A 57,035-nucleotide genomic window follows, 5' to 3' on the forward strand; every position below is an offset into this window, starting at 1 on the left:
TCGGGACAAGGGCATCGTGGCCCCCGATATCACCCCGACCGATGAGCAGATCGACCAGCTCATCTTTGCTCCTGGCTTCTCCACTGCCGAGGCCGTGAGCGACATTTCCGGCCGCGGCGTGGGCATGGACGTGGTGCTCTCCAATATCAAGAAGATCGGCGGCTCGGTGCATGTGCGGAGCTGGCCCGGCCGGGGCACGCGCATGACCTTGCGCTTGCCGCTGACGCTGGCCGTGCTCGATGTGATGCTGGTCAAGGTCGGTGGAGGCCCCTATGTGGTGCCGCTTTCCTCGATCGTTGAGACCATGCAGTGCAGCCGCGCTGCCTTCGAGCGCGTGCCTTCGGGCGGCCGGGTGCTGCAGGTGCGGGGCGAATATGTGCAGGTCATCGACCTGGCACAGCGCTTCGAGCTCACCAGCCAGCAGAACCCGGACGACCAGTTCGTGGTGCTCTGCGAGGCCGAGGGCAATCAGAAAGTGGCGCTGGTGGTGGACGACATCATCGGTCAGCAGCAGGTGGTGATCAAATCGCTCGAAGAGAATTTCGAGAGCGTTGAGGGCATCGCCGGCGGCACTATCCTGGGCGATGGCAATGTGGCGCTGATCGTGGATGTGCAGGGGCTCAGAACCTCGCCGATCCACCAGAATGCGGCGTAGTGCACAAGGCGCATGGCGCCGTTAAGGAATTGGCGTCGATTGACGCATTAGGATCAAGCCAAGTGCCCAGGATGGGCGGAAGAAGAGGCAAGAAAAGATGGAAGCGCTGAGCCTTCGCGACGATATGAGCGACAAGACGGCAGCTGCCGGTCAGAACACCCTGCAGTTGATCGCCTTTTCGATCGGCGAGCAGACTTATGGCGTGGAAATCACCACGGTGCGCGAAATCCGCGCCTGGAACGGTGCCACCCCGCTGCCCAATACCCGCGAATTCGTGCGGGGCGTGATCAATCTGCGCGGCACCATCGTGCCGATCTTTGACCTGCGCGCCCGCTTCGGCGACGGCCAGACCTCGCCCACCAAGAACCATGTGGTGGTGGTGATGAGCGTTGGCGACAAATGGGTCGGCATTCTGGTCGATGCGGTCTCGGACATTCTGACGGTCAATCGCGATGACATCCACAATGTCCCCGAAGGCAATTCGATCGATACCGAACTGCTCAACGGCATTGTTACCCATGAAAGCCGCATGGTCGGCCTGATCGATCTGCACGCCGTGGTCTCTGGTGCCAAGATGGACGGCTAGAAGGCGACGGCAAGCTCATTTCACCAGCTTTTCAGGGCGCCCACGGGGCGCCCTTTGCGCGTGCTTGGCCTGATTGCCATTGGCAATGATACGAAGTGTACCCAGAGGTTCGCGATTGATCGAAGCGCGCTTGATGGGCCCCGCGGTTTCGTGCTGCTATGACCTGAGTAGGCCAGACGGAAGAGACATATATTGGAAACCCTGCTTTCGCCAGTTGTGCTGTTCTTCGTTCTTGGCGCGGTGGCGGCCCTGCTTCGGTCAGACCTTGCGATCCCCGAGGCCATCGGCAAGGGCATTTCGCTCTACCTGATGGTGGCGATCGGCCTGAAAGGGGGCGTCGAGGTTTCCGAGGCCGGCTTCACATTCGATCTGATGATCGCGGCGGTCGCCGGTATCACTCTGAGCTTTCTCATTCCTGTTCCAGTATTTCTGGTGCTGCGAAGCGTGGGCCGACTCAACCCCGTCAATGCAGCCGCGGTCTCGGCGCATTATGGTTCGGTGTCGGTAGTGACCTTCGTCACCGGCCTGGAAATTCTGACTCGGCAACAGATTCCGGCAGCCGGTTACATGGTGGCTGTTCTGGCCCTGATGGAGACGCCAGCCATCATCAGCGGGCTGCTGCTGGCACAGCGCTTCGGTGTGACCGGAACGCGGCCAGCGCGCGAGCTGATGCACGAAACCCTGACCAATGGCTCGGTGATGCTCCTGGTGGGCAGCTTTGTCATCGGGCTACTGGTCGGCAAGTCCGGATTTGCCTCGATTGCTCCGGTATTCGAGGGCGCCTTTCGCGGGGTCTTGTGTTTGTTTCTGCTCGACATGGGGCTGGTGGCGGCCAAGCGGCTCAAGGATGGTCGCAGCCTGACGCCGCGGCTGATCGCTCTTGCACTGGCCATAGCCCTGACCAACGGCACGCTCGGCGTGTTGCTGGGCAGTGTTCTGGGGCTCGATACCGGCACGGCGGCGGCGTTGGGAATTCTCGCCGGCAGCGCCAGCTATATTGCGGTGCCCGCGGCGATGCGTCTGGCGTTGCCCCAAGCTGACCCAGGCCTTTATCTGGGCATGTCTTTGGCGGTGACGTTTCCGTTCAATATCCTGATCGGCATCCCGATCTATGTGTGGCTGGCTCAGTGGGTGGTGAGATGAATTTACAGGGCGCAGAGCGTACGCGCATCGAAGTGCTGGTGGATGCCCCGTTGGTTCCCGAGCTTGTGAGCCTGCTCGAAAAGCATGGCATTCTGGGGCACACCGTGATGCCGACACTGTCGGGGCAAGGCGCCTCGGGTCGCTGGAGCGATGATCTGATTACCAGCGCAGAGCACAAGGTGACGTTGTTGTCGGTGGCGGAACCGGCTCGAGCAGAAGGCTTTCTGGACGATCTGCGTCCCCTGCTCGATAGCTATGGAATGGTGGTGATGATCAGCGCGGTAAACGTGTTGCGGCCCGACAAATTTTCCTGAGCGAACTCGCCGGGAAGACGGTTCTGTGGTCTTGGCCGAGCGGTCCATGGGTCTTGAAACGCAAAAAGGCGCTCCAGGCGCCAGCGTAATGAAAACCGGAACCTGAAAGCCTAGAACAGCTCGGCGTCGCCATGGTTCGAATGGGCAGCGATGCCCGAAAGGGCCGGGACGCGCAATTCGTCCAAAGTCAGGCTGGCCCAGATTTCGTCATAGACACTGTCGGGGGCGGTGGGCGGCAGGAGCGCAAACTGGCGCACCGCCAGCGCCATGTTGTGGCAGCGCTGTTCGATCCGGTCCTGGCCCTGAAGGGCGGTGATGATGAGCTGCACGGCTTCCCGAACGCTCGGGTCCTTGCTGATTTGCTTGTCGGCGAGCAGTTCGAGCGCTTCTGTGATGCCTTCTAGCATGGAAGCGGTTTGCCGCGCCGTCTCGTCCAATTCTCGTGCGAGTTTCTGCAGTGACATTGAAAATTTCCTGGCCCTGTTCGGACAACCCTATAGCGCAATTTCTAAACCTCTCCTTGCTCGATAGGACATCGCCAGCGAACTCGTAGGTCGTGGTTAGCAATTGGCTAACGAGTTTACCTCTACCATCCGAACCAATTCGCCCGCAGAGGTAGACCAAGACGACATGCCCCCGACCAATACCCTGCCACCCGAGTTCGATCGTGGTGTGGTGACAACGGTTCACCAAGGCGATTGCCACGTTTCCAACGCTGCGGACGTGACGTTTTCGACCGTCTTGGGGTCGTGCATTTCGGCCTGTGTCCGTGACCGGGTCGCTCTGGTTGGCGGGATGAACCATTTCCTGCTTGCCGAGCAGTCGGGCTCGGCCCGGGACCGCTATGGCGCTTCGGCCCGGTACGGCGCCTTTGCCATGGAGCAATTGATCAACAAGGTGCTCTCGCAGGGCTCGGGGCGCAAGTCCAACCTTGAGATCAAGATCTTCGGGGGCGGCAAGATCAATTCGGCGCTCGATGATGTCGGCGCCAAGAACATAGAATTCGTGCGCCAGTTCCTGATTGATGAGGGCTATGTGTCCACCAGCGAGGATCTGGGGGGCAGCTTTGCCCGCCGCGTGTTGTTCAAACCCCATTCCGGACGGGCTTTCGTCAAACGGCTCGACAGCGATGCGGGGGCCAATGTGGCGCAGGAAGAACTGGCGATTGCGCGGCGCCGCGTCGTCGTGCCGGCGCCGGTGGACGATATCGAACTGTTCTAGTTGCCGACCATTTCTTGGGCGTGTTTTGGCGCGCCAGCCGGGCTTACGAAAGTCTTACTGCCGCGCCAGGCCTTATAGATTTGATTAACCATTATTAAGATAGGGTTCGGTCATGTCGGACCGTGCCGTTTTTAGTGGTGATTCGCTTGCCCCCCGCCGGGGATTGCGTCTCATGCTGGCCGCATCCGGCCTCTGGACATTATTGGGCGCGAGCGCGGGCGGGCTGCTGCTGGCGATCGGACCGGGCGCCACCTGGTTCACTGCCGTCGGAAGCCTTGTCGGTCTTGGCATTGCCGGGTGCCTTGCCGGGGGCGCTCTCTTTGACCAGCGCGAGGCGCAGCGTCTGGCGGCCGTGGTTCAGGCTGCCGGTTTGTCCGACCGGTCGGGCGAGGCTTTGTCCATCGGCGGCATTGTCACACGCCTGGGCAAGCGGCTGGAAAAGGCCCATCATTTCCGGGCGGCCATCGGCATGCTCGAGGCGCCGCTCCTGGTGGTCGACGAGCATGGCATCATCCTGGCAGCCAGCCGCGGCATGGAGCGCCTGGCGCCTGGCGCCAGGGAAGGCGAAACCCTTGATGGCCTGTTCGGCGCCGGCTATCTCGAAACCGGTGGTGGTGCACCTCAGGAAGCGCTGGTGCTGCTCGATCAGCGGCGCTTTGTGGCGCAGCGCCTGGCCTTGCCATCGGGGCGCTATGCACTTGAATTGCAGCCGGCAGGATATTTCATCGAAGATGACCGGTTCGACCTGATGCTCGAAGCGCTGCGGCAGGGGCGCACCGGTTTCCGGTTCGAAGACGACGCGGTGACCAATCAGCCTGTGCTGCAGGAGATCAATACGGCCCTTGCAGCGCTGGACGATGGCGTGAGCCAATTGCGTGCCGTCATGGAAGGCAGGACCGTCGATATTCAGGACCTGCCGCTTTCGGACGAGGCGCAGATGGTGATCGAGCTGTTCTCGGGCCTTGATGAGCAGCAGCGTGACGAAGCCCAGGCTCGGGTGGCGCTCGAAACCAGGCTCGCCTCGGTCAAGGATTTGCTGGCCCAGTTCGAAGCGCGAGCAGCGGCCACCGAACAGTCGGCGGAAACAGCACGTGCGGCCTTGGCCGCGGGCGTCGAGAAGATGACGGCGCTCGAGGCAGATCTGGCGGCAGCCAGAACGCGCAATGAGGCAGCACAATCGCTGGCCCGGCAGGCCGAAGAGGCGGCGGGCCGCACCCGCATGCTGGTCAGCGAGATCGATCGGATGGCCCGGGAAATCGACACCATGACCGCCGGGATCGAGGATGTGTCGTTCCGCACGAATCTTCTGGCGCTCAATGCGGCGGTGGAAGCGGCGCGCGCGGGCGAAAAGGGTGCAGGTTTTGCGGTGGTGGCCGATGAGGTGCGTCAGTTGGCGCAAGTTACTAACCGCAGCGCCAAGGACATCCGCGTCATCGCTGACAAGGGCCGGGCGCAGGCCCGGATCGGCCTCGACGAGGCTGGGGGCTTGCAAAAAATCACCGCCCAACTGCAAGAGAATTTACGCAATCTAAGCAACGGGCCAGTCAGTATCGCTGCCGAAGAGGAGACGAAGGTACCCCGTTCGGTGTTTTTTACGTCGCCAGGGCCGGTGGTCGAGATAGCCGATCAGGAGATCGCGTTCGACCAGCGCGCCGCCAGTTAATCCGGAAGAAGTCCGGGACAAAAAGGGTGGTTGCATGGAACAGGGGGAATACGCCCTCAGCGAGCGGGAATTCGCTCGTATCAAGGCACGGGTCTATTCCGTCGCCGGTATTTCGCTGAGTGATGCCAAGCGCACGCTGGTTGTGTCCCGGCTCTCCAAGATACTGCGCGCGCTGCAATTGCCCAGCTTTGACGCTTATGTCGATTATCTGGAACGCGGCGGATCGGCCAAGGACGGGCAGGATTTCGTCAACGCGCTGACCACCAATCTGACGCGGTTCTATCGCGAAGATCACCATTTCGACCATTTGCGGGACTATGTGGGCACGCTGATCGCCGAACGGCCTCGTGGCACGCGGCTGCGCATCTGGTCGGCCGGCTGCTCGACAGGCCAGGAGCCCTATACGATCGGTATGGATTTGCTTGCTGCCTTTCCAGAGCTCAAGCGCTGGGACTTCAAGATCCTGGCCACCGATATCGACACCGCCGTGCTGGCCAAGGCGGCCGGTGGGGTCTATCCGGAAACAGAGCTCAATGGTCTTTCCGCGGAACGGGCGCGTCCGTTCGAGCGCGCGACAGGGTCGATCCGTATACCCGCCAATGTGCGCGAGCTGGTCTCGTTCAAGCCGCTCAACCTGATTGGCCCCTGGCCGATGAAGGGGCCGTTCGACGCCATCTTCTGCCGCAATGTGGCGATCTATTTCGACAAGCCGACGCAGGGCGAGATGTTTGGACGCTTTTCCAAGATGCTCGCGCCCGAAGGCTTCCTCTACATCGGCCACTCGGAAAACCTGGGTTCAGGTGGCGAGGGCTTCCGGCTTGTGGGCAAGACGATCTACCAGTCGCGTGAAAAACTGAACAAGCGAGCTGCATGATGAGCATCAAGGTCCTGGTCGTCGACGATTCGGCGCTTATCCGCGAAGTTCTGGCCCGCATGCTGACGCGGGACGGCGATATCGATGTGGTGGGCACCGCCACCGATCCCATTGACGCACGCGAGAAGATCAAGACCCTCGATCCTGATGTGGTGACACTCGATATCGAAATGCCCAACATGAACGGGCTGGCCTTCCTTGAAAGACTGATGCGCCTGCGGCCCACGCCGGTGGTGATGGTGTCGACACTCACCAAGAAGGGGGCGAGCGAAACGCTATTGGCCCTCGAGCTGGGCGCCGTGGACTTTGTCGCCAAGCCCAGTGCCGAGTTTGCCGGCGGGCTCGATGCCTTCGGTGTCGGTCTGCGCGACAAGATCCGCGCTGCGGCGAAATCGGATGTACGTGGCCGTTCGGCCAGCAGGGCCGAGGTACCCAAGACCGGCAAGATGCCGCTCAAGACGGCCGCTGCGCCCGACGGCGCGCTGATCGCCATTGGCGCTTCGACCGGCGGGGTGGAAGCGATCCGCGCCGTGTTGTCAGAGTTGCCCGCCGATTGTCCGCCGGTGGTCATCGCCCAGCACATGCCGGCCGGCTTTACCGGTCGCTTTGCCGCGCGGCTGGATGAATTGTGCGCGCTGACCGTGCAGGAAGCCGAGGACCGCATGGCGCTCAAGCCGGGTCACGCCTATGTGGCCCGCGGCGACTATCATTTGCGGGTCGAGCGCTCTTCGGGGCAGCTTAAGTGCCGCCTGGGTCAGGATGGGCTGGAAAGCGGGCATCGGCCCAGCGTTGATGTTCTCTTCGAATCGGTGGCCAAGACCGTCGGGCCGATGGCCGTCGGCGCCATTCTGACCGGCATGGGCCGGGATGGCGCCAGAGGTCTCAAGCTCATGCGCGATGCGGGCGCCTATACCGTGGGGCAGAGCCAGGCCTCGGCGCTGGTCTATGGCATGCCGCGCGTGGCCTTCGAGGAAGGCGCGGTGGTCGAGCAGGCGCCGGTGGAACAGATCGCAGCCAAGCTGGCCAATGCGCTGGTCAAGCTCAAATCCGCCGCGTGAATGGGCAAGCGAGAATGCCAATGGCGCAGTTGAGAGATTTGTAACGCTTGACCCATAGAGTTTGAGTCAAGTGCGGCCCGAAGGCCGCAGGCGCGTAGAGGTAAGAACAACCATGCCAAAAGCGAGCGCTGTGAGCGTCCTGATCGTTGATGACCAGCAGTCCATGCGCGGGATCTGTAAGTACATCCTGACCCAGCTCGGGTTCAAGGACATCATCGAAGCCAAGTCCGGGCGCGATGCCCTGGGCAAGCTTGAAAAGTCCAATGTCGATCTGATCATTTCCGACTGGAACATGGAAGATATTGACGGGCTGACCCTGCTCAAGGTGATCCGCAAGCATCCCCGGACACAAGCCATGCCCTTCATCATGGCCACGGGCCGCTCGGACAAGGAACAGGTCAAGGAAGCTATTTCCTTTGGTGTGAACAATTACATCATCAAGCCGTTTGATGCTTCGACCATGAAGAAGCGGATCGAGGCGGTGATCGGCGCGCTGACCTGATCGGTACTTAGCGGTCGCCCCACAAAAGTTCAAACGCCTCCGCTGTCGCAGCCGGGGCGTTTTTCATTGAGAAAACACTGTTCTCACAGGTGTTTGCCTAATAAATGGGCGATCCGCACTTGTCCGTAAGAAGTGATTAAGCCTGTGCCGGTATCGTTTCCATGACAGCGCGTTCGCGTTGCGTGACTGCCTGCGCATGGGCCGCCCGGCCTGTTGCTGCCTAGGGGGAGCAGTCGCCGTTGGGGAGCAAACACAAAAATGAAATTCATTCCGCAGCTCAGGATTGCCCAGAAATTGCCGTTGGCCCTGGTGGGGTCGGCGCTGATTGTCAGCGCTGGCGTGGGCATTGCGAGCTATCTGATCGGCCTGGGAACCGTACAGGAACAGCGCGACCAGTCCATGCAGGCCTCGCTCAATACAGCCAGCGCGCTGGTCAGCGACTATTATTCCAGTGCCGAGGTCGATCTGCGGCTCTTCGTGCAGCGCTCCGATACCGTGACGGCCATGCAGAACATGACCCGCTCGCTTGACGAGTTGCGCATGGGGCTCAAGGAGCGGGCTGCGGCGCAGTTGCAGAAGGCCTATGTGACCGACAGCCCCAATCCCGAGGACCGCGCGGCGGTCGACAGTGTCGGGATCATGGGTGCCAGCTACGATCCGGTGCACAAGCGCTATCATCCCGGTTTCCGCACGCTCATGCTCGAGCGCGGCTATACCGATGTGCTGATGGTTTCGGCCGCTGGTGACGTGGTCTATTCGGTGGCCAAGAACACCGATTTCGCCACCAATGTCGTCAATGACGGAGATGCTGCCGCCTCGGGTCTGGGGCAGGCCTTCGCTGCGGCCAAGGATCTGGGCCCGGGCGAGGCGGCCTTTGTGGACTTTTCGCTCTACAGCCCCACCGCGACGCCGGAAAGCTTCATGGCCATGCCCGTCTACAGCAATGATGAGAGCACCGGCGTCATGGTGCTGGCGATCTCGCCGCAGGTGATGAGCACCGCCGTTTCCGGCCTCTCGGGGCTGGGCCGGAGTGGCGAAGTGGTGGTGGTGGGCCAGGATGGCCTGTTGCGCTCTGAATCCCCGCGCACTGAAGAGGCCGATGTGCTGGCCACCAGCCTCACTTCCGATGTCATTGCCGGTGCCTTTGCCGGCGAAACCGGGGAAGGCCTGAGCACCGATTATCGCGGCGCGCCGATGGTGGTGCGGGCCCAGCCGGTGAGTGTGCATGACGTCACCTGGGCCATTGCTGCCGTGCAGCCGGAAGACGAGGCCTATGCCGCCGTTGTGCAGATGCGCAATATGACCCTGATTGTGGGCGGGATTCTCCTCGCCATTGCAGCCGTCATCGGCTTTCTCTTTGCCCGCTCGATCAGCAAGCCGATTTCGCGCCTGACCGATACCATGGACGCGCTGGCCGGCGGGAATCTCGAGGTCGAGGTCAAGGGCGCGCGCCGGGCCGACGAGATCGGCGCCATGGCCCGGGCCGTCGAGGTGTTCCGTGAGAACGCCCTCAAGGTCAATGAGATGACCGAGGCCGAAGCCGCCCGGATCGTGGCCAGCCAGGCCGAGCGCGCCGCCATGATGCAGGATTTGCAGCGGGCTTTTGGCCAGGTGGTCGATGCCGCCATTGCCGGGGATTTCTCGCGGCGCGTGACGGCCGAGTTCCCCGATGACGAACTCAATACGCTGGCCCGCTCGGTCAATGGTCTGGTCGAGACGGTCGACCGGGGCGTCAGCGAAACCGGCTCGGTGCTATCGGCGCTGGCCAATACCGATCTCACCCAGCGCATGCAGGGTGATTATCAGGGAGCGTTCGCCCGCCTCAAGGCAGATACCAATGCGGTGGCCGACAAGCTCACCGATATTGTGGGTCAGTTGCGCGACACCTCGCGCACGCTCAAGACCGCTACGGGTGAGATTCTCTCGGGCGCCAATGATCTCTCGGAACGCACCACCAAGCAGGCGGCGACAATCGAGGAAACCTCTGCGGCCATGGAGCAGCTTGCAGCCACGGTATTGAGCAATGCCGAACGCGCCAAGCAGGCTTCGGGCGTTGCCACCGGGGTGACCCACACCGCAGAAGAAGGCGGGCAGGTCATGGGTCAAGCAACGGCGGCCATGGAGCGCATCACGCAGTCGTCGGCCAAGATTTCCAACATTATCGGGCTGATTGACGACATCGCGTTCCAGACCAATCTCTTGGCGCTCAATGCCTCGGTGGAAGCGGCGCGCGCCGGCGAAGCCGGCAAGGGCTTTGCCGTGGTCGCCGTCGAAGTGCGGCGCCTCGCCCAGAGTGCGGCGCAGGCCTCAAGCGACGTCAAGGCGCTGATCGAGCAGAGCGCCGATGAGGTCAAGGGCGGCTCCAAGCTGGTTGCCGACGCCGCCGGTCGGCTGGAGGAAATCCTTGCCTCGGCCCGTTCCTCGAGCGAAATGATGAACAATATCGCGCGGGAAAGTCGCGAACAGGCCGCCTCCATTGAGGAGGTCAATACAGCCGTCCGCACCATGGACGAGATGACCCAGCACAATGCGGCTTTGGTCGAGGAAATGAACGCTTCGATCGAGCAGACCGAAGCCCAGGCAACCCAGCTGGACACAATCGTCGACATCTTTGCCCTGGAACAGCGCAATGCGGCGCCGGTCATCTCGGCTCCGAAAGAGGCGAAAGGCCCGGTCCAGTCCATCGCCCAGGGAGCGCGTGGCTTGCAAGCCAAGCTCAGCACCGCCGCGAAGTCCTATTTGAGCAGGGGCAACGCGGCCGTCGATGCCGACTGGAGCGAGTTCTAACCCGGCTCTGACGAAGGGCGCTTGGCAGCGCCCTTTTTCAGGCTCGAATAACTACCATACAAGATCAACCTGTCGTTAAGCCTCCAGGGGATAGCGTGTGGTCGCCGAGGAAGAGGACCTCGGCTCCGGGTTGGGAGGGGAACCATGAAATTTCAGACGGGCTGGCGCCATATGCGCATGACCACAGCCATTGCCGCTTTGCTGCTGACCAGCATCATGGTGACCATCGTCGCTTATAGCGCGAGCACCTATCTCAGCCTGCGCGGGCAGGCCGTGGGGCAGGCGATTGCCCAGCAGGATGCCGATCTCAAGACCGCAGCAACGGTTTATGAAAAGCGCCTGTCCGGATCGGTGCTGACTTGGTCGGAGGAGGATGGCAGCATTGTCAGCTTCACCACCTATTCCATTCCCAATTTCTACGACACCGGCGCGGTGGATTCGGTTACCCGGGTCACTGGCGGCGAAACCATCGTGTTCAGCCTCGACGAGGCCGGGCAGTTCATCGCCAAGTCGACCAGTTTCGAGGTCGAAGGCGAGCGCATCACCGATTTCGTGCTCGACCCGGCCAGCCCGGCCGCCACCACCCTGGCATCGGGCGAAGCCTATTATGGAGAGATGACGGTAGAAGGCACGACCTATAATGCGGCGGCCTATCCGGTCTACAAGCTTGATGGCACCTTGCTCGGCGCCTTCTGGGTGGGCAAGGACGTGGCACTGGCCGACGCTGCTGCCAATGCAGCCTTGCCGGGACTGGCCGCGATGGCAGGCGTGTTGCTGGTGGTCATGGGCGTGATCGGACTTCTGGCCTCGCGCCTGTTGACCCGCCCCATCCCCAGGCTGGCACAAACCATGGATGCCATTGCCGCAGGCGATTTCGCGGTCGAAGTCCCCTTTGTCGAGCGCGGCAATGAGATCGGCGCCATGGCGCGCGCCGTGGAAGTGTTCCGCGAGAACGGCCAGCGGGTCAGCCAGATGACCGAGGCCGAAGCGGCACGGATCGTGGCCGACCAGGAAGACCGCCAGCGCATGATGGGCGAATTGCAGGACGCGTTCGGCGTGGTGGTCGATGCGGCTGCAGCCGGCGATTTTGGCCGCCGCGTCAATGTGGAATTCCCCGATCCCGAGCTCAATGCGCTCTCGAGTAGCGTCAACAATCTGGTCGCCACCTTCGAGCGCGGCGTCAGCGAAGTCGGCTCGGTGCTGGGTGCCCTGGCCAATACCGATCTCACCCGCCGCATGGAGGGGGACTATGAGGGCGCACTGGCGCAGCTCAAATCTGACACCAATGCGGTGGCCGAAAAGCTGAGCGATGTGGTGGGGCAATTGCGCGCCACTTCGGGCACGCTCAAGACCGCGACCTGCGAAATCCTCTCGGGCGCCAATGACCTCTCGGAACGCACCACCAAGCAGGCGGCGACCATTGAGGAAACCTCGGCGGCCATGGAGCAGTTGGCCACGACCGTGCTCAGCAATGCGGAACGGGCGCAGGATGCCAGCCAGCGCTCCAGCGTGGTCACGCGCGCGGCCGAAGAGGGTGGCCAGGTGATGGCCGATGCCACCGGCGCCATGGAAAAGATCACCTGTTCTTCGGGCAAGATCTCCAACATTATCGGCATGATCGACGATATCGCCTTCCAGACCAATCTCTTGGCGCTCAATGCCTCGGTGGAGGCGGCGCGCGCCGGCGAGGCGGGCAAGGGCTTTGCCGTGGTCGCCGTCGAAGTGCGGCGCCTCGCCCAGAGCGCGGCGCAGGCCTCGAGCGAGGTCAAGGTGCTGATCGAGCAGAGCGCCGATGAGGTCAAGGGCGGTTCGCGCCTGGTGGCCGATGCCGCCACCAAGCTCGACGCCATTCTCGAGGCGGCCCGTGCGTCGAACGAGTTGATGCACTCCATCGCTTCAGAAAGCCGAGAGCAAGCCTCCGCGATTGAGGAGGTCAATACGGCGGTGCGCACCATGGACGAGATGACCCAGCACAATGCGGCGCTGGTCGAAGAAATGAATGCGGCGATCGAGCAGACCGAGGCCCAGGCAACCGAACTCGACAGAATCGTCGATGTTTTTCATGTCGGCGACGCAAGCTCGCCCGTCACGCCTCCGGCCAGAACGGAGGCCGAAGCGCCCGGCGCCCGGGCGCGGACCAACACCGCTCGAAACGCCTATCTCAGCCAGGGCAATGCGGCGCTCGACTTGTCCTGGAGCGAGTTCTAGGCCAATCGGCACGGACAAACAGGCCGCATTGAGGTTCCGATGAACTCCCATGCGGCCTTGTGCAACGCCGCACGCCTTCACATGAACGCAAAAAAGCGGCGATCTGCACATTTTTTGTCCGGCAAGTGGCGCTGAAATCGATTCCGGAAAGATCCGTACAGTTTTCGGTAAATAGTTTCTCATAGCGTGTCCCGCCAGTGGGCCGTTCCAGAAGTGATTCCAGAAGGAAGGCCGGGTCCGAACGGGGGAGAACCGCTATGAAACAAGTTGCGCGCTTTTTTGGAAATGTGCGCATGACCACCACCATCATGGTTCTGGTCATGCTGTCCATCATTGGCTCGATCGCGGCGGTTTCGACCGCGATCTATTTGAACCTGCATGCGCAGTCCATGGCGGACAGCGAAGTGCAACAGGAAACCAATCTGGGCGTGGCCGCCACCATTCTTGAGCGCCGCATTTCCGGTTCCGTGCTGACCTGGAACGAAGAAGGCGCCATCGCCTCCTTCCAGAGCTGGGCCATCCCTCCCTTTTACGACACCGAAGTGATCGACTCGGTGACCCGTGTCACCAAGCAGGACGCGGCCATCTATGTCGCCGACTCAGCAACCGGTGACATGGTGGCCAAGACGACGAGCCTGATGGCCGATGCGCAGACCCGCGCCGTGGGCGGAACGTTGGCGGCCGATAGCGATGTCGTCACCCGGCTCAATGCCGGCGAAATGGTGCTGGGCCGGGTGAATATTGACGGGGTCGAATATTACTCTGCGCTGCAGCCGATCCAGAAGACCAATGGCGAAGTGATGGGTGCGATCTTTGTGGGCACGCCCATGGCCAGGGTGGAAGCGGCAGCCAATGCCGTGCTGGGACTGATCGGTGTGGTTGGCGGTGCCGCCGTGGTCGCGTTCGGTGCCATTGGCTTTGTCACTTCGCGCCTGATTACCCGGCCGATCCCCAAGCTGGCCGCGACCATGGATGTGGTGGCCCAGGGCAATTACGAGGTCGATGTGCCCTATACCGACAAGGGCAACGAAGTGGGGGCCATGGCCCGCGCGGTGGAAGTGTTCCGCGAGAACGGCCTGCGCGTCAGCCAGATGACCGAGGCCGAGGCCGCGCGTATCGTGGCGGACGAAGAAAAGCGCCGTCAGATGATGACCGAATTGCAGGCCGCGTTCGGTGAAGTGGTCGATGCTGCAGTCGCGGGCGACTTCACCAAGCGCGTGCATGCCGAGTTCCCTGATGCCGAGCTGAACAGCCTGGCGGGAAGTGTCAACAATCTGGTCGAGACCTTCGATCGCAGCGTGGAAGAAGTGGGCGAGGTGCTTGGCGCCATGGCCAATACCGACCTGACCCGCCGCATGACTGGAGAATATGAGGGGGCCTTCGCCAAGCTCAAATCCGACATCAATGCCGTGGGCGAGAAGCTGACCGAAGTGGTCATGCAGCTGCGCCGCACCTCGGGATCGCTCAAATCGGCGACCGGCGAAATTCTTTCGGGCGCCAATGACCTGTCCGAACGCACCACGAAGCAGGCCGCGACTATCGAGGAAACCTCGGCTGCCATGGAGCAGCTTGCCTCAACCGTGCTGAGCAATGCCGAGCGGGCCAAGCAGGCCAGCGCCAGCGCTTCACGGGTGACCCGCACCGCTGAAGAAGGCGGGCAGGTGATGGATGCAGCCAATGAGGCCATGGAGCGGATCACCGCCTCCTCGGCCAAGATCTCCAACATCATCGGCATGATCGACGATATCGCTTTCCAGACCAATCTTCTGGCGCTCAACGCTTCGGTGGAGGCAGCGCGCGCCGGCGATGCCGGCAAGGGCTTTGCCGTGGTTGCGGTGGAAGTGCGGCGCCTGGCGCAGAGCGCCGCCAGCGCATCTTCCGATGTGAAGGCGCTGATCGAGCAGTCGAGCGGCGAGGTGACGACCGGCTCCAAGCTGGTGGGTGAAGCCGCCGGCAAGCTGGCCAGCATGCTCGAAGCGATCCGCGAAAACACCCAGTCGCTTGAAGCCATTGCCCGGGACAGCGCCGAACAGGCCACCTCGATCGAGGAAGTGACCGCGGCCGTGCGGACCATGGACGAGATGACCCAGCACAATGCGGCCCTGGTGGAAGAGACCAATGCGGCAATCGAGCAGACCGAGGCCCAGGCGACCGAGCTCGACCGGATCGTGGACATCTTCGCCATCGACCAGAGCGGCATCGACTTGATGAGTGCCCCGGCAACCGCTCCGCGACAGGACCGTCCGGCGCCGGCCAGGGCGACCCAGAAGGCCGCCAAGGTCTATCTCAGCCAGGGCAATGCGGCCATTGCGGCCGATTGGGACGAATTTTAAACCACTCGCATTGAACAATAATAAGCGGCCCGCCCAGTGCGGGCCGCAAACATTTGTTATCCTCAATAATCGGTTAAGCCCATTCTCCTAGGATATTTCCCAATAGAGGCGCCGGTTCCGCGGGGGAGCCGGACCCATATCCATAAGGGCCTGGCACATGTGCAAAACAATCAAGCGCTTCCTGGGCAATATCAAGATGACCACCGCCGTTGCAGCATTGGTCATCTGCACGGTCATCGTTTCGGTGAGTTGTGTGTCCGTTGGCATTTATCTGAGCCTGACCTCATCGATGTCTGACTCGGCGATGACGCAACAGGTCGCCAATTTGAAGGCTGCGGCGACGATCCTCGAATCGAACTTGCCGGGAACCGAGGTGAACTGGGCCGAGGACGGCGATCTTGCGTCTGTGCAGGTCTGGAGCATGCCGCGGCGTTTCATCGATCATGCTCTGGTGGATTCCATCGCCAGGGTGACGGGAGAGCAGGCGACTATCTTTGGGTGGGACGAAGCTGCGCAGGATTTCGTGCGCATGACGACCACGATCGAGGACGAAGCCGGCGAGCGGGTCGTGGGAACACCGCTCGGGCGTGGTGGGGCGGTGTTTGCCAAGATAATGAACAATGAGGCTTTCTTTGGCGAAGCCAATATCTTGGGCGAAGCCTATTTCACGGCCTATTATCCAGTAGTGGACAAGGACGGCAACGTTACTGGCATCTTGTTCGTGGGTAGTGGCAAGGCAGCATTCGAAGAGACGATCTACGAGGCGCTCAATGTTCTTCTGGTTGTCGGCCTGATTGCGCTGGTCGGGCTGGGCGCGGTGGGCTATGCGTTGTCGCGGTTGATGATGTCGCCCATCCCGAAGCTGGCCGGCACGATGGATGTTGTGGCCCAGGGCAATTACGATATCGACGTGCCTTTTACCGATAAGGGTAATGAAGTGGGCGCCATGGCGCGCGCCGTCGAGGTCTTCCGCGAAAATGGTCTCAAGGTCAGCCAGATGACCGATGAGGAACGCGCAGCGGCCGAGCGCCGGCGTATCGAGCGTACCGACATGATGGTCGCCCTGCAGGCAGCTTTCGGTGAAGTGGTGGATGCTGCGATCGCAGGCGACTTCACCAAGCGCGTGCATGCGCAATTTCCTGATGCCGAGCTCAATGGCCTGGCCGGCAGCGTCAACAGCCTGGTGGAAACAGTCGAACGCGGTCTGAGTGAAACTGGCCAGGTGCTTGCGGGACTGGCCGAGGCCGATCTTACTCAGCGCATGGAAGGGGAGTATCAGGGCGCCTTTGCCAAGCTCAAGGCCGATACCAATGCGGTGGCCGAGAAGCTCAGTGACGTGATCGGCGAGGTGCGCGTCACGTCGCGCGCCCTCAAGGTCGCCACCGGCGAAATCCTTTCGGGCGCAAACGATCTCTCGGAACGCACCACAAAGCAGGCAGCGACCATCGAGGAAACGTCCGCAGCCATGGAACAGCTCGCTGGCACCGTGGCCGAGAATGCCCGGATGGCAGAGGACGCCAATCAGTCGGCAACGACTGTTTCCGCCGATGCCGCGCGCAATGGCGAAGTCATGGACAAGGCCAATGCAGCGATGGAGCGGATCACTCAGTCCTCGGCCAAGATTTCCAACATTATCGGCATGATCGACGACATTGCCTTCCAGACCAATCTGCTGGCGCTCAACGCCTCGGTGGAAGCGGCACGCGCCGGCGAGGCGGGCAAGGGCTTTGCCGTGGTGGCCGTTGAAGTGCGCCGCCTGGCCCAGAGCGCAGCGGAAGCCTCCTCGGAGGTCAAGGCGTTGATCGAGGCCAGTGCCAATGAGGTCAAATCCGGATCGGATCTGGTCTCCAGCGCGGCCACGCAACTGCGCGACATGCTTGGCGCGGTCAACAAAAATGCGGGGCTGATGGAGGCCATTGCCAAGGCCAGCCAGACGCAGGCGTCGGCGATCGACGAGGTTAGCGTTGCCGTTCGGACGCTGGACGAGATGACCCAGCACAATGCAGCTCTGGTCGAACAGACCAATGCCGCCATTGAGCAGACCGAGGCCCAGGCCAGTGAACTCGACCGGATCGTAGCGGTGTTCAGGACAGATGCTGCCGAGGACGGGGTCAGCCTGGCGCCAATTGCGCACAGGACCGCACGAGCCGCCGCGCCGCGGCCGAATCCGGCGAGGAAGGTGCAGCAGGCCGCCAGCGCCTATCTCAGCCAGGGCAATGCCGCCATCTCGGCTGACTGGGACGAGTTCTAGACAAAGCCGACAAACGACATGATCTCGGCCGGTGTCCAGTAATGGATGCCGGCCTTCTTGCTTCGAGGAAAAAATGTTCCAATTATTTCGCGCCGTCGTGGCCTGGTCTGGTGTATTTATTGGTATATTTCCGTATTAAATCTCTTCAGATCACCAGACTCTGCGCGGTGTGTAGTACAACTTACTCCAAAATTTCAATATGGGGTGATCCAGTACAGATCAACAAATGATCTTGTTAACTTTGTGGTCGCAGCCTTGAAGTCGAGGCCACCCCGTGGGGTTCGGGTGGCGGGGGTTGAGAGGCAGGCATGGTTGAGATCTCCTTTGGCAGCAGCCATCGTGACAATGCGGCAAAGGTTGCGGCTATCTCGCGCAGTCAGGCGGTGATCGAATTCGCGCTCGATGGCACGATCATCACGGCCAACGAAAATTTCCTCAGCGCTATGGGCTATGGACTGGATGAGGTCGTGGGCCGGCACCATGCCATGTTCTGCGATCCCGACTATGCCAAGAGCGCGGACTACCAGAGTTTCTGGGCCGATCTGGCCAAGGGGCAGTTCAAGTCGGCGGCCTTTCAGCGTTTTGCCAAAGGTGGCCGGGAAATCTGGATCCAGGCCAGCTACAATCCGGTGTTCGATCATGCGGGCAGACCGGTCAAGGTCATCAAGTTCGCCACCGACATTACCGAGCAGACGCAGCGATCGGCCGATTTGGCGGCGCAGATCGAAGCCATTTCCCGGGTACAGGCCGTGATTGCCTTCAAGCTCGATGGCACCATCATTGAGGCAAACGAGAATTTCCTGACCACGGTTGGCTACCGGCTCGAAGAGATCGTGGGGCAGCATCACGCCATGTTCTGCGACCCGGATTATGCCCGCTCCAGCGAATATGCCCAGTTCTGGGAACGGCTGCGGGCCGGCCAGTATGAGGCCGCCGAGTTCCAGCGCTTCGGCAAGAATGGCAAGGAAATTTGGATCCAGGCGAGCTATAATCCGGTGCTCGACGCCGCCGGGCGGGTGGTCAAGGTGGTCAAGTTCGCCACCGATATCACCGAGCGCAAGCGGGCCGAAGGGATCATCGCCGAACTGACCTCGAGCCTGGCGCGCATGGCCAAGGGAGACCTTGGCTGCCGCATAGAGCACCAGTTCACGGGCCAGTACGAGCAACTGCGCCTGGCCTTCAATTCCTCGCTCGAGCAGCTTGAGGATATTGTCTCGGGGCTGCGCCACGCCTCCGGCGCGTTGCGCACGGCCACCGCAGAGATCCTGTCCGGGGCCAATGATCTCTCGAGCCGGACCACCAAGCAGGCCGCCACAATCGAGGAAACCTCGGCGGCGGTGGAGCAGTTGTCGAGCGCGGTGGCGGACAATGCCAAGCGCGCGTCCATGGCCAGCGAGAAGGCGCGCGCGGTGTCGCAAAACGCCACCGAGGGCGGGGAGGTGATGCATGACGCCACGCAGGCCATGACCGCCATCGAGACCTCGTCGGGCAAGATCTCCAATATCATCGGCATGATCGACGACATCGCCTTTCAGACCAATCTCCTGGCCCTCAACGCTTCGGTTGAAGCAGCCCGGGCCGGTGACGCCGGCAAGGGCTTTGCGGTGGTTGCGGTGGAAGTGCGGCGCCTGGCGCAGAGCGCGGCCAGCGCCTCCTCGGACGTCAAGGCGCTGATTGAGGCCAGCGCAGGGGAGGTGCGTAGTGGGGCACAACTGGTCAACCGTGCCGCCGAGCGCCTGCAGGACATTCTTGTCGGAGCGGAGGAAAGCGCAACCCTGATCGACGCCATTGCCACCGCCAACCGCGACCAGTCCGGTGCGCTCGAAGAAGTGGCTGTGGCCGTCCGGCAGATGGATGAGATGACCCAGCACAATGCAGCTCTGGTGGAACAGACCAATGCCGCCATCGAGCAGACCGAGGCCCAGGCCGGTGAATTGGACCGGATTGTGGCCGTGTTCCGCAGCGGGCAGCCTGCAGCGATGCCCGAGCCGGCGCGCCCAGCGGCGCCGCGCCTGCTCAAGGTGGCGGGCGGAGACTGGATGGAGGCCTAGCGAAAGGCCCTGCGCATGCCACGCGATAACCGATCCTTTACCATGAATGGCTAGGTTTTTCGTGACAATGATCCAGATCAAGATTTGGGAATCTCGATTGGCACAGAACGTCACAGACCCCAATCTGGAAACCCTTGCCATGACCTCCAATACCGCCGACCTTCTCCAGTCCCGTCTCGACTTTATCGGTCTTGATGAAGATGCGCGGGGCAGCGTCGCCCGCGCCCAGCCGCTGATCGAGGCTCATCTTGAACCGGCGCTGACCCGGTTTTACGCCAAGATCGCCGAGGTGCCGGCCGTAGCCCGCTTCTTTGATGGCAAGCCACAGATGGATCGGGCCAAGTCCAAGCAGCTCGGCCATTGGTCGGCCATTGCGACGGGGCAGTTGGATCAGGCCTATATGGAGGCCAGCAGCAAGGTGGGCCTCCGCCATGCCAAGATCGGGCTGGAGCCGCGCTGGCATATCGGTGGCTATGGCGTGATCATGGAAACGCTGGTGCGCGGACTGGTGCACGACACCATGGCGGCAGCGCTCGAGCCGGAAAAAAGCCGTTTCGGCCGTTCCGTGCCGCGCAAGGCCGAGGCCGTGCTGGCTGATGCTGATGCCATGGCCGACATGCTGGTGGCGGTACTGAAATCCATGCTGCTCGATGTCGACATCGGCGTTTCTGCCTATTTCGACAAGCTGACCGCTGATGCCCGAGAGGCCGATGACGCGGCGCGCGCAAAAATCGACAAGGCCGTCGCCGCGACCGGGGCGGTGCTCCGCGATGTGGCCCAGGGCAATCTCACCAGCCGGGTGACCGAGGCCCTCGACCCCGAATTCGACCAGATCAAGCAGGACACCAATGCGGTGGCCGAACGGCTGACCGAGATCGTCGGGCAATTGCAGCAGACTTCCCGCTCGCTCAAGACAGCGACGGGAGAAATTCTGTCCGGCGCCAATGATCTGGCCGACCGCACCACGCGGCAGGCGGCGACCATTGAGCAGACCTCCGCGTCGGTCGAGCAGCTGTCCACGGCCGTGGTGGAAAACGCCAAGCGGGCAGCAACCGCCAGCGACACGGCCCGTCAATTGTCGCGCAGCGCGACTGAGGGTGGCGCAGTGATGGGGGAGGCCAATCAAGCCATGAGCGCCATCGAAACCTCGTCGGGCAAGATCTCCAACATTATCGGCATGATCGACGACATCGCCTTCCAGACCAATCTGCTGGCCCTCAACGCCTCGGTGGAAGCGGCCCGGGCTGGCGAGGCCGGCAAGGGCTTTGCCGTGGTCGCTGTGGAAGTGCGCCGCCTGGCGCAGAGCGCCGCCCAGGCCTCCAGCGACGTCAAGCAGTTGATCGATGCCAGCGCCGGCGAGGTGCGAAACGGTACCCAATTGGTGGCGCGCGCCGCCGAGACGCTGCTCGACATTCAGACCCGCGCCGAGGAAAGCGCGGGGCTGATCGACACCATTGCCCGGGCCAATAGCGAGCAGTCTCAGGCGCTTGAAGAAGTCACGGTGGCCGTGCGGACCATGGACGAGATGACCCAGCACAATGCGGCGTTGGTGGAAGAAACCAATGCAGCCATCGAACAGACCGAGGCGCAGGCCAGCGAGCTCGACCGGATCGTGGATGTTTTTCGGGTCGAGGACACCGCAAAACCGTTGAAACGGCCGCAGGCGCCGTCCAAGCCTGCGCCCGCAATGCGCCCGGCACCCCGCAGCGCCGGTAATACAGCGCTGGCGACCGACTGGACGCAGTTCTAGTATCGTCTTGCCGGCGATGCCATGCGGCCGGGCTACTGACGCAAGCTGACAGGACGGCGGGAGAGGAAGGCGTGCGGCGGATGGTTCCGCCTCGTCAGACCCTTGGAGTGCGTCATGCAGATTCTTGAACTCGTCACCTTTCGCCTCGCGATCCCCGATCGTCAGGCCTTCCTCGCTGCCAACGATACTGTAAGCAGCTGGGCCCAGCGGCAGCCCGGTTTTGTCAGCCGAACTTTGAGCGAAGGCGAGGACGGGCAATGGATCGACATGGTGGTATGGGCCAGCGACGTAGATGCAAGAACCGCGGCAGCTGAGATGAGCCGGATCATGCAGGACTTTGACGCCATGATGATGATTGACCCTGGCAGCGTCGTCATGCGCCACAGCGCTGTTCGTCTGGCCGCCTGATGATCAGCCAGAGCGAGCTTGACGCCATTCTGGCCCAGCAACCGGAATCTGTAAGACAGCTGTGCCGCCAAGTGGTCCGGCTGCTGGCGAACGTTGCGGGTCTGACCGGAAGCGTCAAGCTCGGCTGGCGGTCAGTCAATTTCCGGCATGAAGTCGCCGGACTGGTTTGTGCCGTCTTTCCCCATGATGATCGGGTGGCGATCTACTTCGAGAATGGCAGACAGCTCGAGGATCGTGATGGTCTGCTTGAGGGCAGCCATTTGAAGAAGGGCCGTTTTCTGCGGCTTTATCCCGGCGAGCCGGTGCCTGAAACGGCAATTGTGATGTTGGTGGCCGAAGCCGTAGCACTCAAGCTCTAGCAGTATAAGTAGATCCCGATAGGGATTTGTTAACCACGATGTTTACCCCGCCGGGGTCTGATCGGCGCTGACGAACAGCGCGGCCAGACGAGGGCGGGGATGCAGGACACATTTGAGCAAAGGCTTGCATTTGTCGGGCTCGACAAGGATGTGGAGGCCCGGCTGGCGCCAATTGCGGATCTGGTCGAGCGCCATGTCGAAGTCGCCGTTGAGCGCTTCACCGCGCAGGTGGCGACGAGCCCCAGCGCCGCGCGCTTTCTTTATGGCCGCGATCGTCTTGACAGCAATGGCGAAGGCCTGGCCGAGCACTGGCGGGCGCTGGCCGGGGGGCGGTTCGATGCGGGCTTTGCCGAAGCGTCGCGGCGCATGGGGCTGCGCCACGCCCGGATCGGGCTCGAACCGCGCTGGCATGTGGGTAGCTATGCCAGCCTTGTCGATGTCCTGGTCAAGGGTGTCATTCAGGACGGCATGGCTGCAGCGCTGCAGTCCCGGCGGGGTGCGCTGGGGCTGTTTGGCCGGTCGGACGAGGCGGGGGTCCAGCGGGTGGCCGAGGCGATTGCCGAAGGCCTAGCAACGCTTCTGGCCGGTGTGCTGCTCGACATCGATCTCAGCCTCTCGGGCTATATCGCCAAATTGCGGGAGGAAGGACTTCACAATGCCGAAGCGCAGCGCCAGCGCTTGCGCCAGGCCGTAAAGCAGGCCGGGCAGGCCCTGGAACTGGCCGCCGACGGCCAAAGGCATGAAGTTGCCGAGGCGCCGACAGACCCCGATCTGGCGCCGCTCTACGCGGGAGCCGAGCGGCTTGCCGACAAGGTGATGGCGCTTATCGCGGATCTCGAGGGGGCGAGCGCAACCATGCACCAGGTCGCTGGCAATGTGGCGACACACGCTGCAGCGCTGACCAATGCGCGGGATGAGCAAGAGCAGATGGGTGTGGCGCTGGCCGACGAACTGGCCGGGCAGGCGCCGCTCGCTGAGCAACTTTGTGCGATCCTTGATGCGGCGGCGCGCCATAACAAGGCCGTGCAGCGCAAGGCGGCGGCGCTTGCAGCAGTGCACGCGGCGCAACAGGCCGATGCCGGGGTGCTAGATGGCTTTGCCGAACAGCTCGATGCCCTGCATCTGAGCGCGCAATTGCTGGCTGCCCAGAGGGAGGACGAGGCCGTGCGTACCTTGTCTGCGGGTCTGGGCCGCCTGTCCGGCCAGTGTCGGGCGCTTCGCGTGCAGTCGGGCGGCCGGCAGGATGAAATGACCCGCAGCGTCGCCGCCCTGCAGGCGGCGCTGGAGCGTCTGAACGGTACGGCAGCCGAGGATCCGGTGTCTATCGCTCCCGCTGCCAAGGCAGCGCGAGCGCAGCTTGCCGCTCTTGAGGCGATGGCCGCGCAAGCGCGTGGGCTCAGCGCTGCGCTGCAGGAAGATTGGGAAAAGAGCCAGACGGCGCGGGAGGGTGTGCGAGACGCTCTGCTGGCAACGGGGGCCTTTGCTGACCTGGCGGCTGCCTTTGCGCCCGATGCAACGCCAGCAGAGCAGACCGTGGCCTTCCCCGATCACGACCAGACCGCGCTGGCCGCTCACTGGCATGCAGGATAGCTGCCCCCTCCATTGCCCTTTTGCGCTTTGGCGGGCATGAAGACGCCAGCGGAATTCAACAAGGGCATTTGCAATGGCGCGCATCGGTCTGGTGGCTCACGACGACAAGAAGGACGATCTTTGCCGCTGGGCCGAAGCGCATAAGGACAAGCTGGTACAGCACGAGCTCTGGGGCACCGGCACCACTGGCAGCCGGATCACCGCGGCCACCGGGCTTGCCGTCAGCCTGCTCAAAAGCGGCCCGCTGGGTGGCGATCAGCAGCTTGGAGCCATGATCTGCGAGGGGCGGCTGGATGTGCTGATCTTCTTCATCGACCCGCTCTCGGCGCAGCCGCATGATGTGGACGTCAAGGCGCTGACGCGCCTGGCCACGCTTTATGATGTGCCCCTGGCCAACAACAAATCCACAGCAGACGCCGTATTGGCGGCGGTCTGAGGGTTATCAGAAGGTTGATATTGCCGCGCTCTTGTGAGCAGATGCCCCAAAATTGCCCGGATTGAACCGGGCGCACAGGCATTCAGGAAACCGGGGCTAAATTCGACTTGTCCTCAGACTTGGTTATCGACGTTCGCAACGTCTCGAAACATTTCGGCGGCCTCACCGCCGTCAACAATTGCTCGCTCTCGGTCCGGCGCGGCTCGATCACCGGGCTGATCGGCCCCAATGGCGCGGGCAAATCCACGCTGTTCAACATGGTGGCCGGCAATATCGTGCCCGATGAGGGCCAGGTGATCTTCGATGGCGAAGACGTCACCGGCCTGCCGCCGCACCGTCTGTTCCGCATCGGCATGCTGCGCACCTTCCAGATCGCGCATGAATTTTCGCAGATGACGGCGCTGGAAAACCTGATGATGGTGCCGGGCGACCAGCCGGGGGAGCACCTGATCGATACCTGGTTCCGGCCTGGCCTGGTCAGGAGCCGCGAGACTGAGGTGCGCAAGAAGGCGCTCGACGTCATCGATTTTCTCAAGCTCGGCCATGTGCGCGACGAGCTGGCCGGCAATCTCTCGGGCGGGCAGAAGAAACTGCTCGAGCTGGGCCGCACCATGATGGTCGATGCCAAAGTGGTGTTGCTCGATGAGGTGGCCGCGGGCGTCAACAAGACCCTTCTCAACGATCTGGCATCCAATATCGAGCGCATGAACCGCGAGCTGGGCTACACCTTCTTTGTCATTGAACACGACATGGATCTGATCGGACGGCTCTGCGATCCGGTCATCGTGATGGCGCAGGGCGAAAAGATCGCCGAGGGCCCCATGGCCGAAATCCGCGCCAATCCGGCCATCGTCGAAGCCTATTTCGGCACCCCTGTGGAGGCCGAATAGATGGCACTCATTGAACTCAAGCACGTCGTGGGTGGCTATGGCGGTGCGCCCATTCTCAATGGCGTCAACATGGCCATCGACAAGAGCGATATCGGGGTCATTGTCGGTCCCAATGGCGCGGGCAAGTCGACCACGCTCAAGGCCATCTTCGGCCTGCTCAAGGTTACTGGCGGCACCATCGATTTCGGCGGCGAGAATGTCGCCAATTCATTGCCCGACAAGCTGGTGCCCAAGGGCCTCTCCTTCGTGCCGCAGGAAAAGAACGTCTTCACCTCGATGAGTGTTGAAGAGAACCTGGAAATGGGCGCCTTTACCCGCACCGACGACTTCTCTGACACCATGGCCTGGGTCTATGCCATGTTCCCGGTGTTGGCCGAAAAGCGGCGCCAGCCGGCGGGCGAACTCTCCGGCGGGCAACGCCAGATGGTGGCCATGGGCCGGGCGCTGATGAGCCGCCCCAAGCTCCTGATGCTGGACGAACCCTCTGCCGGCCTGTCGCCGCGCTATGTCATTGAAATTTTCCAGACCATCCAGCGTGTCAACGAAGAGGGCGTGGGCATTCTCATGGTCGAGCAGAATGCGCGCCAGGCCCTGGCCTTTGCGTCCAAAGGGTTTGTTCTCGCGGGCGGGCAGAACCGTTATACCGGCACCGGGGCGGAGCTCATCGCCGACCCCGAAGTCGCCAAGTCTTTCCTCGGGGGCTGAGCCGTGACCGAAATCATTTTCTTTATCAATCAGGTGGTGATTTCCGGCCTGGTTCTGGGCTGCATCTATGCGTTGGGCGCCATCGGCATCACGCTGATCTTCGGCATTCTACGCTTTGCCCATTTCGCTCATTCCGAGCTGATGACCGGCGGCGCCTTCATTGCCTTCCTGCTCGCCTCGGCCTTTGCCGCTTGGGGCATTGCGACGCCGATCCCGACGGGTTTTGTGGTGCTGCCTTTGGCCATGGTGCTGGCCGCCATTCTGGCGCTGGGCATCGACAAGGGCTTTTATGCCCCCCTGCGCAAACGCGGCGCCAGGCCGGTGACGCTGCTGATCGCCTCGATTGGCGTGACGCTGATGATCCAGGGTCTGATCCGCCTGTTCTTTGGGGCCGGTTCCTATTCTTTCTTCGAGAATGAACCCAAGGAAATCTTCCGCATCGACACCTCGGCCATCGGCTCGACCCGCCCGCTGGTGATCACCGAGCCGCAAGTGCTGATGATCGTTGTGACCCTGGCATCGGTGGTGGCGCTGCACTTCTTCCTTACCCGCTCGCGGCTGGGCAAGGCGATGCGGGCCATGGCCGACAATGCCGACCTGGCACAGGTCTCGGGCATCAATACCGCGCTGGTGGTGCGGGTGACCTGGGTGATTGCCGGGGCGCTGGCCTGCATGGCTGGCACCATGCTGGCGCTCGACGTGACGCTCAAGCCGGATCTGGCGTTTAACATCATCCTGCCCATCTTTGCCGCTGCCATTGTCGGCGGGCTGGGCCAGGCCTATGGCGCCATTGCCGGGGGGCTGCTGATCGGCTTTGCCGAAACGCTGGCCGTGTTCAACTGGACCATGCTGTTCCGGCCGCTCAACGCCATTCTGCCTGACTGGCTGCAATTGCCGGCCCAATTGGCGCTGGTGCCCACAGAATACAAGCTCACCGTGGCCTTCGTCATTCTCGTCGTGACCCTGCTTGTCCGGCCCACCGGTATCTTCAAGGGAGCCTCGTCATGATTCAGCGTTCCCTCGCTCTGTTTGGCGGCCTGTTCGTCCTCATCCTGGTCATCGGCTGGGTCATGGGGCTGCCCTTCACCTCATCGCGTCTTGTCGAGGCGGCCGCTTATGCGCTGATCGCGCTCGGGCTCAATATTCAGTGGGGCTATGGCGGGCTGTTCAATTTCGGCATCATGGGCTTCCTGATGGTGGGCGGCGCGGCCGTCACCTTTATCTCCTTCCCGGTCAATCCCGAGTTCTGGGGCTCGGATGGTCCCATGATGCTGGGCCGGGCGCTCTTTGCCTTTGCAATCGGCGCGCTGATTGTCTTGGCAGCACGGCAAGCGCATCGCATCGGCATCACCGGCAAGTGGAAAGGCGCGCTGACCGTGCTCGCCTGGTTCGTTGCCTATGTGCTCTATCGCAGCCAGCTCGATCCGGCGGCGGCCTATATCGAAAGCGCCGGTGGCGGCTGGGTCGGGGGGCTGGGCGCCCATCCGGTGCTGGGCTGGCTGTTCGGCGGTGTGCTGGCGGCTGGCATCGCCTATATCGTGGGCAAGATCTGCCTTGGCCTGCGTACCGACTATCTGGCCATTGCCACGATCGGTATTTCCGAAATCATCCGTGCCCTGATCAAGAACATGGATTGGCTGACCCGCGGCACGCTGACCGTCTCGCCCATTCCCTGGCCGACGCCATTACCGCAGGACTATCAGGCCGGCGGCATGGATATTGCCAGCTCGCTGATCGCAGCCCGCGCCGGCTACCTGGTGCTGGCGCTGGTTGTTCTGGCCATTGTCATGTGGCTGATCAGCCGCGCCTATTCCGGGCCATGGGGCCGGATGATGCGCGCCATTCGCGACAACCACATCGCGGCCTCCTCCATGGGCAAGAATGTCACTGCACGCCAGCTCGAAATCTTCGTCTTCGGCTCGGTGCTGATGGGCATTGGCGGGGCCATGCTGGTCAGCTTCGTGCAAATCTTTGATCCCTCCAGCTACCAGCCGATCAATCACACCTTCCTGATCTGGGTCATGGTCATTGTCGGCGGTGCCGGCAATAATTGGGGCGCGCTGTTCGGTGCGGTCTTGCTCTGGCTGGTCTGGGTGGTGTCCGAACCGCTCTCCAAGGCCGTGTTCGACTTTGTCAGCTATTGGTCGACCAATGCCGGTTGGGGCGCCATTCCCGAAATCGAGGCCCGCTCGGCGCAGATGCGCGTCTTCGTGCTGGGACTGGTGATCACCATAGCATTGCGCTTCGCCCCGAAGGGCCTGATCCCGGAAGTGGTCAAGCGGGAGGGGTAGGTTCACGCCTGGCGGAGATCCAAAACCACTCGGTGGGCAGCGCGTCATAGCCGCTACCCAACTTCGTTTTGAGGGTAATATCGGTCCAGCCGGCTGCTCGATAGGCAGCATCGAGCGCTTCGGCCGACGGGTAATTGTAGTAGCGCCCCAACTGGTCGCGGCCTTCGCCGGCTCCCCCCTTGAAGCTGGCCACAAAGATCCCGCCTGGCCGAAGGGCCCGCCGCACGCGGGCGAGGATGTCGGGCAGGGACGCTGCCTCGACATGCAGCAGGCAGGCGCAGGCCCAGACGCCGTCATAGCCGGCTTCTGCCTCCAAATCGTCAAATAACATCAGGCGGGCCGCGCCCCCAATCCGCTTCTGTGCCTCGGCCATCAGCGCCGGCGTGCCGTCGGTGGCATCAACGTCAAATCCCAGCGCCAACATATGCGCCGCATCCATGCCATTGCCGCAACCCAGCTCGAGAACGCGGGCGCCCTTGGACAAGGCGGCCAGAAAGGCGTCGAGCTGCCCGCCACTCGGTCGCGTTCGGTGCAGCGCATAGGCGGCGGCATGGTCGGCGTAGAAGCGCAGGGTTTCGTCGTCTGTCATTTTCGCCTCAAGGAAAAGGCCCGGGATCGCTCCCGGGCCTCTGGTCTATCAGCATTCGTGCCCTGCGCGCACAGCGCTTCGGGCCTCGGCTTCTCAAAAGCCTCCACCGGAGGCTCCTGCCGGCGCTCTGCGCCGGATGAAGCCGAATTAGTCAATCAGACCCTTCTCGACGAAGGAACCGCCTTCGACGGCCAGTTCGACGATGATGCCGTCAACGTCGCCAACTTCGTCGAAGTCCAGCGAACCGCCAGCACCTTCATAGTTGATGTCGGTACCGGCTGCGATCAGTTCCTTGGCCTTGGCCCATTCACCCGGACGGATGATTTCGCCCGGAGCCGAAGCCACGTCCCGCAGGGCGGCCGAGAGGCCGTCGCGCGAGGCCGAACCGTTCTTCTCAATGGCAAGAGCCATCAGGAAGGCGGCATCATAAGCCTGCGGGGCATAGGTGGCATTGGCCTGGAAGCTGTCGCTGGCAAAACCATTGTAGATATCGACCGATTCACCGCTCGGTGCACCGGCGCGGGTGGCGATCATGCCTTCGACGGCCGCAGCGTCAATGCCGTTGAGCAGGTCGTCGCCAACCATGCCGTCACCGCCGACATAGGTGGTGAAGTTGCCGCTCTCGACAGCCTGCCGCAGGATGGTGTTGCCCGAAGCATTTGCATAGGCCAGAACGACCAGGTTCTGGCTGGCCACCAGGTTGCCCAGCTCGGCGCGGTAGTCGGCCTTGCCTTCTTCATGGGCCAGGTTAGCAGCCACGGTGCCACCGCCAGCCTCATAGGCGGCGGCGAGCGCATCGGCAAAACCCTTGCCGTAGTCGTTGTTTACATAGGTGATGGCGACGTCGTTGATACCCTTGGCGAGCAGCAGGTTGGCCAGTTTTACGCCCTGTAGAGCGTCGGACGGCGTGGTGCGATAAACCAGGTCATTGTCTTCCAGCGTGGTCAGCGCCGGGGCCGAAGATGCCGGCGAGATGAAGACCACGTTGCCGCTCAGGCCCGAGCCGTTGAAGGCGCCAATGGTTTCGCCGGTGCACAGGGCACCCACCACACCAGTGACGTTGTCGGAATTGATCAGGCGGTCGGCGGCGGCAGCGGCAGCGGTGGCGTCACAGGCCCCGTCAGCCGAGAGGATGGCAAGCTCACCACCCAGAATGCCGCCCTGCTCATTGACCTGGTTCACCACCAGTTCGGCGCCGGCAAAGATCGGCGGGGTCAGGGATTCGATCGGGCCGGTGAAGCCGCCGATAAAACCGATGGTGGCGCCGCTGTCCTGGGCCAGGGCCGGAGCGGCGATGGTCAGGGTGGTGGCGGCGACCGCCAGGGTCAGGGTTTTCTTTAACATGGACGTCCCTCTGTTTGATGTTGCGCGCCGGGTGGCCTTGCTGGCCTCGCTTCTTGCGGCGCGTCAACGGTCAAGGGGGGCGCGTTGGGCGCCCCGCTGGTGGGGACTGTTGCACACTCTTGACCGCCATGTCACCGGGGTTTGCGCGCCAATTCCATGAGCCGTTGCGGTTGCTTAACGGGCCTCGCGCAGGCAAGACTGTCGTTCCGTCCGAAAGCGGTCGCCAGGAAGCCAGAATGCCCCATCTTTGCCGTGTCATCGCCATATTGGGTCTGGTGCTGATGGTGCAACCGGCCAGGGCACAGTTCGAGGTGCTCGATACTGCGCAGGATGCAGTGGGATCGGATGCTGCCGGCCAGGAGATGGTGGACGCGAACGCGCCGGTTCCGATCTGCGGCACCCGGCCGCTGTCGATTGCCCGGATGAGCTGGCCGTCCGCAGCGCTGCTGGCAGAAATTCACGCGCGCATCCTGGCCGCCGAATTCGATTGCGCGGTACGGGTCGTGCAGGGTGACCAGGCCGCCACGGCTTCTTCGATGAGCTCGATCGGTCAGCCACAGGTGGCCCCTGAGCTCTGGATCAACCGCATAGCCGATCTTTGGAATGGGGCCATGGAAGGCCAGATGGTCCGCAGTGCCGCGCCCAGTTTTACCTCCAGCCAGTTCGAGGGCTGGTACATGCCGGCAGCGCTGGCGGGAAGTTTCAGCGCGGCGCCCACCGCCGCAAGCCTGGCCGAAGCACTGCGACTGTTAAGCCCGGACGGGGCTGTGCGCTTCATTTCCTGTCCGCTCGACTGGGCCTGCTCGGTTATCAATCGCAATCTGGTTGCAGCGCATGGGCTGAGTGGTTTGGTCGAGATCGTGGAGCCGGCCAACCGGCTGGACATGGACCGGCTGATTGCCGAGGCGCTGAACCGGCGCGAACCGTTCCTGTTCTATTACTGGCAGCCCAATGCCATTCTTGCCCAGCTCGATTTCACCGCCATCGACATGGGCGCCTATGACGAGGCCGCCGCCCAGTGCCTCGCCGAGCGCGATTGCGCCGACCCCCAGCCATCGGCCTTTCCCAGCGATAGTGTGGTGATCGGGCTGGTCGAGCGCGTCTTTACCGAGACGCCCGAGATTGCCCGCTATTTCCAGCGGGCCAGCCTGCCGCTCGAAGAGATGAACGGCCTATTGGCCCAGCTCAATGCGCCCGGTGCCACCATAGAGGCGGTAGCCGACCGCTTCGTGGCAGAAAGAGGCGATTTGTGGCGCGCCTGGATAGACACATCCTTGTGAGGTGCCCGATCTGCTCGATATTTTTTAGACTTGCACCAGTTAACATTCTACATGTTTGCTTCTTTAGCAATCAAGAAGAGTGGCGGTTTGAGTTTCGTTTCCACGTTAGTTAGTCTATTTTGCAAGAATATCGGCCATAGAATTTCTGTTATTGTCCAAATAGCGGGTGATTTGACACACAATTCTGCCATGATTAAGGTTTGCCGCATTCCATAACTGCAGGAGCAGACCTGATGATTTTGAAATCCGGTGGCGTAGCCGCCGCGATCGCTGTTGCCTTTTTGTCCGCTGGTAGCCTTCCGGCCATCGCACAGGATGCCGATGCCGCCCAATGCGGAACTGATCGCACCATCGACATTGCCGAGATGTCCTGGCCCTCCGCCGCAGCCCTGGCGCATATCCATGCGACGATCCTGGAAGAAGGATATGGCTGTGACGTGGAGATCGTTGCCGGCGACACCGTGCCGACCTCATCGTCCATGATGACCCGGGGTACGCCCGCCGTGGCGCCCGAGCTCTGGACCAGCGCCATTGAACAGCCTTGGGCCGAGGCCATTGAAGAGGGCACCGTCGAGCAGCTCAGCCTCGCTATCACCGATGGCACTGTGGAAGGCTGGTTCATCCCGCAATATGTGGTGGATGAGCATCCCGAGCTGACCACGGCGGAAGCCGTGATCGCACGCCCGGACCTGTTCGCCGATCCAGAGGAGCCCAGCAAGGGGCGTCTCTATTCCTGCCCGCCAGGCTGGGCCTGCGAAATCTCCACCTCGGCCCTGTTCGAAGCTTTCGGCATGGATGAGACCTGGAACCTGTTCTCGCCCGGATCGGGCGGTGCACTCGATGCCTCTATCGCGCGTGCCTTCACCCGCGAAGAGCCAATCCTGTTCTACTATTGGGGCCCGACCTCGATCCTGGGCAAGTTCCCTGCCGTCCAGCTCGAAATCGGTGAAGCCAATCAGGATATCTATGCCTGCAATACCGATCCTGATTGTACCGAACCGCCGCAGGTGACGGCCTACCCGTCCAGCCCTGCCGTGATCGGTGCGGCGGCCTGGGTTTCCGAAGAAGCCCCGGTTGTGGCCGACTACTTTGCCAAGGCGGGTCTGACCAATGCGCAGATCTCCGAGCTGCTGGTCTATGGTGACGAAAACCAGGCTGACGCTGAAGAGACTGCCGAGAACTTCCTCAAGACCAAGCAGGACGTCTGGACCGAATGGGTCCCGGCCGAAGTTGCCGAGAAGGTGCTTGCAGCGATTGGCTAAGACCAGTCCCTGATTTCGCAAATAGCGGTCGGGCCTGATGGCCCGGCCGCTTTGTGCGTTCGATCCCCAAACCAACCCCTTGCTGGCTTCGGGATCGCACGTCGATACCGCTTCTCTTTGCAAGAAAGAGCAAAAATGTTTCCAGAAATAATCGATACCCGCCCCTGGCGCCGGGCCATTGACGACAGTCTCAACTGGGTGGTGCGCAATTGGGGCGATGAGTTCGAGGCGGCAGCCTATCCGCTGCTGATGCTGCTCAACTTCATTGAAGATGTGCTGATCGCCACGCCCTGGTGGCTGATCATGGCCATTCTGGTCGGCATTGCGTGGCTGGCCACACGGCGCTGGCAATTGCCGGTGATCGTGCTGGTTTCCCTGCTGTTCCTGGGCATCATGGAATTGTGGGAAGACGCCATGACCACCATGGCGCTGATGATCGCCGCTACGATCACGGCAATTATCTTCTCCATTCCGCTCGGCGTCTGGATGAGCCGCTCGGCACGCGTGCGCCAGGTGGTCACGCCGCTGCTTGACCTGATGCAGACCATGCCCAGCTTCGTCTATCTCATCCCCACGGTGATGATCTTCGGCCCGGGCAAGATTCCGGCACTGATCGCTACGATCGTCTATGCGGCGCCGCCCCTGGTACGCTTGACCGATCTGGGCCTGCGCTCGGTCGATCCGGCGGTGATGGAGGCCAGCCGCGCTTTTGGCACCACGCCGAGCCAACGCCTGTTCGGCGTGCAGATTCCGCTCTCGCTGCCCACCATCCTGGCCGGGGTTAACCAGACCACGATGATGGCGCTGGCCATGGTGGTGATTGCCTCCATGATCGGTGCAGGTGGCCTGGGCTATCAGGTGTTGCAGGGTATTGGCCGGCTCGAGGTCAGCCGCGGCCTGTTCGCCGGTCTCGGCATTGTGGTCCTGGCCATTGTCTTTGACCGTATCACCCAGTCCTTCGGCAAGCAGCTCCAGGCCAAGATCGGCCTGGCGGAGACCCGTTAAGATGAATGAAATCAAGCTAGACACGGATCTCGCCATTCGCATGCGCGGGGTCACCAAGATCTTCGGCGACGATCCGCAAAGCGCCTTGGAATTGCTCCGCGCGGGCAAGACCAAGACCGAGGTGCAGGCCGAAACCAATCACGTGGTGGGGCTGGACAATGTCTCGCTCGACATCGCGCGTGGCCAGATCTTCGTGGTCATGGGCCTGTCCGGCTCGGGCAAGTCGACCCTGATCCGCCACGTCAACCGGTTGATCGAGCCGACCGCAGGCGAGATCATCGTGGATGGCACCGATGTGCTCAAGATGAGCCTGGAAGAGCTTCGGGCCTATCGCCGCAATTCGGTGGCCATGGTGTTCCAAAAGTTCGGCCTGCTGCCGCATCGCTCGGTCATCGACAATGTCGCCTATGGCCTGGAAGTGCGCGGCGTGCCCAGGGCCGAGCGGCTGGAGAAGGCCGCCAAGTGGATCGATACGGTGGGGCTGTCGGGCTATGAGCAGAGCCGGCCCCGCCAGCTCTCGGGCGGGCAGCAGCAGCGCGTCGGCTTGGCCCGTGCGCTGGCGCTCGACACCGACATCATCCTGATGGACGAAGCCTTTTCCGCGCTCGATCCGTTGATCCGTTCGGGCATGCAGGACCAGTTGATCGAACTGCAGAAAACGCTGGGCAAGACCATCCTGTTCATCACCCACGACTTCGACGAAGCGCTCAAGATCGCCGACCGCATCGCCGTGCTCAAGGACGGCGCCGTGCAGCAGGAGGGCAAGCCGGAGGATATTGTGCTCAAGCCCGCCAATGAGCACATCGAGGAGTTCGTGCGCGAGGTGAACAAGGCCCGCGCCATCCATGTCCGCACCATCATGGAGCGGGGCGAATTCGAGGCTTGCGAATTCACCGTGCCCGAAACGGCGCGCTGCGAGGATGTGCTGCCCTATTTTGCCGAGCACCAATGGGTGGGGGTCACCAATGAGCAGGGCACCCAGATTGGTCGCGTCACGGCCAAGCGCGTCATTGGCGCCCTTGCCCGCTATACGCCCGGTGTCAACGAGGGCTGACGCGTCAACGATTCGTTAAGTGTGTTCCAAGGGGCGGTCCGCCATGTCATCGATCTGTCGCAGACGATGGCTAGCGTGCCGCCCCTTCTGGCTTCAATAAAGAATTATTGTCATAATTTCAGCTATTTAGCTTTTTTTCAGACTTGCTGAACAATTCTCGCCGCGGCCGCTTCTTCTCCCGATCAGGTCCTGCTGCATGCGAATTCGTCCTGCCTTTGCCAATGTCAATGATGCCTATCACAGGCTGCGCCTGGCCGTAGGGCTGGTGGCTGGCCTGTTGGTCGTGCTCAGCCTTGTTTGCTTGGTCTCCGGGACGGCATTGCCCTATCTGATCGGCGCCATGGCGGTGCTGTCCGCGGCCATTCCTCTGATCATGTCGGTCGCGCACCGGCTGATGCGTCGGCGCCTTGCCGAGGCGGAAAGTGCCATGACCGCGCAGATCGACATGGCCCATCGCGACGCGCTGACCGGTACCTTCACCCGGTCCTATTTTCTTGGCGAGCTCAATGCGCGGGCACACCATGGCTCGCTCGGGGCGCTGGGCTATCTGCAGATCGACATGGACAATCTCAAGGTGCTCAATGACAGCGCCGGGCATGGCGCGGGTGATGCCGCCCTCAAGGCGCTGGTGCGCGACATGCAGGCGCTGATGCCAGGCGCCATTATCGGGCGGCTGGGCGGCGACGAATTCGGGGTGCTGATCCCTGGCCATGACAACAAGCCGGCGCTGTGCCGGCTGGGCGAGCAATTGCTGCGTCAGCTTGGACAGCCGCATAATATCGACGGGCGCATGACCCGGCTGTCGGCCACCATCGGGGTGGCGCTGGCCCCGCTCGACAGCGACGATCCGACCGAGCTGATCGCCATTGCCGATCTGGCGCTCTACAAGGGCAAGCAGACCGGCCGGGGCTGCGTCGTGCCCTTTGATCCGGACATGTTGGGGGATGAGCGGCATCGCCGTTTTGTCGAACGCGAATTGCGCGCCGCCATATTGATGGACGAGTTGGAGCTGCACTATCAGCCCGTTCTCGACTGTCAGACACGCCAGGTGCGCTCCTATGAGGCGCTGGTGCGCTGGCGGCACCAGGTGCGCGGCACCATTGCGCCGGGTCAGTTCATCGACGTGGCCGAACAGAGCAATCTGATCGACCGGCTGGGCGAATGGGTGCTGCGGCGGGCCTGCGCCGACCAGCGCCGCCTGGCCCATCCCGTGGCCATCAATGTCTCGCCCAAGCAATTGCGCCGCAGCGAATTTGCCGAGGCGTTTGCCGATATCCTGGTGGAGACAGGTACGTCCGTGACCGATATCATTGTCGAGATCACCGAGAATGCGCCGCTGATCGCGGGAAGCGTGGAAATGGAAACCCTGGCCGATTTGCGGGCCATGGGAGTGCGCATTGCCATTGATGATTTCGGCGCGGGCCATGCGAGCCTGCATTATCTGCGCGATTTCACCTTCGATATCATCAAGATCGACCGTGCCTATGTGTCCGAGTTCACCTCCAATCCGGTCAGTGCCATGATCGTGTCGGCAGTGTGCGATATTGCCCGCAGCCTCTCGCTGCAGGTGGTGGCCGAGGGCATAGAGACCGAAGAACAGGCGCAGGCGCTGACGGCCGCCGGCTGCACAGGCCTGCAGGGCTTCCATCTGGGCCGGCCGCAGCCGCTGACGCTCGACAAGGTGATCTGCGCTGCCTGAGGGGAAATCTGACAGGCTTGTGACAGCTTTGCGCCCGTGCCAGTTGCGTCACCGGTGGCCGCGTGGCTATAACGGGCCGTCGCAGCCTCTGGCTTATGGGAGTATCGAGCCTTGGAATTGAAGCGGATCAACGATCACGTCAGCGTCTCGGGTCAAATCCAGCCGGAAGACGTGAAAACGCTCAAGGATCTCGGCTTTACCGCCATCGTCAACAATCGCCCCGATGGAGAAGCGCCCGACCAGCCGGCCGGCGCCGAAATCGAGGCGGCTGCCAAGACAGCGGGGCTGGCCTATCATGCCATTCCGCTGGGCCGCGACGGCGTGAACCCGGAAATGGTTGCCCAGACCAAGGCCGTGCTTGAGGGGAGCGACGGCAAGGTGTTCTGTTTCTGCCGTTCGGGAACGCGCTCGACCACGTTGTGGGCGCTGAGCCAGGCCGGGGATGCTCCGGCCAGCCAGATCATCGCCCAGGCAGCAGAGGCCGGATATGACATGAGCCATCTGGCCGGGTATCTCGGCCAGAACTGATATTGAACATTTCTGCGGCGGTCGGGCGGACCACCGTCCTCCTTCCGTTGCAGTGCTGAGCCGGGCCTGAAAACAGGTCCTTTGCCCCTCCTGCTCGGAACGGACATCCATGCCCATCAAGAAAATTCTCGTCGCCAATCGCAGCGAAATCGCCATCCGCGTCTTCCGCGCGGCCAATGAACTGGGTCTGAAGACCGTCGCCGCCTATGCCGAAGAAGACAAGCTGGCGCTGCACCGCTTCAAGGCCGACGAGGCCTATCTCATCGGCAAGGGCAAGGGTCCGGTCGAAGCCTATCTGCAGATCGAGGAATATATCCGCATAGCCCGCATTTCGGGCGCCGATGCCATCCATCCCGGCTATGGCCTGCTTTCGGAAAGCCCGGAATTCGTCGACGCATGCGAGGATGCCGGCATCATCTTTATCGGCCCGCGGTCCCAGACCATGCGCGATCTGGGCAACAAGGTTGCCGCTCGCAATATGGCGATCAAGGCCAACGTGCCGGTGGTGCCGGCCACCGAGGCTCTGCCCGACGACATGGAGGCGGTGCGCAAGATGGCCGCCGAAATCGGCTATCCGCTGATGCTCAAGGCCAGCTGGGGCGGTGGCGGTCGCGGCATGCGCCGGATCATGGACGAAAGCACCCTGATCTCGGAAGTGTCCGAGGGCAAGCGCGAGGCCAAGGCCGCGTTCGGCAAGGACGAGATGTATCTCGAAAAGCTGATCGAGCGCGCCCGCCATGTGGAGGTGCAGCTGATCGGCGATGATCACGGTAATCTGGTGCATCTGTTTGAACGCGACTGCTCGGTGCAGCGGCGCAACCAGAAAGTGGTCGAGCGTGCTCCCGCGCCCTATCTTTCCGAGGATGTGCGCAAAAGCCTTACCGATGCCGCCGTGCGTCTTGGCCAGGCCGCCAATTACCGCGGCGCGGGCACGGTCGAATTCCTCATGGATGCCGATACCGATGAATTCTACTTCATCGAGGTCAATCCGCGAATTCAGGTGGAGCATACCGTCACCGAAGAAGTAACCGGCATCGACATCGTCAAGGCGCAGATCCACCTGCTCGATGGCGCCGTCATCGGCACCCCGGAATCGGGCGTGCCTTTGCAGGAAGACATCAAGCTCAACGGCAACGCCATTCAGTGCCGGGTCACCACCGAAGATCCTGAACAGAACTTCATTCCCGATTATGGCCGCATCACCGCCTATCGCGGCGCCACCGGCTTTGGCGTGCGGCTTGATGGTGGTACGGCCTATTCGGGCGCGGTGATCACCCGCTATTATGATCCGCTCCTGGAAAAGGTCACCTGCTGGGCGCCCAGCGCCGAGGAAGCCATCGCCCGCATGCATCGCGCCCTGCGCGAGTTCCGCATTCGCGGCGTCGCCACCAATCTGGCGTTCCTCGAAAACATCATCACCCATGCCGATTTTGTCGAGAACCGCTACACCACGCGCTTCATCGACACGACGCCGGACCTGTTCAATTTCAAGCCGCGCAAGGACCGGGCGACCAAGCTCTTGAGCTACATTGCCGATGTGACGGTCAATGGCCATCCCGAAGTGCGCGACCGGCCGCGTCCGCCCGAGGATGCGGCGGCGCCCATCGTGCCCGAATTTCCGGCCCTGTCGGTCACCGAAGGCAGCCGCCAGGTGCTGGACCGTGATGGCCCGAAAGGTCTGGCGAAGTGGATGAAGGACCAGAAGCGGGTCCTGTTCACCGACACCACCATGCGCGATGCGCATCAGTCGCTATTGGCAACCCGCATGCGGTCCTTCGACATCACCCGGATTGCCCAAGCCTATTCGCGGGGCCTGCCAAATCTGTTCAGCCTTGAATGCTGGGGTGGCGCAACGTTCGATGTGTCCATGCGCTTCCTCAATGAGGATCCTTGGGAACGGCTGCGGCAGGTGCGTGAAGGCGCGCCCAATATCCTGACGCAGATGCTGCTGCGCGGCTCGAACGGGGTGGGCTACACCAATTATCCCGACAATGTCGTCAAATTCTTCGTCAAGCAGGCGGCCGAAGGCGGCGTCGACATCTTCCGCGTCTTTGACTGCCTCAACTGGGTCGAGAACATGCGCGTCTCGATGGACGCGGTGATCGAGGCCAACAAGGTCTGCGAGGGCGTGGTCTGCTATACCGGCGACATGCTGGACCCGGAACGGTCCAAATATGACCTCAAATATTACGTGGCGCTCGCCAAGGAACTCGAAGCAGCCGGCGCGCATGTGCTGGGTCTCAAGGACATGGCCGGGCTGATGAAACCGGCGGCCGCACACAAGCTGATTGCGACGCTCAAGGAAGAGGTCGGACTGCCGATTCATCTGCACACCCACGACACGTCGGGCGCTGCGGCGGCGACGGTTCTGGCAGCGGTGGATGCCGGCGTCGATGCGGTGGATGCGGCGATGGATGCTCTTTCGGGCACCACCAGCCAGCCGACGCTGGGGTCGCTGGTCGCGGCCACGGCCGATACCGATCGCGATCCTGGGCTTGACGCCAAGGCGATCCGGCAGATCTCGTTCTATTGGGAAGCCGTGCGCACCCAGTACCGGGCCTTCGAGAGCGATCTCAAGGGCGGCGCCTCGGAAGTCTATCTGCACGAAATGCCGGGCGGCCAGTTCACCAATCTCAAGGAACAGGCGCGCTCGCTGGGTCTGGAAACCCGCTGGCACGAGGTCGCCCAGACCTATGCCGACGTCAACCAGATGTTCGGCGACATCGTCAAGGTGACGCCAAGCTCCAAGGTGGTGGGCGACATGGCACTGGCCATGGTTTCGGCCGGCATCACCCGCGCCGATGTGGAAAATCCGGACAAGGACATCGCCTTTCCCGACAGCGTGGTCGGTTTCTTTGCCGGCGATCTGGGCCAGCCGCCGGGCGGTTTCCCGGAAAAGCTGCAAAAGAAGGTGCTCAAGGGCAAGACGGCGCTGACCGAGCGGCCCGGCTCCTATTTGAAGGATGTTGATCTCGAAGCCGAGCGCAACAAGATCGCCGAGGAGGTCGGGCATCCGGTCGATGACTATCGGCTGGCCTCATATCTGATGTACCCCAAGGTCTATTCGGATTTCGAAAAGACCCAGGAGATGTACGGTCCGACCGAAGTGCTGCCGACCCCGGTCTATTTCTACGGATTGCAGGAAGGCGACGAACTGCTGGTCGATATCGAAAAGGGCAAGACGCTGGTCATCACCTACCAGGGCCGCGCCCCGACCAATGAAAAGGGCGAGGTGCGCTGCTTCTTTGACCTGAACGGCCAGCCGCGCACCATTACCGTGCCGGATCGCCTCAAGGCCGGCGATGTCGTGGTCCGGGCCAAGGCAGCGGCGGGCGATCCCAAACAGGTGGGCGCGCCCATGCCCGGCGTGATTTCCACGCTGGCCGTCAAGCAGGGCCAGGCGGTCAAGGCCGGCGACGTGCTCTGCTCGATCGAGGCCATGAAGATGGAAACCGCCATCCACGCGGAAACCGATGGCACCGTGGCCGAACTCTTGATCAAGCCCGGCGATCAGATCGACGCCAAGGATTTGTTGGTCCGGTTGGAGTAAATCAAAAAAAGGCCCGGAGCGATCAGGGCCTTTTTATTGCTTCAGGCCGCTTGCGGCCCCTGACCGGGCGGTGGTGGAAGCGCATTCGCCACATTGATCACCGCAAGCCGCCGGACCTCGCCATCCAGGCCGATCCAGGCCATGACATGCCCTGGCCTGGTGCCGATCAGTGCCGCACCATGCTCGGACGTGACAGAGAGGCGATAGCCGTCTGCATGTGTCTCGCGTTCCGGCATTACCAGTTTGGCCATGCGCTCTGGCCCAGGCACGGGCCGGTAGCGTATTATGCTGCCGATGCGTACCACGTCAGGCGGCAGGGTAGCGTCAGGCACGGTCCTGGCGCGATCCAGCTCGTAGAGCAGGAAGTCGGTATTGTCGCCGCGCTCGCCCAGATCGGTCAGGGCGACAACAATCAGTCGCTTGTGCTCGGCTTCGCCGATCACGATCTCGGGCGAAGCCGTCCAATCAGCCAAAGTTATCGTCGTCATGGCTTGCCTTTCCGCGATGCGGTCGCCCGGCGGTCAAAACATGCGAACAGATGCTCGGGCGGGCCCGGCGGCAGGTCGTAGGAGCGCTGGCACCAGGGACATCGGCGTGCCGCCCGCGGGCGCGGGCCGGCGCATGAGCTGCAATAGCGCAGGGTTTGCATGGCTATTACTCCCCATCAATTCAGCGGGGCGCTGGCAAAGGTCCGCAGCACAAGCGCGCGATCATCGAGCGTCAACAGGCGCACGGTCATCGTCTCGGTCTTGATCGGTGTCTGGTGTGGCAGGCTGTAGCTCAGCTCGGGCAGATGAGCGTCGGCCCACTCCCGGAACCGGCGCAGCTTGTTACCACCGCTAACGGGTAGGGTCACAGAATACTTGAATGTCATGTCAGTCGCCTCAGCACGTGCACACAATATCCATGCGCAGAACGCATGGAGCGAGCAGGTCAGGAAATTGGGAGATGAAGTGTCCGTCCTGGTGTCGCGCTTGCCTCAAGGCAGGTCGCAACACCAGGCCATCAGCCTGCTTGCGTGAGGCGTGTCAAAAACCGGCTTGAATTTGCTGGACTGGCGTACATGGCGGTCATCATGCCGATATCCGGAGTAAAGTCAAACTGGCTGGATTGCGGTTGCTTCCGTTCAGCAGCAGTCTTGGCCACCTTGGCCGAACTGCACATCACGCCCGGCGATCAGATCTACGCCGAGGAGTTGCCGGTGCGGTTCAGGTGGCTGAAAGGGGCCCGGAGCGATCCGGGCTTTTTTGCATTATTTGAGGCGCACGCTGATCGTGCCATCGCTTTCAAGGATCAGGAATTCCACGTCGCTGATGTCATTGCCCCCATTGGCCCGAACGGCGGACAGGACTTCGTGATGGGTGATGCGTTCGCGCTTCATAGCGTCCTCCAGCGCGCGACCATCCTTTGCCAACAAGGCTGGTTCGCTTCTAACCAGGCTGGCGAAACGCTGGGAGCGTACGGAGAGAAAAGTCACAAGATACTGTGCCGCTATCAGAAGCGCCAAGGCAACGAGCCCCTCGGCAAGGGCAATGGATTCCTGGAGCAGGATCGCCGACAAGGTGGAGCCCAGGGCAACTGTAACGACCAGGTCGAACGCATTGAGCTTTGCCAGGGTACGCTTGCCTGAAATACGCAGGAAAAGCACCAGGGCCACATAGGCTAGCGCGCCCACTATGAGTGTGCGCACCAGCCCTTGCGGGTTTTGATAAAACATCTCCTGCCAATTCATGTCAGCGCAACGCGGAACTGGCGTTATGGTTCGCGGATAAGGGGGCTAGACCCGACGCGCCGTGCCATCCACGGTCGGACGATCCTTGCCCGCATAGGCCTTGGCCGGAACGGGCAGGCGGGAGACGATCCAGCTCACCATCAGCGGCACCAGGATAATGTCATCCACCCAGCCGAGCAGGGGGATGAAGTCGGGCAGGATGTCGAGCGGGTTCACCAGATAAAAGGCGACGAACAGCGTCGCGGCCTTGAGGTGAAATGGCGTTTCCGGCGCCCAGAAGGCTTTCCAGAGCTGCGCGACTTCCTTGCGGAACAGAACGAGGCGGGTGAGGAGCATGGTCATCATGCTTGATAGATGGGGTGGCGTTGATCGCGTTCAAGATCGGCGCGATCACAACTGAGGCAGTGCGATAACCGGCCATCCTTCCGCATCAAACCCGATCGGCGTCAGCGCCAGTTTGGGCACGCCGCCATGATCGCGGTCATACCAGTGATAGGCCAGCCAGGGCGCGCCATTGCGCAGCAAGACTTCCTGTCCGCCTGGCCCCCGAATGCGCCCCTCGGAGCTGAGCAGTTCGGTGCCGCCGCCTTCGAGCATGGGCGTGCCGCTCCGGTCGCGATAGGGCCCGGTGATCATGTTGGCCCGGCCCACCATGATGCGATAGGTCGATGCCGTGCCGGCGCAGCATTTGTCGAAGGAGACAAACAGATAGAACTGCCCGTCCCGTTCGAGAATGGCGGGAGCTTCGATGGCGCCGCCGCCACGCGAGGCCAGTGGTTGTCGTTCCGCGCCGGGCAAAGCCAGGCCGGTCGCCGGATCCAGTTCGATCATCCCAATGCCGTCCCAGAACGAGCCGAAGGCGAGCCATGCCTTGCCGCCGCTATCGATGCGGAATGGGTCGATGGCGTTGAAATCTTCGGTTCGATGCGATCGGAGGACCATGCCTTGATCGATCCAGCCTTCGGTCGGGTCAGAAGCGTCGAGTGCTTCATTGGTCATCAGGCCGATGGCGCTGTCATTGCGGCCAAAGCTTGAGGCGGCATAATAGAGATAATGAGTGCCATCCTTCTCGAAGATGGAAGGGGCCCAGAGATTGGGCGGCGTCAGGCCCAGTTCGGAGCTGACCCAATCGGGCATGCCGCCGGGGACGGCGCCAGCTTCCTGCCAGTCAAGACCATCGGGCGAGATCTTGGTGCGGATCTGCCCGCCATCGGGGGCCCGTTCGACCCCGGTGGCGAAGGAGACCAGCCCATCCTCAAGCACGGCGATGCTGGGATCGTGAATGGCGACATTGCCGGTCAGCGGCGCTGCCGATGCGGGCTGCGCCGTGGCGGCCAGCAGGAGGAGCCCCAGGGGCAGCATTGTGGGCAGCGTCTTGGGCTTTGGCATCGATCCTCCCCGATCACGCAAGCGTAACATTGCGTCTGTCGCCTTGCGGGCTTATCTGTGGCGCAAACACGAGGTGATACTATGGCCGGACCGGCAGCGCGCAGGCAATCGGTGGGCGTCAATGTGGGTGGCGTCATGGTGGGCGGTGGCGCCCCGGTGGTCGTGCAATCCATGACCAATACCGATACCGCTGACATCGACGCGACGGTGCGCCAGGTCATGCAACTGGCCCGTGCCGGCTCGGAAATCGTGCGTATCACCGTGGACCGGGATGAGAGCGCGGCCGCCGTGCCGATCATCCGCGACCGGCTGGCCTCCATGGGCTATGACGTGCCGCTGGTGGGCGACTTTCATTATATCGGCCACAAGCTGCTGACGGACCACCCGGCCTGTGCCGAGGCCTTGGCGAAATACCGCATCAATCCGGGCAATGTGGGCTTCAAGGCCAAGCGCGATACCCAGTTTGCCACGCTGATCGAGATTGCCAACCGCTACGACAAGCCGGTGCGTATCGGGGTCAATTGGGGCTCGCTCGACGAAGAGCTGCTGACCAAGCTGATGGATGAAAATGCGGCGTCGGACACGCCGATTTCGGCCGCTGCGGTGCAGCGCGAGGCGATCATCCAGTCGGCCCTGCTCTCGGCGGCCCGCGCCGAAGAGCTGGGCATGGGCCGCGACAAGATCCTGCTCTCCACCAAGGTGAGCGACGTTCAGCACCTGATTGCCGTCTATCAGGATCTGGCGGCGCGTTGTGACTATGCCCTGCATCTGGGCCTGACCGAAGCTGGCATGGGGTCAAAGGGCATTGTCGCGTCTTCGGCGGCGCTGGGCATTCTCCTGCAGCAGGGGATTGGCGACACCATTCGCATTTCGCTCACCCCCGAACCGGGCGGTGACCGCACGACGGAAGTGAAAGTCGCGCAGGAATTGCTGCAGACCATGGGCTTCCGCCAATTCCTGCCCGTGGTGGCGGCCTGCCCGGGTTGCGGGCGCACCACCTCGACGACGTTCCAGACCCTCGCCAAGGACATCCAGGATCACCTCAACACCTCCATGCCCGAATGGCGCGAGCGCTATCCGGGCGTCGAGACGCTGTCGGTGGCCGTCATGGGCTGCATCGTCAACGGGCCGGGCGAAAGCAAGCATGCCAATATCGGCATTTCGCTGCCCGGCACCGGCGAAACCCCGGCGGCTCCGGTTTTTGTGGATGGCGAGAAGGTCGCGACCCTCAGGGGCGCTGATGTGGCCGATCAGTTCAAGGCGATGGTGGCCGACTATATCGAACGCAAATTCGGTTCCGGCAAGCAGAACGCGGCCGAATAGGGCTCAGCCGAGAGTGATCCGGTCGCGGCCATCATTCTTGCTGGCATAGAGCAGATTGTCGGCGCGGTCATAGATCTGGTCGAGGGTTTCAAGGCCGTCCAGTGCGGTGGCGCCGATGCTGACCGACAGGCTCGCGCCGGTCGGCAGGGCGATGCGCCCGATATTGTTGCGCATGGTTTCAAGGATCGAGCGGGCATGATCAAGGCCGGTGCCATACAGCAGCACGGCAAACTCCTCGCCTCCCAGACGGGCGGCCATGTCCATGGGGCGGCGCGCCGTATCGCCGATCACATTGGCGACCTGCCGCAATGCCTCGTCGCCCGCATTGTGGCCAAAACGGTCGTTGAAGGCCTTGAAGTGGTCGATATCGATCACCGCCAGCACAAGGGGTTCGTCGGTGCGCCCGGCATGGGCGATGGCGGCGGCGGCATGACGCTGGAACAGGCGGCGATTGGCCAGATCGGTCAGCGGATCGAACTGGGCCTGGTGCAGCAGGATTGCGCCGAGCAGGAATTGCCGGCGATGGGCATATTCGCGCAGATAGGCGCCCATCGCGGCCACCGGCACGGCCATGATCATCACGGCCAGCAGCATCATCTGACCCTGCCAGAGATCGGGCGGCAGCACAGAGACGCCGGCAATGGTGGTGAAGGCCAACATGGCGATGCTGGCGGCAAGGGCGCGGTAAAAGCGCAGACCGATGGGCAGGAAAGCCGCCATCACCAACACGATCTGGGCGATGTCGGCCGATGGGATGCCATTGGCCTTGTAAATCACGGCGGTCAGGGCAACAGCCAGGCAGAGCAGCAGATAGACCGTAAACGCCTTGGCCTCGAGCAGTTCAGGCCGGATCAGCCGCGGCAGCAGGCAGGCCAGCAACAGCGCCAGCCAGCGCGCGCCGAGCAGGACCATGATATCGGGCGCCGGGGGCCAGGTGGCATAAAGGTCGAGGCGCACGACATCGAATATGGCAAAGCCGCCCCAGATGATCAGCGCGGCCAGGGTAATGATCAGTGCCGGCTGTTGGGCCTCGGCCACCACCAGCCGCTGATATTGCGCTTCCAGGGCCGGCGCAAAGCGCAGCTGGCGGAACCCCTGCTGCAGCTGTGCCTCGCAGGCCTCTCCCGTGGGCGCGTCCGGTCCTGTATGAAACGACGTCGCTAGCGTGTTCGGCACCGCAAAAGACCTCGCAAATGGACTGGAATCGACCCGCCCCCTGCAGCAACTATGCCGAGGGAGCGTTGCGAAGCTGTAAAATTATCCGCTCAGGATGTCATGCCTGCCATTCGGGAAGCGGGAAGACCCGGTCATAGGCCCAGTTGAACACCAGCGCATAGACCATGTAGAACAGCGCAAAGGCTAGGTCCATGATCAGCGCCTGCCAGAGCGAAATGCCAAGATAGAGCGCAATCAGCGGCATCAGCATGATCAAAAGGCCGATCTCGAACAGGACCGCATGGGCAATGCGGACCGGGCCGGACTTGAGCGTGGTGCCGGCAAGCCGGTTCAGAGCCTTGTCGAAAACAAGATTATAGACATAGTTCCAGACCATGGCGACGGTAGCGCTGCCCACAATGATGACGGCGCTGTCCCCGGCATGCAGGTGGAAGGCAAAGGCCGCCAGCGGCGTCGCAATCAGGATGCCGATGAGTTCGAAGGAAATGGCGTGACGAATACGGTCGGCGGTGGTCCGCATGGAAAGCTCCATGAGTTCCGGGCCGTCCCGAACGCTGATCCCGGAATGGGGGAGGTCGTCCTCGCTTGCCGGTCGGATATAGGCCCTGGCGCAAATCCGGGCAAGGCTGGGGCGGCATATCCGATAGTCTAGGGGTGCAGGGCAAATACCCCGGCGCGTACCGGCGCGGTACCGCCCATGTCATCGACCCTATAGGTGGCCAATGGCTCGAGCCGGTCGAGCGGCAGGCTGCGGCGAAACGGATCGCCCACCAGAACGCGCGCGCCGCGCTTGGCCGCCGCCTCAAGCAGCGGTAGCGTGTCAGCCACAATTGCTGGATCGTAAAACACATCGCCGGCCAGCACGATTGTTGCATCGGGCAGGTGCGGCAGCTCCCAGAGGGCGATCTCGGCCTGATTGGCCGCCGCATTGAGTTGCAGCGCCACACGCGCGACCGGGTCGGCATCCATGGCCCAGATCTGGCCCGCGCCCGCCTTGGCGGCGGCAAGCCCCACCAGGCCCGAACCGGCGCCGAAATCGAGCACGGATTTGCCCGCCAGGACTTCGGGATGATCGCGCAGGTAGAGGCTCAGCGCCGCGCCGCCGCCCCAGGCATAGGCCCAATAGGGCGGGATATCGTCCAGCCCCTCGCTGGCCAGCCAACCGATCAGCCCGCTTTGCGGAGTTGGCGCATAGATGGAAATGTCGGGCCTAAACGGCAGGGCCCGCAGCGTCAGGCGCTGGGTAATGAAATTCTCGGCGCGCTGGGTCAGTCCGGCAATTGGCACGCATCCACCCATTTACCGCCGCACAGCTCGGCGAGCCGTTCCACACTGAGCTTAACCGAGGAATGTGTGTCGCCCGCGGCCGGGATCACCAGATCATAAATCCTGAGCGAAGTATCGAGATAGATCTTGAGCGGGGCCGGCAGGCCGAAAGGGCAGACCCCACCGACCTGATGGCTGGTCAGGCGCAGCACATCCTCGGCCCCCAGCATACGGGGCCGCCCGCCGAATGCGGCTTTGGATTTCTGGTTGTCGAGCCGCGCATCGCCGCGCGTGACCAGCAGGAATTCATCTCCGTTGACGCGGATGCACAAGGTCTTGGCGATCTGACCGGGTTCGACCCCGTGCACTTGCGCGGCCAGTTGCACCGTGGCCGTGGAATCGCTGGTGACGATGACGGAAAGATCGGGCGCGCGGGCGGCAAGATCGGCGCGGACAGTATCAAGGCTCATGAAATGGTCCTGAAATCTATGGGTCGTGTAGGTCTCTGGCTCATCCCCGGGTCATTCCCACTTTCGCGGGAATGACCGGGTGGTTGGGCGTGTCCGTCAAAACATGTCCGCCAGCCGAGTTTCATACTTGAACCGCGTCTTTTCGCGGATCGGGGTGGTCACGGCGCGGCGCATGAAGTCGAGCGGTATGTCCTTGGCGAGGTCAAATTCCATCAGCTCGGATACGGTGATGCGCTCGCCAGCATAGGGCGCGCTCGTCACAGCCATGCCAGCTGCGACCGTGCCCGGCTCCAGCACCCGGCAATAGGCGCCGGGCCGGTTGGCGCGGTGGAAGCGCTTGACCCAGAACTTGTCGCCCATCCTGGCGGCAAAGGTCATGCAGGGCGTGCGGTGATAAGTCACTTCCAGCACGACATTGCCGATGGTGTAGCGGTCGCCGATGGCCGTGCTGGCGCTGGTTGGCCCCGCGATCACCAGGTTTTCTCCAAAGAGCCCTGGTGTCGCCGCGACGCCTTCGCGCGCCCACCATTCATAATCACCCTGAAAATAGACATAGATGGCCTGGTCGCGCCCGCCATGATGCTTGCGGTCGAGAATGGCGTCCTCGGCAATGCCCTGCATCCCGATGGAGACGGGTCCGGCAACCGGCTGTTTGTTGATGCCGGTCAGGGGCGAATAGCCTTCGATATGCTCGGCCTTGCCGACGCAAGCCGCGATCAGCCTGCCCATGCTCATTTCTCCCGGCTGGCAAAAAAACGGGCGGTGGCGCGCAGGCCGTCCGCCCGAGGCCCGAACGTGCGCAGGGCCGAAATGGCTTCATTGACGATGGCCTCAAGCATGGCGCGAGCGCCATCGAGGCCCAGACGGGCCACCACGGTCTGCTTGCCCAGGGCGGCGTCCTTGCCGGTGGCCTTGCCCATGGCTTCAGGCGTTGCCGTCACATCGAGAATATCGTCGGCCAGTTGAAAGGCGCGTCCGGCAGCTTCGGCATAAGCGGTCATTGCCGAGAGGGCGCGCGGATCCGCGCCACCCAAGATCGCCCCCATGCGCACGGCGGCGCGGATCAGGGCGCCGGTCTTCATCGCCTGCATCGTGGCGATGTCGGTTTCGGAAAAGCCGCCCTGTTCCCCCTCGATATCGCGCATCTGACCGCCGACCATGCCGCCGACCCCGCTGCCGGCGGCCAGTTCGGCCACCAACCGGATGCGCACCTCGGCATCGGCATGGCAGGCCGGGTCGGCCAGAATGGTGAAGGCGTGGGTCAGCAGGGCATCACCGGCCAGAATGGCTGTGGCGTCGTCAAACGCCTTGTGGACTGTCGGACGCCCGCGCCGCAGATCATCATCGTCCATGGCAGGCAGATCGTCGTGGATCAGCGAATAGCAATGCACCATTTCCACAGCCATGCCGGCCAGAAGGCTGGTTTCGCGTGGGACGGAAAAAATCGCTGCGGCCTGGCGCAGCAGGAGCGGACGCAGCCGCTTGCCGCCCTCCAGGCTCCCATGCCGCATGGCGGCCACGACACGGTCCGCCGCCGGACCGGGGCCGGAAAGCCGCGCGCCGGAGAGATAATCTGACAACCCGGCTTCGATGGCCCGGGCACAATCGGCGCTGTCGGCGGCAAAGTCATACATGGGCTCGTTGCTAGCCGGTTGGCGATTGGGGGGCAAGGGGTGCGCGCCGGCATCCCTTCATCCGGCGATTGCTCCTTGTTCCTCTCCTACTTGGGGAGCGGTGGCTCGGCATAGCCGAGTCGGTGAGGGGGTTGCATGATCGCAACCCCGAGGTCATGAGGATGACCATGGCTCGGCGCAAAAAGACCCTTTGGCGGTTTCTCCGCATTCCTCTCGGCATTCTGGCCGTTCTGGTCGCCATTCCGCTGGCTCTGACGCCGGTCTATCTGTTTGCGCAGCCGGTTTCTGTGCCCATGCTGTCGCGCCTGCTGACCGGGCAGACTGTGACGCGCGAGTGGCGCGATATCGAGGATGTTTCCGATCGGCTGAAGGCCTCGGTCATTCTTTCCGAGGACGGCCAATTCTGTCGTCACTGGGGCGTGGATGTCAGCGCCTTGAGAATCGAGGTGGACAATTATCTCGCCGGTCGCGAAACCCGCGGCGCCTCGACGCTGACCATGCAAGTGGCGCGCAATCTGTTTCTCTGGAACCAGCAAAGCGTCATCCGCAAGGCGCTCGAAGTGCCCCTGGCATTCTATATCGACCTGATCCTGCCCAAGCGGCGGATCATGGAAATCTATCTCAACATCGCCGAATGGGGTCCCGAAGGCGAGTTCGGGGTTGCCGCCGGGTCGCTGCGCGCCTTTGGTCGCGAACCGCAAAATCTCGACTGGCAGACCGCCAGCCTATTGGCCGTTACCCTGCCCAATCCCATCCTGCGCAATCCGGCCCGCCCCAATGCGGGGCTGTTGCGCGTGGCACGCATTGTCGAGAACCGGGCCCGCCAATATGGCGAGCGCGCGGCCTGTGTCGGCAAGGACGGACGGCTGGCGCTATGATGGTGGCAAGACTCGGTTTTGTGGGCGCTTTGCGGTGCAAATCCCTCTAGCCAAGCCGCGCATTCTGCTCTATAGACCCCACCAATCCTGACAGAGAGACCTCTCTGGGCCGCTTTCGGCGGCACAATGAATTTGAATTCGGAGTACCGACCATGGCTGTGCCAAAACGCAAGACCTCGCCTATGAAGCGCGGTTTCCGCCGTTCGCACGACGCGATTGCCAACCCGTCCTATGTCGAAGACAAGGATTCGGGCGAGCTGCGTCGTCCGCACCACGTGGATCTCAAGACCGGCATGTATCGCGGTCGCCAGATTCTCGCGGCAAAGAAGTAAGCCGAAAGGCGAGCGGGCGCTGATGCGCTTTTTCTGATATCTCGACGGCCGGCCCCCAAAAGGGTCGGCCGTCTTGTCTTTTCTGCCGCAACAGGACGCGGCCAAATCGGGAGCCAAGGGCAAGGATGAGCATGCGCGTTGAATCGGATACCATGGGCCAGATCGAGGTTCCGAATGACAAATATTATGGCGCGCAGACCGCCCGGAGCCTCCAGAATTTCGATATCGGCGGGGAAAAAATGCCCACCGAAATCATCACCGCCTTCGGCATCCTGAAAAAAGCCGCTGCCCTGGCCAATCACAAGCTGGGGCTGATGGATGAGGCCACGCGTGACCTCGTCGTTGCCGCGGCCGATGAGGTAATCTCGGGCCAGCTTGCCGAGCATTTCCCGCTGGTGGTCTGGCAGACCGGCTCAGGCACCCAGTCCAACATGAATGTCAACGAGGTCATCTCCAACCGCGCCATTGAAATGGCCGGTGGCACCATGGGTTCGAAAAAGCCCGTGCATCCCAATGACCACGTCAATATGAGCCAGTCGTCCAACGACACCTATCCCACTGCCATGCATATCGCGGCGGTCGAGGCGGTCGAAGGTTATCTCTATGAGCGCGTTCTGCTGCTGCGCGACACGCTCCACGCCAAGTCCGAAGAGTACATGGATGTGGTCAAGATCGGCCGCACCCATCTGCAGGACGCGACTCCGCTGACCCTGGGCCAGGAAATTTCGGGCTGGGTGGCGCAGATCGATTATGCCCTGGCCGCCATCAAGGCGACCATGCCGCAACTCAAGGAACTGGCGCTGGGCGGCACCGCCGTCGGCACGGGCCTTAATGCCCATCCCGACTATGCCGTGACTGTGGCCCAGGAAATCGCCACGCTGACTGGCCGCGATTTCACCACCGGCCCGAACAAGTTCGCGCTGCTGGCCGGGCATGACGCCTTTGTCGGAGCTTCGGGCGCGCTCAAGCAGCTCGCAGCCGCCTTCATGAAGATTGCCAATGACGTGCGCTGGCTGGCGTCCGGCCCGCGCTCGGGCCTGGGGGAAATCACCATTCCGGAGAACGAGCCGGGCTCGTCCATCATGCCAGGCAAGGTCAACCCGACCCAGTCCGAAGCCATGACCATGGTGGTGGCCCAGGTAATGGGCAATGATGCGGCCATCGGTTTTGCCGCCAGCCAGGGCAATTTCGAGCTCAACGTCTTCAAGCCGGTCATTGCCTACAATTTCCTGCAGTCGGTGCGCCTCCTGGCCGACGCAGCCAAGTCGTTCAACGACAATTGTGCGGTCGGCATCGCGCCCGATGCCAAGCGCATCAAGCAGCTTGTCGACCAGTCGCTGATGCTGGTGACAGCGCTCAACAGGAAGATCGGCTACGACAACGCCGCCAAGATCGCCAAGACCGCGCATCGCAATGGCACGACGCTGAAGGAAGAGGCCATCAATCTGGGTCTCCTCACGGCCGAGGAATTCGACGCCGAAGTGAAGCCCGAACAGATGGTCGGGCCGCTCAAGGTGAAGCAGTAAGGACCCCCACCTAACCTCCCCCTGAAGAAGGGGGAGCGATATATCGTGTATGCGGTGGCCTCGGGCTAGCGCCTCTTCTCCTCCCCCCTTTCAGGGGGAGGTCGGGAGGGGGTGTTTCGCTGTCAGGCGCCCCTGACCGCCGCCTCGATCCTGGCCACGTCGATCTTTTTCATCTTCATCATGGCATCGAAGGCGCGTTTGGCGGTCTCGCCGCCTTGCTGCATCGCATTAGAGAGCGCGCGCGGCGTGATTTGCCAGTTGATGCCCCATTTGTCGCGGCACCAGCCGCACATGCTTTCCTCGCCGCCATTGCCGACAAGGGCGTTCCAATAGCGGTCGGTTTCTTCCTGGTCTTCGGTGGCGATCTGCATGGAAAAGGCTTCCGAGTGCTTGAAGGCCGGGCCGCCATTGAGCCCGATGCAGGGAATGCCCATCACCGTGAAGTCCACCGTCAGCACTGCCCCCGCCTTGGTCGAGGGGTTGTCGCTGGGCGCGGTATGCACGGCGGTGACCCGGGTGTCGGGAAAGGTCTGGGCATAGAAATTGGCTGCCTCTTCGGCGCCGGTATCATACCAGATGCAGATGGTATTCTTGGCTATGGGCATGGGTCGTTCTCCTGTTCGCAGGTGCGGGATCAGCGGCAATCGGCAATACGACGATCAGGACCGCGCCAATTGAACAGACACGCCACGGCTTTTTTGAGGTCGGTCAAAGTCTTTCTCCAGCTAGAATCCTCTGGCATGGTGGCCACGTCAAACCGGAGACCTGCCATGAGCGAAACCGTTGTTCTGCCGACCCAGCGCGGCCCGCGTCCCCGCGGCAATGGCTTCATCGTCCCGCTGCTGGTGCTGCCGTTCCTCGCCTATAACCTGGTGGTGTTCCTGCTGTTTGGCGGCAATCCGGCCAATTGGGGCGCCGGCCTGTTTGCCATTCCCATGCCCTCGGGCATGCCCTGGGCGATCAGCGCGGGCGACTTCCTGCTCGTTGTCGGCATCATCCTGTTATTCTTCGAGGTGCTCAAATCCACCAACACGGCGCGCTCCTCGATCGTCGAGCATATGCTCTCCATGGTGGTGTTTGTTGCCTTCCTCGTCGAGTTCCTGCTGGTGGGCGCGGCCTCGAGTTCGGTGTTCTTCCTGCTTATGGTGATGAGCCTGATCGATGTGGTGGCCGGCTTTACCGTCTCCATCACCTCTGCCAGCCGCGATGTCTCGATGAACTGAGCCTCAGGCGACCACGGTCTTGCGATAGCCCTGGGGCATGCGGCGCTGGGTGAGTCTTGCGGTCTGCCCATAGGCGCCCACGGCGCCCTCCGGGGTGGTGCGACGGCGGGCGCGCTGGGTTGCCATATGGGCTCGTGCGGCGATGAGCTGACTGACAAAGGCAGCTGACGATTCGGAGCGCAGAAGCGAGGGCCGCAGGCGCTGCGGCTCGATCAGTACGGGAAGCCCGACGATTTCCGTTTCATTTCCGGCCATTTTCGCCTCGCCTGTGTCAAAGCGGGCCAAACTGTCTCGAAGTGAAACGCATAAGTTGGCCCTTTGCTCCATTTGGAGCAAAGGGTGTGCCAGACGCTAACGATTTGTTAACGAATTCCCCTGCACGTGGCAGGCAGGGTTAATGCGGCAAGGAGTCAGAAATTGTCCTTGCCCTTGCGAATAGCCGCGAACACATCGGCCGGATCGGCGCCTTCAAGGTCAAAGTGCTTCGCCAGCTCGGGCGCATCGGCGCGCAGGAACGGATTGGCCTTCTTGTCCTCGCCCAGATTGAACGGAATGGTGGGTCGGCCGGCGGCGCGCAGGCTCTCCACCTCGGCGGCGCGGGCCTTGAGGGATTCATTGTCCGGGTCGATGGAAAGGGCGAATTTGGCATTGGCCTGCGTATATTCGTGCCCGCAATAGACCAGCGTGTCGTCCGGCAGCTCGCGCAGGCGCTTGAGCCCGGCCCACATTGGCCCCGGCGTGCCCTCGAACATCCGCCCCACGCCGAGCGAAAACAGCGCATCGGCAGAGAACAGATGCCCGCCTTCCGCGTCATGGAACACCACATGCCCCAGCGTATGGCCGGGTGTCGCCATTACCGCAAAGCGGGTCTCGCCCAGCTCGAGCGTGTCGCCATCGCCCACCAGTTCGTCGAGCCCTTCGATCTTGTCTGCTTCATCGCGCGGGCCGACCACGCGGGTGCCAAACGCCTGTTTGAGTTCGGCAATGGCCTCGACATGGTCGATGTGGTGGTGGGTGATGAAGATGTCGGTCAGCGTCCAGCCGCGCTGCTCGAGCGCCGCGCGAATCGGGCCGGCCTCCGGGGCATCGATGGCGGCGGTCCGGCCCGAGGCCTGGTCATGCACCAGATAGCCGAAATTGTCGCTGCGGGCGGCGAATACGTCCACGATCAGGCCCATATTCAGTCTCCTTCGATTTGGAATCTGCCCGCAAGCTAGGGAGGCCGCCGCATAATGACAATGCCGCATTGGACAAGATCACGGCGCTTTGGCAAGTTCGCCCCATGACCAGTGATGTCGTCCGTCTCATCGCGTTCTACAAATCCCCGCTCGGGCGCCTGTCCCGGGCGCTGGTGCGCGAGCAGGTCCTGGAGCTGGCGGGCGATGTGACCGGGCGGCGCATTCTGGGTCTGGGTTTTGCCACGCCCTATCTGCGCTTCACCCTTGAGCGCGCCGAGCGGGTGCTGGCTTTCATGCCCCAACGCCAGGGCGCTTCGGCCTGGCCGCGCGAGGGGCCGTCACACACCGTGCTGTGCGATCCGCTGGAAATGCCGCTGACCGATGCCGCCATCGACCTGACCGTAGCCATTCATGCGCTCGAACATGTGGCGGACGCAGAAGAGCTGATGCGCGAGCTCTGGCGTGTCACTGCGCCCAATGGTCATCTGCTGCTGGTGGTGCCGCGCCGCCGGGGCATATGGGCGCAGCGCGACAATACGCCCTTCGGCCAGGGCAATCCCTATTCTGGCGGCCAGCTCGACAAGCTCTTGCGCGACCATAGCTTTGTGCCCGAAGCTTGGCGCGATGCGCTGTTCCTGCCGCCATTCCAGTCGCGGCTGGTGCTCAGATATCCGCGCTTTTTCGAGCGTTTCGGCCGGATGCTGGGCCCGGCCATGAGCGGGGTCATCTGTATCCGCGCCCGCAAGGAAGCGTTTCCAGCCGTGCCCCGCCGCAAACGGGCCGCCCGCTATGTCCGCGTGCCGGGGATGTCGACGGCCACAGCGCGCAGCACTTAGCGTCAGGTGGCCCGGAATCAGTGGCGAGTTATCCCCGGGTATGAAATTCCCCCATAATCCCCCCGTCCTCACCGACAACCCGCGGTATTGACGAGATCCCGGGTGGGGAGGCAGGCCGCACGGTGTCGATCGGGCGGAGGCGTGTATGCTGACCACCGGCCGGCTTCGAGCCGTCCCGAGGGGCAAATCTCTCCAGTGGAGGGATTTGAGGGGAGAAGGCCATGAGCGCTCTGCGCGAATGGCCCTTCCTTTACCCCTAGGGCAGCGAAGCAACCCGCAAGGCTGGGCGGCTTCGAGGCATGCCCGAATGGCGGGTGCCATGCCCAAGGCTCAGAGAGGCTTTGCCTTTGCCTGTGGCTTTGCCTATGGTCCGCGCGGGTTTTCCTGCCTTGTTGAACAGTCTCATGTCCGAACCGATCCGTCCCACTCCCCAGCCCGGCATTCTCGATATTGCACCCTATCTGCCGGGCAAGTCCGGCGCGCCGGGCAGCCAGACCATCAAGCTGTCGGCCAATGAGTCCCCGCTCGGTGCCAGCCCCAAGGCGCTGGCCGCCATGCTCGAGGGTGCCGCCCGGCTTGAGGTCTATCCCGAAGGCTCGTCGCGGGTGCTGCGTGAGGCGCTGGGCGATGTACATGGCATCGACCCCAATTCCATTGTCTGCGGCAACGGTTCGGATGATCTGCTGCACCTGCTGGCCCAGACCTATCTGGGCGTCGGCGATGAAGCCGTGATGAACCGGTACGGCTTTTCGGTCTATCCGATCATCACCAGGGCGGCCGGCGCCATGATCGTCATGGTCGAGGAGACCGACTACCGGGCCGATGTCGATGCCCTGTTGGCCGCGGTCACCCCGCGCACCAAGGTGGTCTGGCTGGCCAATCCCAACAATCCCACCGGCACCTATCTCAGCGCTGCCGAGGTGCGTCGGCTGCATGCCGGTCTGCGACCCGATATCCTGCTGGTGGTCGACAATGCCTATGCCGAATATGTCACGGCCGACGATTTCGAGGTGGGACTGGACCTGGCGCGCACCAACGAAAATGTCGTGATGGTCCGCACCTTCTCCAAGATGGGGCTAGCTGCCGCCCGGATCGGCTGGATGGTGGGTCCGGACCATATCGTGGATGCGATCAACCGCATTCGCGGGCCGTTCAATGTCAATTTGCCGGCGCAGATGGCGGGGGCCGCGGCAACGCGTGACACCGAATTCAATGCAAAGCTGAAGGCGCATAATGCGCAATGGCGCGACTGGCTGAGCGCCGAGCTGGCCGGTAACCGCATGCGCGTCGTGCCCAGCCAGGCCAATTTCGTCATGGTGCTGTTCGACACGCCCGAAATGGCCTCTGCCGCCTTTGTCGCCCTGGCCGATGCCGGCTATATCGTGCGCGAAATCGGCGCCTCCTATGGGATCGACAACGGGTTGCGCATTTCCATCGGCTCGGAAGACGCCATGCGCGGCGTCGCCAAAGTGCTCAAATCCATGGACCAGACCCAATGAGCGTGCATTTCAAAAAGCTGGCGCTGATCGGCATCGGCCTGATCGGTTCCTCGATTGCCCTTGCCGCCAGGCGGCAGGGGCTGGTGGAAGTCATTTCCATCGCCACGCGTCGCCAGGAAACGCTGGACGAGGCGCGCGAGCTGGGTCTTGGCGACATCTATACGCTTGATGCGGCAGAGGCCGTGCG

55 protein-coding genes (2 of these 55 cut by a window edge) are annotated in these 57,035 nt (G+C 62.5%); 38 read left to right on the forward strand and 17 right to left on the reverse strand.

The window, feature by feature from the left end; translation table 11 throughout:
- The 4 genes from GO014_RS10030 to GO014_RS10045 form a co-directional block, all read left to right on the forward strand.
- Positions 1-655 carry the final stretch of a chemotaxis protein CheA gene (locus GO014_RS10030; protein ID WP_157290202.1) on the forward strand. 1,700 nt of this gene lie to the left of the window's left edge, so the window shows 655 of its 2,355 coding nt (coding positions 1,701-2,355); its start codon lies off the left edge, out of view; it ends in the stop codon at positions 653-655.
- Between the two features lie 97 nt (positions 656-752).
- Positions 753-1,241: a chemotaxis protein CheW gene (locus GO014_RS10035; RefSeq protein WP_157290203.1), complete on the forward strand. Its 489-nt coding sequence runs from the start codon at positions 753-755 to the stop codon at positions 1,239-1,241.
- A gap of 192 nt (positions 1,242-1,433) precedes the next feature.
- The gene (locus tag GO014_RS10040; protein WP_157290204.1) at positions 1,434-2,384 is read left to right on the forward strand and encodes a sodium-dependent bicarbonate transport family permease; all 951 of its coding nucleotides are present in this window, start codon (positions 1,434-1,436) and stop codon (positions 2,382-2,384) included.
- Positions 2,381-2,698, forward strand: coding sequence for a DUF190 domain-containing protein (locus GO014_RS10045; RefSeq protein ID WP_157290205.1), 318 nt, complete (start codon positions 2,381-2,383; stop codon positions 2,696-2,698). The genes GO014_RS10040 and GO014_RS10045 overlap by 4 nt, the downstream gene beginning before the upstream one ends.
- A 110-nt stretch (positions 2,699-2,808) precedes the next feature.
- Here the strand turns inward: GO014_RS10045 and GO014_RS10050 are convergent, their stop codons facing one another.
- Positions 2,809-3,162 carry a hypothetical protein gene (locus tag GO014_RS10050; protein WP_157290206.1) on the reverse strand — a complete coding sequence of 118 codons (354 nt, stop codon included), beginning with the start codon at positions 3,160-3,162 and terminating at the stop codon, positions 2,809-2,811.
- Between the two features lie 166 nt (positions 3,163-3,328).
- On the opposite strand from GO014_RS10050, the gene GO014_RS10055 reads away from it, so the two are divergent.
- The 19 genes from GO014_RS10055 (at position 3,329) to GO014_RS10145 (ending at position 28,075) form a co-directional block, all read left to right on the forward strand.
- Positions 3,329-3,919, forward strand: a complete 591-nt coding sequence (locus GO014_RS10055; RefSeq protein WP_116587361.1) for a chemotaxis protein CheD — start codon at positions 3,329-3,331, stop codon at positions 3,917-3,919.
- Positions 3,920-4,091: 172 nt separating this feature from the next.
- Complete coding sequence (locus GO014_RS18995) at positions 4,092-5,582, forward strand: methyl-accepting chemotaxis protein (protein ID WP_210252437.1); 1,491 nt, start codon at positions 4,092-4,094, stop codon at positions 5,580-5,582.
- Positions 5,583-5,616: 34 nt separating this feature from the next.
- Positions 5,617-6,456 (forward strand): CheR family methyltransferase, encoded by an 840-nt coding sequence (locus GO014_RS10065; RefSeq protein WP_157290207.1) that lies wholly within the window; start codon positions 5,617-5,619, stop codon positions 6,454-6,456.
- Positions 6,456-7,514: a protein-glutamate methylesterase/protein-glutamine glutaminase gene (locus GO014_RS10070; protein WP_210252438.1), complete on the forward strand. Its 1,059-nt coding sequence runs from the start codon at positions 6,456-6,458 to the stop codon at positions 7,512-7,514. Before GO014_RS10065 ends, GO014_RS10070 begins: the two co-directional genes overlap by 1 nt.
- 112 nt (positions 7,515-7,626) lie before the next feature.
- Positions 7,627-8,016: a response regulator gene (locus GO014_RS10075; protein WP_104892861.1), complete on the forward strand. Its 390-nt coding sequence runs from the start codon at positions 7,627-7,629 to the stop codon at positions 8,014-8,016.
- Positions 8,017-8,274: 258 nt separating this feature from the next.
- Positions 8,275-10,803, forward strand: coding sequence for a methyl-accepting chemotaxis protein (locus tag GO014_RS19140; RefSeq protein ID WP_157290209.1), 2,529 nt, complete (start codon positions 8,275-8,277; stop codon positions 10,801-10,803).
- Positions 10,804-10,947: 144 nt separating this feature from the next.
- A complete protein-coding gene (locus tag GO014_RS10085; RefSeq protein ID WP_246204536.1) occupies positions 10,948-13,011 on the forward strand; it encodes a methyl-accepting chemotaxis protein in 2,064 nt (687 codons plus the stop codon).
- A gap of 293 nt (positions 13,012-13,304) precedes the next feature.
- Complete coding sequence (locus tag GO014_RS10090; RefSeq protein ID WP_157290210.1) at positions 13,305-15,344, forward strand: methyl-accepting chemotaxis protein; 2,040 nt, start codon at positions 13,305-13,307, stop codon at positions 15,342-15,344.
- Positions 15,345-15,501: 157 nt separating this feature from the next.
- Entirely contained in the window at positions 15,502-17,595 is a 2,094-nt protein-coding gene (locus tag GO014_RS10095) for a methyl-accepting chemotaxis protein (protein ID WP_246204537.1), read from the forward strand.
- A 308-nt stretch (positions 17,596-17,903) separates the two neighbouring features.
- The gene (locus GO014_RS10100; protein ID WP_157290211.1) at positions 17,904-19,646 is read left to right on the forward strand and encodes a methyl-accepting chemotaxis protein; all 1,743 of its coding nucleotides are present in this window, start codon (positions 17,904-17,906) and stop codon (positions 19,644-19,646) included.
- Between the two features lie 97 nt (positions 19,647-19,743).
- Entirely contained in the window at positions 19,744-21,396 is a 1,653-nt protein-coding gene (locus GO014_RS10105; RefSeq protein WP_246204538.1) for a methyl-accepting chemotaxis protein, read from the forward strand.
- Positions 21,397-21,510: 114 nt separating this feature from the next.
- Positions 21,511-21,804 carry a hypothetical protein gene (locus GO014_RS10110; RefSeq protein ID WP_157290213.1) on the forward strand — a complete coding sequence of 98 codons (294 nt, stop codon included), beginning with the start codon at positions 21,511-21,513 and terminating at the stop codon, positions 21,802-21,804.
- A complete protein-coding gene (locus GO014_RS10115; protein ID WP_157290214.1) occupies positions 21,804-22,163 on the forward strand; it encodes a DUF1801 domain-containing protein in 360 nt (119 codons plus the stop codon). The genes GO014_RS10110 and GO014_RS10115 overlap by 1 nt, the downstream gene beginning before the upstream one ends.
- A 99-nt stretch (positions 22,164-22,262) precedes the next feature.
- Positions 22,263-23,753 carry a protoglobin domain-containing protein gene (locus tag GO014_RS10120; protein WP_157290215.1) on the forward strand — a complete coding sequence of 497 codons (1,491 nt, stop codon included), beginning with the start codon at positions 22,263-22,265 and terminating at the stop codon, positions 23,751-23,753.
- Positions 23,754-23,826: 73 nt separating this feature from the next.
- Entirely contained in the window at positions 23,827-24,189 is a 363-nt protein-coding gene (locus tag GO014_RS10125; protein ID WP_116587351.1) for a methylglyoxal synthase, read from the forward strand.
- A 107-nt stretch (positions 24,190-24,296) separates the two neighbouring features.
- Positions 24,297-25,079: an ABC transporter ATP-binding protein gene (locus GO014_RS10130; protein WP_116587350.1), complete on the forward strand. Its 783-nt coding sequence runs from the start codon at positions 24,297-24,299 to the stop codon at positions 25,077-25,079.
- Positions 25,080-25,784 (forward strand): ABC transporter ATP-binding protein, encoded by a 705-nt coding sequence (locus GO014_RS10135; RefSeq protein ID WP_157290216.1) that lies wholly within the window; start codon positions 25,080-25,082, stop codon positions 25,782-25,784.
- A 3-nt stretch (positions 25,785-25,787) separates the two neighbouring features.
- Positions 25,788-26,792 (forward strand): branched-chain amino acid ABC transporter permease, encoded by a 1,005-nt coding sequence (locus GO014_RS10140; RefSeq protein ID WP_343030895.1) that lies wholly within the window; start codon positions 25,788-25,790, stop codon positions 26,790-26,792.
- The gene (locus GO014_RS10145; RefSeq protein ID WP_157290217.1) at positions 26,789-28,075 is read left to right on the forward strand and encodes a branched-chain amino acid ABC transporter permease; all 1,287 of its coding nucleotides are present in this window, start codon (positions 26,789-26,791) and stop codon (positions 28,073-28,075) included. Before GO014_RS10140 ends, GO014_RS10145 begins: the two co-directional genes overlap by 4 nt.
- On the opposite strand, the gene GO014_RS10150 is transcribed toward GO014_RS10145, so the two are convergent.
- Both GO014_RS10150 and GO014_RS10155 read right to left on the reverse strand, forming a co-directional pair.
- Positions 28,059-28,664: a class I SAM-dependent DNA methyltransferase gene (locus GO014_RS10150; protein ID WP_157290218.1), complete on the reverse strand. Its 606-nt coding sequence runs from the start codon at positions 28,662-28,664 to the stop codon at positions 28,059-28,061. The two genes, GO014_RS10145 and GO014_RS10150, sit on opposite strands and share 17 nt — an antisense overlap.
- A 147-nt stretch (positions 28,665-28,811) precedes the next feature.
- Positions 28,812-30,008, reverse strand: a complete 1,197-nt coding sequence (locus tag GO014_RS10155) for an ABC transporter substrate-binding protein (RefSeq protein WP_116587345.1) — start codon at positions 30,006-30,008, stop codon at positions 28,812-28,814.
- A 236-nt stretch (positions 30,009-30,244) separates the two neighbouring features.
- Here GO014_RS10155 and GO014_RS10160 point away from each other — a divergent pair, with 236 nt between their 5' ends.
- The 7 genes from GO014_RS10160 to pyc all read left to right on the forward strand — a co-directional run bounded on the left by GO014_RS10160 (position 30,245) and on the right by pyc (position 40,386).
- Complete coding sequence (locus tag GO014_RS10160; protein WP_157290219.1) at positions 30,245-31,288, forward strand: glycine betaine ABC transporter substrate-binding protein; 1,044 nt, start codon at positions 30,245-30,247, stop codon at positions 31,286-31,288.
- A gap of 233 nt (positions 31,289-31,521) precedes the next feature.
- Entirely contained in the window at positions 31,522-32,550 is a 1,029-nt protein-coding gene (locus GO014_RS10165) for an ABC transporter substrate-binding protein (protein ID WP_157290220.1), read from the forward strand.
- 135 nt (positions 32,551-32,685) lie between these two features.
- A complete protein-coding gene (locus GO014_RS10170; protein ID WP_157290221.1) occupies positions 32,686-33,555 on the forward strand; it encodes an ABC transporter permease in 870 nt (289 codons plus the stop codon).
- Between the two features lies 1 nt (position 33,556).
- Positions 33,557-34,609, forward strand: a complete 1,053-nt coding sequence (locus GO014_RS10175; RefSeq protein WP_116587342.1) for a quaternary amine ABC transporter ATP-binding protein — start codon at positions 33,557-33,559, stop codon at positions 34,607-34,609.
- A gap of 196 nt (positions 34,610-34,805) precedes the next feature.
- Entirely contained in the window at positions 34,806-36,308 is a 1,503-nt protein-coding gene (locus GO014_RS10180) for a putative bifunctional diguanylate cyclase/phosphodiesterase (protein WP_157290222.1), read from the forward strand.
- A gap of 111 nt (positions 36,309-36,419) precedes the next feature.
- Positions 36,420-36,836, forward strand: coding sequence for a protein tyrosine phosphatase family protein (locus GO014_RS10185; RefSeq protein ID WP_157290223.1), 417 nt, complete (start codon positions 36,420-36,422; stop codon positions 36,834-36,836).
- Positions 36,837-36,945: 109 nt separating this feature from the next.
- Entirely contained in the window at positions 36,946-40,386 is a 3,441-nt protein-coding gene (pyc, locus tag GO014_RS10190; protein ID WP_157290224.1) for a pyruvate carboxylase, read from the forward strand.
- 41 nt (positions 40,387-40,427) lie between these two features.
- On the opposite strand, the gene GO014_RS10195 is transcribed toward pyc, so the two are convergent.
- The 5 genes from GO014_RS10195 to GO014_RS10215 form a co-directional block, all read right to left on the reverse strand.
- A complete protein-coding gene (locus GO014_RS10195; RefSeq protein ID WP_157290225.1) occupies positions 40,428-40,874 on the reverse strand; it encodes a GreA/GreB family elongation factor in 447 nt (148 codons plus the stop codon).
- 176 nt (positions 40,875-41,050) lie between these two features.
- A complete protein-coding gene (locus GO014_RS10200; protein ID WP_157290226.1) occupies positions 41,051-41,260 on the reverse strand; it encodes a hypothetical protein in 210 nt (69 codons plus the stop codon).
- A gap of 378 nt (positions 41,261-41,638) precedes the next feature.
- Positions 41,639-42,103, reverse strand: a complete 465-nt coding sequence (locus tag GO014_RS10205) for a DUF421 domain-containing protein (RefSeq protein WP_246204539.1) — start codon at positions 42,101-42,103, stop codon at positions 41,639-41,641.
- A 60-nt stretch (positions 42,104-42,163) separates the two neighbouring features.
- Complete coding sequence (locus GO014_RS10210) at positions 42,164-42,454, reverse strand: YkvA family protein (protein WP_157290228.1); 291 nt, start codon at positions 42,452-42,454, stop codon at positions 42,164-42,166.
- Positions 42,455-42,508: 54 nt separating this feature from the next.
- Complete coding sequence (locus GO014_RS10215; RefSeq protein WP_210252439.1) at positions 42,509-43,507, reverse strand: arabinan endo-1,5-alpha-L-arabinosidase; 999 nt, start codon at positions 43,505-43,507, stop codon at positions 42,509-42,511.
- Between the two features lie 81 nt (positions 43,508-43,588).
- Between GO014_RS10215 and ispG the strand changes: the two genes are divergently transcribed.
- A complete protein-coding gene (ispG, locus tag GO014_RS10220) occupies positions 43,589-44,830 on the forward strand; it encodes a flavodoxin-dependent (E)-4-hydroxy-3-methylbut-2-enyl-diphosphate synthase (protein WP_157290229.1) in 1,242 nt (413 codons plus the stop codon).
- A gap of 3 nt (positions 44,831-44,833) precedes the next feature.
- Here ispG and GO014_RS19550 read toward each other — a convergent pair whose 3' ends face one another.
- The 6 genes from GO014_RS19550 to GO014_RS10250 all read right to left on the reverse strand — a co-directional run bounded on the left by GO014_RS19550 (position 44,834) and on the right by GO014_RS10250 (position 49,376).
- Positions 44,834-46,006 (reverse strand): diguanylate cyclase domain-containing protein, encoded by a 1,173-nt coding sequence (locus tag GO014_RS19550; RefSeq protein WP_157290230.1) that lies wholly within the window; start codon positions 46,004-46,006, stop codon positions 44,834-44,836.
- Between the two features lie 97 nt (positions 46,007-46,103).
- Complete coding sequence (locus GO014_RS10230; RefSeq protein WP_157290231.1) at positions 46,104-46,526, reverse strand: PACE efflux transporter; 423 nt, start codon at positions 46,524-46,526, stop codon at positions 46,104-46,106.
- A 128-nt stretch (positions 46,527-46,654) separates the two neighbouring features.
- Entirely contained in the window at positions 46,655-47,293 is a 639-nt protein-coding gene (locus tag GO014_RS10235; protein WP_157290232.1) for a 50S ribosomal protein L11 methyltransferase, read from the reverse strand.
- Positions 47,275-47,742, reverse strand: coding sequence for a YbaK/EbsC family protein (locus tag GO014_RS10240; protein WP_157290233.1), 468 nt, complete (start codon positions 47,740-47,742; stop codon positions 47,275-47,277). The genes GO014_RS10235 and GO014_RS10240 overlap by 19 nt, the downstream gene beginning before the upstream one ends.
- Positions 47,743-47,838: 96 nt before the next feature.
- Positions 47,839-48,471, reverse strand: coding sequence for an MOSC domain-containing protein (locus GO014_RS10245; protein WP_157290234.1), 633 nt, complete (start codon positions 48,469-48,471; stop codon positions 47,839-47,841).
- A gap of 2 nt (positions 48,472-48,473) precedes the next feature.
- On the reverse strand, positions 48,474-49,376 hold the full coding sequence (locus GO014_RS10250) for a polyprenyl synthetase family protein (protein WP_157290235.1): 903 nt from the start codon (positions 49,374-49,376) through the stop codon (positions 48,474-48,476).
- A gap of 167 nt (positions 49,377-49,543) precedes the next feature.
- On the opposite strand from GO014_RS10250, the gene GO014_RS10255 reads away from it, so the two are divergent.
- The 3 genes from GO014_RS10255 to fumC all read left to right on the forward strand — a co-directional run bounded on the left by GO014_RS10255 (position 49,544) and on the right by fumC (position 52,112).
- The gene (locus GO014_RS10255) at positions 49,544-50,254 is read left to right on the forward strand and encodes a biosynthetic peptidoglycan transglycosylase (protein ID WP_157290236.1); all 711 of its coding nucleotides are present in this window, start codon (positions 49,544-49,546) and stop codon (positions 50,252-50,254) included.
- A 152-nt stretch (positions 50,255-50,406) separates the two neighbouring features.
- The gene (rpmF, locus tag GO014_RS10260; protein ID WP_116587331.1) at positions 50,407-50,586 is read left to right on the forward strand and encodes a 50S ribosomal protein L32; all 180 of its coding nucleotides are present in this window, start codon (positions 50,407-50,409) and stop codon (positions 50,584-50,586) included.
- A gap of 125 nt (positions 50,587-50,711) precedes the next feature.
- The gene (gene fumC / locus GO014_RS10265; RefSeq protein WP_116587330.1) at positions 50,712-52,112 is read left to right on the forward strand and encodes a class II fumarate hydratase; all 1,401 of its coding nucleotides are present in this window, start codon (positions 50,712-50,714) and stop codon (positions 52,110-52,112) included.
- A gap of 122 nt (positions 52,113-52,234) precedes the next feature.
- On the opposite strand, the gene GO014_RS10270 is transcribed toward fumC, so the two are convergent.
- Entirely contained in the window at positions 52,235-52,711 is a 477-nt protein-coding gene (locus GO014_RS10270) for a VOC family protein (protein WP_343030914.1), read from the reverse strand.
- 171 nt (positions 52,712-52,882) lie between these two features.
- Here GO014_RS10270 and GO014_RS10275 point away from each other — a divergent pair, with 171 nt between their 5' ends.
- Complete coding sequence (locus GO014_RS10275) at positions 52,883-53,335, forward strand: hypothetical protein (protein ID WP_246204541.1); 453 nt, start codon at positions 52,883-52,885, stop codon at positions 53,333-53,335.
- 3 nt (positions 53,336-53,338) lie between these two features.
- Here the strand turns inward: GO014_RS10275 and GO014_RS10280 are convergent, their stop codons facing one another.
- Both GO014_RS10280 and gloB read right to left on the reverse strand, forming a co-directional pair.
- Positions 53,339-53,590 (reverse strand): hypothetical protein, encoded by a 252-nt coding sequence (locus GO014_RS10280; protein WP_157290238.1) that lies wholly within the window; start codon positions 53,588-53,590, stop codon positions 53,339-53,341.
- 155 nt (positions 53,591-53,745) lie between these two features.
- On the reverse strand, positions 53,746-54,513 hold the full coding sequence (gene gloB / locus GO014_RS10285) for a hydroxyacylglutathione hydrolase (RefSeq protein WP_157290239.1): 768 nt from the start codon (positions 54,511-54,513) through the stop codon (positions 53,746-53,748).
- 104 nt (positions 54,514-54,617) lie between these two features.
- Here gloB and GO014_RS10290 point away from each other — a divergent pair, with 104 nt between their 5' ends.
- From GO014_RS10290 to GO014_RS10300, 3 genes are all read left to right on the forward strand, one after another.
- On the forward strand, positions 54,618-55,349 hold the full coding sequence (locus tag GO014_RS10290) for a class I SAM-dependent methyltransferase (protein ID WP_157290240.1): 732 nt from the start codon (positions 54,618-54,620) through the stop codon (positions 55,347-55,349).
- Positions 55,350-55,753: 404 nt separating this feature from the next.
- The gene (hisC, locus tag GO014_RS10295; RefSeq protein WP_157290241.1) at positions 55,754-56,848 is read left to right on the forward strand and encodes a histidinol-phosphate transaminase; all 1,095 of its coding nucleotides are present in this window, start codon (positions 55,754-55,756) and stop codon (positions 56,846-56,848) included.
- Positions 56,845-57,035: the 5' portion of a prephenate/arogenate dehydrogenase family protein gene (locus GO014_RS10300; protein WP_157290242.1), read on the forward strand. Its footprint extends 781 nt past the window's final position; only the first 191 of its 972 coding nucleotides appear in the window; the start codon lies at positions 56,845-56,847; its stop codon lies off the right edge, out of view. The genes hisC and GO014_RS10300 overlap by 4 nt, the downstream gene beginning before the upstream one ends.

Origin of the sequence: Devosia marina (genome assembly GCF_009758415.1) — a bacterium.
Classification (GTDB): Bacteria; Pseudomonadota; Alphaproteobacteria; order Rhizobiales; family Devosiaceae; genus Devosia; species Devosia marina.

Excerpts from the sequence above, each read along its gene's own strand:
- GO014_RS10175 (WP_116587342.1), top strand. The coding sequence starts at position 33,557 with ATGAATGAAATCAAGCTAGACACGGATCTCGCCATTCGCATGCGCGGG.
- gloB (WP_157290239.1), bottom strand. The coding sequence starts at position 54,513 with ATGGGCCTGATCGTGGACGTATTCGCCGCCCGCAGCGACAATTTCGGC.
- ispG (WP_157290229.1), top strand. The coding sequence starts at position 43,589 with ATGGCCGGACCGGCAGCGCGCAGGCAATCGGTGGGCGTCAATGTGGGT.
- GO014_RS10195 (WP_157290225.1), bottom strand. The coding sequence starts at position 40,874 with ATGACGACGATAACTTTGGCTGATTGGACGGCTTCGCCCGAGATCGTG.
- GO014_RS10075 (WP_104892861.1), top strand. The coding sequence starts at position 7,627 with ATGCCAAAAGCGAGCGCTGTGAGCGTCCTGATCGTTGATGACCAGCAG.
- GO014_RS10240 (WP_157290233.1), bottom strand. The coding sequence starts at position 47,742 with ATGAGCCTTGATACTGTCCGCGCCGATCTTGCCGCCCGCGCGCCCGAT.
- GO014_RS10245 (WP_157290234.1), bottom strand. The coding sequence starts at position 48,471 with ATGGGCAGGCTGATCGCGGCTTGCGTCGGCAAGGCCGAGCATATCGAA.
- GO014_RS10275 (WP_246204541.1), top strand. The coding sequence starts at position 52,883 with ATGAGCGAAACCGTTGTTCTGCCGACCCAGCGCGGCCCGCGTCCCCGC.
- GO014_RS10170 (WP_157290221.1), top strand. The coding sequence starts at position 32,686 with ATGTTTCCAGAAATAATCGATACCCGCCCCTGGCGCCGGGCCATTGAC.
- GO014_RS10160 (WP_157290219.1), top strand. The coding sequence starts at position 30,245 with ATGCCCCATCTTTGCCGTGTCATCGCCATATTGGGTCTGGTGCTGATG.
- GO014_RS10150 (WP_157290218.1), bottom strand. The coding sequence starts at position 28,664 with ATGACAGACGACGAAACCCTGCGCTTCTACGCCGACCATGCCGCCGCC.
- GO014_RS10145 (WP_157290217.1), top strand. The coding sequence starts at position 26,789 with ATGATTCAGCGTTCCCTCGCTCTGTTTGGCGGCCTGTTCGTCCTCATC.
- GO014_RS10070 (WP_210252438.1), top strand. The coding sequence starts at position 6,456 with ATGAGCATCAAGGTCCTGGTCGTCGACGATTCGGCGCTTATCCGCGAA.
- GO014_RS10135 (WP_157290216.1), top strand. The coding sequence starts at position 25,080 with ATGGCACTCATTGAACTCAAGCACGTCGTGGGTGGCTATGGCGGTGCG.
- GO014_RS10050 (WP_157290206.1), bottom strand. The coding sequence starts at position 3,162 with ATGTCACTGCAGAAACTCGCACGAGAATTGGACGAGACGGCGCGGCAA.
- GO014_RS10035 (WP_157290203.1), top strand. The coding sequence starts at position 753 with ATGGAAGCGCTGAGCCTTCGCGACGATATGAGCGACAAGACGGCAGCT.
- GO014_RS10085 (WP_246204536.1), top strand. The coding sequence starts at position 10,948 with ATGAAATTTCAGACGGGCTGGCGCCATATGCGCATGACCACAGCCATT.
- GO014_RS10155 (WP_116587345.1), bottom strand. The coding sequence starts at position 30,008 with ATGTTAAAGAAAACCCTGACCCTGGCGGTCGCCGCCACCACCCTGACC.
- GO014_RS10200 (WP_157290226.1), bottom strand. The coding sequence starts at position 41,260 with ATGACATTCAAGTATTCTGTGACCCTACCCGTTAGCGGTGGTAACAAG.
- hisC (WP_157290241.1), top strand. The coding sequence starts at position 55,754 with ATGTCCGAACCGATCCGTCCCACTCCCCAGCCCGGCATTCTCGATATT.
- GO014_RS10115 (WP_157290214.1), top strand. The coding sequence starts at position 21,804 with ATGATCAGCCAGAGCGAGCTTGACGCCATTCTGGCCCAGCAACCGGAA.
- GO014_RS10250 (WP_157290235.1), bottom strand. The coding sequence starts at position 49,376 with ATGTATGACTTTGCCGCCGACAGCGCCGATTGTGCCCGGGCCATCGAA.
- GO014_RS10055 (WP_116587361.1), top strand. The coding sequence starts at position 3,329 with ATGCCCCCGACCAATACCCTGCCACCCGAGTTCGATCGTGGTGTGGTG.
- GO014_RS10090 (WP_157290210.1), top strand. The coding sequence starts at position 13,305 with ATGACCACCACCATCATGGTTCTGGTCATGCTGTCCATCATTGGCTCG.
- GO014_RS10255 (WP_157290236.1), top strand. The coding sequence starts at position 49,544 with ATGGCTCGGCGCAAAAAGACCCTTTGGCGGTTTCTCCGCATTCCTCTC.
- GO014_RS10165 (WP_157290220.1), top strand. The coding sequence starts at position 31,522 with ATGATTTTGAAATCCGGTGGCGTAGCCGCCGCGATCGCTGTTGCCTTT.
- GO014_RS19140 (WP_157290209.1), top strand. The coding sequence starts at position 8,275 with ATGAAATTCATTCCGCAGCTCAGGATTGCCCAGAAATTGCCGTTGGCC.
- GO014_RS10065 (WP_157290207.1), top strand. The coding sequence starts at position 5,617 with ATGGAACAGGGGGAATACGCCCTCAGCGAGCGGGAATTCGCTCGTATC.
- GO014_RS18995 (WP_210252437.1), top strand. The coding sequence starts at position 4,092 with ATGCTGGCCGCATCCGGCCTCTGGACATTATTGGGCGCGAGCGCGGGC.
- GO014_RS10290 (WP_157290240.1), top strand. The coding sequence starts at position 54,618 with ATGACCAGTGATGTCGTCCGTCTCATCGCGTTCTACAAATCCCCGCTC.
- pyc (WP_157290224.1), top strand. The coding sequence starts at position 36,946 with ATGCCCATCAAGAAAATTCTCGTCGCCAATCGCAGCGAAATCGCCATC.
- GO014_RS10210 (WP_157290228.1), bottom strand. The coding sequence starts at position 42,454 with ATGCTCCTCACCCGCCTCGTTCTGTTCCGCAAGGAAGTCGCGCAGCTC.
- GO014_RS10125 (WP_116587351.1), top strand. The coding sequence starts at position 23,827 with ATGGCGCGCATCGGTCTGGTGGCTCACGACGACAAGAAGGACGATCTT.
- GO014_RS10215 (WP_210252439.1), bottom strand. The coding sequence starts at position 43,507 with ATGCCAAAGCCCAAGACGCTGCCCACAATGCTGCCCCTGGGGCTCCTC.
- GO014_RS10120 (WP_157290215.1), top strand. The coding sequence starts at position 22,263 with ATGCAGGACACATTTGAGCAAAGGCTTGCATTTGTCGGGCTCGACAAG.
- GO014_RS10280 (WP_157290238.1), bottom strand. The coding sequence starts at position 53,590 with ATGGCCGGAAATGAAACGGAAATCGTCGGGCTTCCCGTACTGATCGAG.
- GO014_RS10110 (WP_157290213.1), top strand. The coding sequence starts at position 21,511 with ATGCAGATTCTTGAACTCGTCACCTTTCGCCTCGCGATCCCCGATCGT.
- GO014_RS10205 (WP_246204539.1), bottom strand. The coding sequence starts at position 42,103 with ATGTTTTATCAAAACCCGCAAGGGCTGGTGCGCACACTCATAGTGGGC.
- GO014_RS10095 (WP_246204537.1), top strand. The coding sequence starts at position 15,502 with ATGTGCAAAACAATCAAGCGCTTCCTGGGCAATATCAAGATGACCACC.
- GO014_RS10045 (WP_157290205.1), top strand. The coding sequence starts at position 2,381 with ATGAATTTACAGGGCGCAGAGCGTACGCGCATCGAAGTGCTGGTGGAT.
- fumC (WP_116587330.1), top strand. The coding sequence starts at position 50,712 with ATGAGCATGCGCGTTGAATCGGATACCATGGGCCAGATCGAGGTTCCG.
- GO014_RS10180 (WP_157290222.1), top strand. The coding sequence starts at position 34,806 with ATGCGAATTCGTCCTGCCTTTGCCAATGTCAATGATGCCTATCACAGG.
- GO014_RS10230 (WP_157290231.1), bottom strand. The coding sequence starts at position 46,526 with ATGCGGACCACCGCCGACCGTATTCGTCACGCCATTTCCTTCGAACTC.
- GO014_RS10100 (WP_157290211.1), top strand. The coding sequence starts at position 17,904 with ATGGTTGAGATCTCCTTTGGCAGCAGCCATCGTGACAATGCGGCAAAG.
- rpmF (WP_116587331.1), top strand. The coding sequence starts at position 50,407 with ATGGCTGTGCCAAAACGCAAGACCTCGCCTATGAAGCGCGGTTTCCGC.